Below are 57,671 nucleotides of genomic sequence, written 5' to 3'. Positions count from 1 at the left end.
TGAGCGGCCTGCCGCTGCGGCGATCGACCATCGTCGGCTCGGCCTGCTCGCCCGTTTCCGTGTTGACGATCACCACGCTTTCGCCTTCCGGTGCGAAATGCTGGTTGCCCCAGGCGAGCAGCGCCTGCACCACGGGCCTGAAATCGCGGCCGCGCTCTGTAAGATGATATTCTTCGCGCGGCGGCCGCTCGGAATAACGCCGCTTTTCCATCAGTCCCGAATCGACGAGCGATTTCAGCCGGCTGGTCAGGATGTTCGGGGCGATATCGAGGTTGCGCTGGAATTCGTCGAAACGGGTGGCACCCGCCAGCGCATCGCGCAGGATCAGGAAACTCCAGCTCTCGCCGACATGTTTGAGACTGCGCAGCACCGGGCATCCGGTATCGGTGGGACCTGCTCGTTTCATGGGTCGCTCCAAGTGATGGCGGCCTTGTGGCATAAGTAACTAGCAATTTGCAAGTCACTATTTGCGTGATCACGTTTCGCGACGAAGGCGGCCGGACCGTTATGGAGCTCGCCACAATTTGGACGTGCCACGATGGCATCGCGGAAAGGCAGCGGGGATTTTCATTGCAAACGCGCCAGCAAGACATATTTCAACAAGAGCATCTGTGCATGCGACGCGAAAATCGCTAAGCGACATAGAGAAGGAGCCGGCTTGGATCGAAAGAGTCTCTGCCAAGCTGGATGGCGGACCTTGGGAATGATGGTGCGGAAGACGAGGACGATGAGGCGCGACACAACGATCCCGGCTGCCGGGGTCATTGTCCGCGCCCTGCCCGGCTGGCGGGTTATGAGCGCCCTGCTGCTGAGCAGCGCGATCCTTTCCGGCTGCCAGTCGATCTTCGACCAGGCCTACACGCCGAATGTCTCCCCTTCCGACTCGCCGCAGATAGTCGACGAAGTGCAGAAGAACGACCCCCGGGCCCAGATGGGCGCGCGCGAGCATCCGCGCATTGTCGCCAGTTACGGCGGGGAATATCGCGACGCCAAGACCGAGCGCCTGGTCGCCCGCATCGCCGGCGCGCTGACGGCGGTCTCGGAAAATCCCAACCAGTCGTTCCGCATCACCATTTTGAATTCACCGGCGATCAACGCTTTCGCATTGCCGGGCGGATATCTCTACGTGACGCGTGGGCTTCTGGCGCTCGCCAACGACGCATCGGAAGTGGCAGCCGTGCTTTCGCATGAGATGGGCCACGTCACCGCCAACCACGGTATCGAACGCCAGCGCCGCGAAGAGGCGGAAGTGATTGCCAGCCGGGTCGTGGCCGAGGTCCTTTCCAGCGATCTCGCCGGCAAACAGGCGCTTGCCCGCGGCAAGCTGAGGCTCGCCGCCTTCTCGCGCCAGCAGGAACTGCAGGCCGACGTGATCGGCGTGCGGATGCTCGGCGAAGCCGGCTACGACCCCTATGCAGCGGCGCGGTTCCTCGATTCCATGGCGGCCTATGCCCGTTATTCGGCGGTCGATCCGGACAATGACCAGAGCCTCGACTTCCTGTCGAGCCATCCGAATTCCGCCCAGCGCGTCGATCTCGCCCGCCGCCACGCCCGCAATTTTGGCCAGGAAGGGACCGTCGGCGACAAGGGCCGCGATTATTACATCGCCGGTATCGACGGCCTGCTTTATGGCGACAGCCCACAGGAAGGCTATGTCCGCGGCCAGACTTTCCTGCATGGCGGCCTCGGCATCCGTTTTGACGTGCCGCCGGATTTCCGCATCGACAACAAAGTGGAAGCCGTGCTGGCGACCGGTCCCGGGGAGACGGCGATCCGCTTCGACGGTGTCGCCGCCGGCGACAACAACAACCTGCCGAACTATCTGACCAGCGGCTGGGTGGCCGGCCTGCAGCCGGAGACGGTGCGGGAGATCCAGGTAAACGGGATGCCCGCGGCAACCGCGCGTGCCTCCGCCGAACGCTGGGACTTCGATGTGACGGTCATCCGCGTCGACAATCAGATTTTCCGCTTCCTGACGGCGGTGCCGAAGGGAAGTCCCGCACTCGAGACGACCTCCGAAACCTTGCGCTCGACCTTCCGCCGAATGACGCCTCAGGAAATAGCGACGCTCAAGCCGCTGAGGGTGCGGATCGTCACGGCGACCAAGGACGACACGGTCGCTTCGCTGTCGGCGCGCATGATGGGCACGGATCGCAAGCTGGATCTTTTCAAGCTGATCAACGCATTGCCGGTCGGCGCGACGATCTCGCCGGGCCAGAAGTTCAAGATCATTTCGGAATGAGATCGGCTGGCCGCCTCAGCAGGCGGCCGCTGCCATCTGCGGATTGGCGGACACCAGCGCCGACTTGAGCTTTTCGATCGCCCGGCTTTCGATCTGCCGCACGCGCTCCTTGGAAATACCGAGCTCCGCGCCGAGCGCTTCGAGCGTCGCGCCATCGTCCGTCAGGCGGCGAGCGCGAATAATCTTCTTTTCCCGGTCGTTGAGCTTGGTGAGCGCGCCCTGCAGCCATTTCAGACGGCGCTCGCCGTCGATCATTCCGGAAACCTGCTCATCCGGCAAAGGTTCGGCGCTGGCGAGCATATCGAGCCGTTCGCCGCTATCCGCATCGCCCGCGATCGATGGCGCCTGCAGCGAGGAATCGTTGCCGGAAAGGCGGGCATCCATGGTCTGAACGTCGGCAACACTGACGCCGAGCGCAACCGCGATCTCTTCATGAATGGCCCGGGCGGTGAGATTGGAATCACCGCGGGCGAGCTTGGCGCGCAGCCGGCGAAGATTGAAGAACAGCGCCTTCTGCGCTGAACTGGTGCCGCCACGCACGATCGACCAGTTTCGAAGAATATAATCCTGCATGGAAGCGCGGATCCACCAGCTGGCATAAGTGGAAAAACGCACGTCACGGGCCGGCTCAAACCTTGCCGCCGCTTCGAGCAGCCCTACATAGCCCTCTTGTACGAGGTCGCTCATCGGCAAACCGAAGCCCCGGAACTTCGAGGCCATGGCGATCACGAGACGCATATGCGCAAGGGCGATCTGGTTGCGGGCATCCTGGTCCTGATCGTCCTTCCAGCGGACCGCCAGATCGCGCTCCTCCTCCCGGGCGAGATATGGAGCGGACATTGCTATCTTGATCATCGTGCGGTCTGCGGACATGGCTGTCATCGTGTTCTCCGTGAACGGTCTGATCCGACAAAAACAGCGAGGCACAAACCAAAAACACCGTGCACGCGACCAGCCCGAACGATGATTGCTTGAGTTTCCTGCCGCTTTTGCTCCCCTCGTCTTGAGTTCAGCGGGGGATTCACATCGGCTCAAGAGACCGACCTTCCGCCCCGCACTTAGCTGTCCCGAACGCAAACCGATGCACATCAGTTCGCCGTTCCGGCGGATTAACGCGGGGGCGGGCAAAAAGTTCCAATAAAAAACCCGGCTCGACGGCCGGGTTTTTGAGAGAACTATGGCTGGATGATCAGGCCGCTTCTTCCTGCGCCTCATCTTCCTCGACGTTCTTGCCGCGCTTGGGACCCTTGGCGAGGTTGACCTCGACAAGGCGAACGGCTTCGGTTTCAGACATCTTGTTCACGGCCGCGATTTCACGAGCCATGCGGTCGAGAGCGGCTTCGTAAAGCTGGCGCTCGGAATAGGACTGTTCCGGCTGGTTCTCGGCGCGATAGAGGTCGCGGACAACTTCCGCGATCGAAATCAGGTCACCGGAATTGATCTTGGCATCATATTCCTGGGCGCGGCGCGACCACATGGTGCGCTTCACACGAGCCTTGCCCTGAACCACCTTGAGAGCACGCTCGACAAAATCCGTTTCGGACAGCTTGCGCATGCCGATGCTGACGGCCTTTGCAACCGGCACCTTGAGGCGCATCTTGTCCTTTTCGAAATCGATCACGAAAAGCTCAAGCTTCATGCCGGCTACTTCCTGCTCTTCGATAGCAGAGATAGTGCCTACACCATGAGCGGGATAAACAATCGATTCACCAGTCTTGAAGCCCTGGCGTGCGGGAGAAGTCTTTTTCTGCTGAGTCGTCATTCGTTTCACAAACTCCCTGTTACTCACCCGTTGCCGGGTCGGGGGAACCGGGTCTGTCAGGCCCGGATGAGACGGGGGAAACCGTCGGGTCACTCCATACTGGTCCGACCAACGCGAGCGAAAAAACACCCCATCGCGAACTGCGACCGACAACATCTAAGCGTTGCAATGTCACGGAAACCGCGCGTTGGGTGGTCTGTTGCTTTCGTGATGTTTTTTGGGCACACACGTGCCGCCTTGTGGAACAGTTCTTATTGTCTAGCACAAAAAAGTGCGGAAATCAATAATTTGCTTTTGCACGTGCACAGAGAGCCACACTCGCACTCTGCCCAACAAAAAGGCAAAGTGATTCGAAACGGCTACAGAGCCATCCCGCAGCTGCAAATCTCAGTCGCCCTTGCCCGGTTCGGCGGAGAAATACTGCTCGTACTTGTTGGCGACGCCGTCCATCTCCTTGGCCTCGGGCAAGGCATCACGCTTGACCGTTATATTCGGCCAGATCTGGGCAAATTCGGAGTTGATCTTGAGCCATTTGTCGAGACCCGGTTCCGTATCCGGCTTGATCGCCTCCGCGGGACATTCCGGTTCGCAGACGCCGCAGTCGATGCACTCGTCGGGATGGATGACGAGGAAGTTTTCGCCTTCATAAAAACAGTCGACCGGGCAGACCTCGACGCAGTCGGTATACTTGCAGCGGATACAATTGTCGGTCACGACATACGTCATGCAGCACTCCAGGACTCTCACGGATCAGCGGCACGTCGACGGATGGGAAGCGCCGGCACACCGGAAAGCCGGGAGAGGCGAAAACCCAACTGCGAAACTGACAGGAGGTAGGCGGATCCGGCTTTTCGACAGTCAGGTAAAGCCTTTGGCTTGGCTTAGCAAGGATATCCGTGCTGAAAACCAACGCGTAGCGGGTGGTTTTTTCTAATCCAGGTCCGCGTCGAGACCAGGAATCAGTCGATCGGTCTCCCGGCGCTCCTTCTTGGTCGGCCGCCCGCTTCCCTGGGCGCGTTGCGCCTGCTCGAACAGCGTCAGCCTTCTGGTTTCTTCAGAAGGCGGGCTGATGTCTTCGTAGAGCAGCCGGGCCTCTTCGAAAGGACCCCGCCGTTCCCCGCCGGTCTTCACCACCAGCACAAGATCGCGACGCTCGAGCTTGAGATCGATGCGGTCGCCCGGCTTCACCTGGGAGCTCGGCTGGGAAACCAGATCGCCATTGACCCGCACGTGGTTGGAGCGGATCATATCCTGGGCGATCGACCGCGACTTCGCCATGCGGGCAAAAAACAGCCACTTGTCGATGCGCTGACGCGAACCGGATTGTGGCTGTTTTTCCGTCATGGCCTACTTCTTCATCTGCTCCTTGAGAGCTGCAAGCTTTGCAAAGGGCGAATCGGGATCGATCGGCTTTTCCTTGCGCGGCGGCTTTGCCTCGAAGCGAGCGGGCTGCGGCCCTTTGCCGCGGTCGTTGCGGTCCGGACGAGGACCGCCTTCGTGGCGCTCCCCACGGTTCGGACGATCGCCCCCGCGGTTGCCGCCATTGTTGTTGTTATTGTTGTCTGGCCGGCGATTGTTGTCGCGGTTGGGCTTGCCGCCGTCCCGGCGATCACCACCGCCGTTCGGACGCGCATCGCGCCGCTCGCCACCGTCGCGACGACCCTGAGCCGGCTGGCCCGCTGCTTCGCCCCCGGCGTTGTTGCGCTGGCCGCCATAGCCACGACGATCGCCATGCTGCGGACGTCCGCCACGCTGGTTGTTTTCACGACCGCCGCCCGGACGCCACAACAGGACCGGTTTCGGCTCTCCAGCCTCGGCAGCCTTTGCCTCGTCGGTCGGTTCGGCAGCCGGCGCCTGCTCCGCGGGAGCTTCATCGGAAGCAACCGGCTCGGTTGCCGAAGCTTCGGCCGGAGCAGCTTCCGCCGAGCTCTCGGCCGGAGCGGCTTCAGCAGCCGTCTCGGCCTGAGCCTCGCTCGCATCGGCATCATCGGTTTCGGAAACCTCCGGCGTCTCTTCTGCCGGAGCCGAAGCGGTGGCAGCCACAGCGCCCGCCGAACCGACGTCCTGGCCCGCCAGGAATGCCTGCGCTTCTTCCGCCTTCACGGCATCGGCACGATATCCGAGACCTTTCAGGATTTCTTCCATGTCGTCCGGCGTAGCACCCAGAATGGAAAGCATGGCGGTCGTGGCCACGAAGCGGCGGCCGTCATAGGCCCCTTCCGGACGCGGCGTCGCACCGGGCTTCCACTGCAGAAGCGGACGGATGAGATCGGCAAGGCGCTCCAGGATGTCGATACGCACGGCGCGCTTGCCGAGGAAACGAAAACCCGCAAGCTTGTAGAACATCCGCTCGAAAGTCGGATCGGCGACGACCGACGTGCGTCCCGCGGCCAGAGCCGGGATGAGATCGCCGTAACCGGGCTTGTCGAGACCGTCATTCCCCAGCGCCCAGAGAAGCGTGATGAGCTCGGCCGGAGCCGGCTTCAGAAGCAGGGGCATGAAGACGTGGTAGGCGCCGAAACGGATGCCGTAGCGGCGCATCGAGGCGCGCGCATCCTGGTCGAGCGACTTCACGTCGTCGGCGACATCCCGCCGGAACAGCACGCCAAGATTTTCGACGAGCTGGAAGGCCAGCCCCTTGGCGAGACCCTGAAGGTCTTCGGCGCGCGACAGATCGTCGAGCGGCTTCAAGACCGTCGCGATGTGATGATTGACGAAGCGCTCGAGGCGGGCGAGCACATGTTCGCGCGCATTGCCGGTGAGCTGCTCGTCGGCAAGCAGGATGACGCGCGGACGCATGACATGCTCGCTCGCGGCAAGACGGGCTATAGGCTCGCCGAGCCAGCGCACGAAACCATCGGATCCGACCGCCAGGTCGCTGTTGCCCGATGCATAAAGCCTTGCCGCCCGCGCCTCGAATTCGAGCGCCAGCGCTTTCTGAGCGGCACCCTGCACCGCCTTGGCGTCGGGCCCCTCGGTTCCCGAAACGGGCGTGAACCGGAAACCGGCCAATTGCCCGACGTGATGTCCTTCTACAAAGACATCGCCATTCACACTGATTTCAGCTTCCAGCATCGCATTCTCTCTCAGGCGCTTCATGAGCACAGATGTCCTGCGATCAACAAAGCGTTTCGTCAACCTTTCATGTAGCGCGTCCGATAACCTATCCTCTATTTCCCGTGTCTTTTCTTGCCAGTGTGTCGGATCGGCAAGCCAACCAGGGCGATTAGAGACGTAGGTCCAGGTCCGGATCTGCGCTATGCGGGCCGACAGTGTGTCGATTTCACCATCGGTGCGGTCGGCGCGGCGGACCTGTTCCGCCATGAATTCTTCGTTCACCGTCCCGAAGCGTACAAGATCGGAAAAAAGAGTCGAAATAAGGTCGGCGTGCTGCGCCGGCGCGATACGCCGGTAGTCCGGCAGGGCGCAGGCTTCCCAGAGCTTCTCGACCCGCTGCGGCGTCGTCGCGATGTCCTTGATTTCCGGATAACGCGAAAGATAATCAAAGGCTTGGCTGTCGGTCGCAGGAAGCGCCCGCGTCAGGCCTGCAAGGGTTGGCGCAGCGTCCAGGCTTTCCCGGAGAGCCTTGAGCGACGAAAAATCGAGATTCTTCGAACGCCATTGCAGCACTTTTACCGGATCGAAGTGGTGGCTTTCGATTCGCTCGACCAATTCGTCCTCGAAAGGCGCGACCTGGCCGGTCACGCCGAACGTCCCGTCCCGCACATGCCGCCCGGCGCGGCCGGCGATCTGCGCGAGTTCGGCAGGATTGAGGCTGCGGAACTGGTAGCCGTCGAATTTCCGGTCCTGGGCGAACGCCACGTGATCGACATCGAGATTGAGCCCCATGCCGATCGCATCCGTCGCCACGAGATATTCGACGTCGCCGGACTGGTAGAGGCCGACCTGCGCATTGCGGGTACGCGGGCTGAGCGCGCCGAGCACCACCGCCGCACCTCCGCGCTGGCGGCGAATGAGCTCGGCGATCGCATAGACCTCGTCGGCCGAAAACGCCACGATGGCGGAACGCTGCGGCAGCCGGGTAATCTTTTTCTGGCCCGCGTAAAAGAGCTGCGAAAGGCGCGGTCGCTCGACGACGGTTATTCCCGGCAGAAGCCGTTCAAGGATAGGCCGCATGGTCGCGGCGCCCAGAAGCAGCGTTTCATCGCGCCCGCGCAGGTGCAGGATACGGTCGGTGAAGATATGGCCGCGCTCGAGATCGCCAGCGAGCTGCACCTCGTCGATCGCGACGAAAGAGGCCTTCGTCTCGCGTGGCATCGCCTCGACGGTGCACACGGAAAAGCGGGCATTCGGCGGAGTGATCTTTTCCTCGCCGGTGACCAGCGCCACCTGGGAGACGCCGACCTTCTCGACAAGGCGCGTATAGACCTCGCGCGCCAGCAGCCGGAGCGGCAGGCCGATCACGCCGGTACCATGCGCCACCATTCGCTCGATGGCATAATGGGTCTTGCCGGTATTGGTGGGTCCGAGGACGGCGGTGACGCCGCGCCCGCTGAGCATCATGGGCTGGAAATTCAAAGCCTGGTTCCGCGCATCACATAACGCCTGGGTTTCGCGCTTTCGCCCAAAACCCCAAGCTTCGCAACACATGGCGATCTCGGCCGGCAAACGCAAGCCTGTAGAAATGGTTTTGCGGCCGAAGAATGCCGGCGGGGGCATCGAATCGCGAAAAGGCGATTCGAATTTTACAGGTGAAGGAACAGACGCGAACGAATCGGAGACGAATCGCAGACTCGGGAGGATTCAGCTTTTGTTCACCGCTACATATTGATGAGACTCCGGATTTCTCCACGACATCCTGAATCTGTACCGGACTCGAGTGCACACAAATTGGAGATTCACCCGCAAGCTGCACGTTCACGAAGAATCGCAGGAGTCAATCCATTGATATGGTTAACATTTCGTTAGCCGATTCAGGTGGTTGAGGCGCATTTCGGACGCTGAATTAACATTCGGGTCAAAGGCGGAACGAATCGCTGACGAATCACAGACATCCCTGTTTTCGCGGTTTGTTTCCCACAACATATGGTAGGTATCCATGGGACAGACCCGCAAGAAAATCGCCCCGCTGAATTCGGAAATCGCGAATCTCCGCCTGCCGTTAACGTTGGCTAACGCACTTTAACCACGCGGAAGAGCACACGTTTGCAAGCCCATGGAACAAAAATCGCGGCGCCACGTTTCCTCGCCAAATCCATATCGGATTGTCTAGCGGAGTAGAAAATCATGCTCGGAACCGTGTTGCTCGTCATCCTCATTCTGCTACTCATTGGCGCGTTGCCGAATTGGGGCTATAGCCGAGGCTGGGGTTATGGTCCGTCGGGCGGATTGGGCCTCGTGGTCCTTATCATCATTATCCTGCTGCTGATGGGCAGGATTTAAAAGCGGCGTAGCCGTGTGTACCAAGGGAAGGGAAAATAACATGATGAAGAAGATCCTGATTGCGGCTTGCATGATCGGCACGCTCGCGTCCTGTACTGCGACTGAACGGGGCACCGCCATCGGTGCCGGCACGGGTGCCGTTATCGGCGGCGCCGTGACGAATAGCTGGGGTGGCGCAGCAGTCGGCGCAGTTGCCGGCGGTCTTGTCGGCGCCGCGATCGGCCAGTCCTCGGAACGCCGCGGATATTGCATCTATCGCGACCGTTACGGCCGCCGCTACGAGGCTCGTTGCCGCTAGTCGCGGGACAGTCATCCAGTCCCTCAGGACCGGCGCCCGAGCAATCGGCGCCGGTTTTGTTTGGCCGAAACAATGCCGCCGTTAACTCCTGGCCAAAGCCGGAACGAATCGCCGACGAATCGGCGACATCGCCCGTTTCCCGGTTTGTTCACCTCCATATATCGTGGAAAAACAATCCGTTAACCATATAAACAGGCCGTTTCGACGCACGAATATGCGCCGAAACCCGTCCAAAGGTTAACGCCGGAGATCACCCCGCAAAGAACTGGCCGCCATTCGCCGTCAGCGTCGAGCCGGTAATGAAGCCGGCATCGTCGGATGCGAGGAAGACGACGCAACGGGCAATCTCTTCCGGCTCCCCGAGGCGTCCGACCGGGATCAGCGGAATGATCCGCTCGTTCAGCACCTTTTCCGGCACTGCCCGCACCATTTCTGTGGCGATGTAGCCGGGGCAGATGGCGTTGACGGTGATGTTTTTCGCAGCGCCTTCCTGGGCCAACGCCTTGGTAAAGCCGAGATCGCCCGCCTTGGCGGCCGAATAGTTCACCTGGCCCATCTGGCCCTTCTGACCATTGATGGACGAGATGTTGATGACGCGGCCGAAACTGCGATCGCGCATGCCGGTCCAGACCGGGTGCGTCATGTTGAAGAGACCGGTCAGGTTGGTGCCGATCACCTCGTTCCACTGTTCGGGGCTCATCTTGTGGAACATGCCGTCACGGGTAATGCCCGCATTGTTGACGAGCACCTCGATGGGGCCGAGTTCCGCCTCCACCTTGGCGATACCCTCGACGCAGGCCTGATAGCTGGAGACATCCCACTTGAAGACCGGAATGCCGGTCTCGTCATGGAAGGCCTTTGCCTTTTCTTCATTGCCCGCAAAATTTGCCGCGACACGATAACCTGCCGCTTTCAACGCGATGGAGATGGCTGCTCCGATCCCACGCGTTCCTCCCGAAACCAATGCAACCCTGCTCATGCGAATCCCCTCTTCGATTTGATCCGGTCCTTCTGTGTGACTGGATACTTACCCATTTTGACATGCTTTTAGCGAGGAGATAGTCCCGCCGCTCAGTTTTGCAACCGCGGCGGGATTATCCACAGTCATCCAATGGTATTACATGGCCTCCAGGCACATGGCGACACCCATGCCGCCGCCGATGCACAGCGTGGCAAGACCCTTCTTGGCACCGCGGCGCTTCATCTCGAAAAGGAGCGTGTTAAGGATGCGGGCGCCCGACGCGCCGATCGGATGGCCGATCGCGATCGCGCCGCCATTGACGTTGACGATCGACGGATCGAAACCGAGATCCTTGACGACGGCGCAGGATTGCGCGGCAAAGGCTTCGTTGGCCTCGATGAGATCGAGATCACCGACCTTCCAGCCCGCCTTTTCCAGCGCCTTTCGGGAAGCCGGGATCGGGCCGGTGCCCATGATCTGCGGATCGACGCCGGCGGTCGCCCAGGAAACGATGCGCACCATCGGCGTGATGCCGCGGCGGGCGGCTTCCGTTTCCGTCATCAGCACGGCAGCGGCAGCGCCGTCATTGAGGCCCGAGGCGTTGCCGGCGGTCACCGTGCCTTCCTTGTCGAAGGCGGGGCGCAGCTTGGCCATCGAATCGAGCGTCGCACCGGCGCGGATGTATTCGTCGTTTTCGACGGTGACGTCACCCTTCCGCGTCTGGATGATGTAGGGGATGATCTCGTCCTTGAAGCGGCCGGCGTTCTGCGCGGCTTCCGCCTTGTTCTGCGAAGAGACGGCGAACTGGTCCTGCTCCTCGCGGGAGAGCTGCCACTGGCGGGCGATATTTTCCGCCGTGATGCCCATGTGATAGCCGTAGAATGCGTCGGTCAGGCCGTCCTTGATCATCGTGTCGATCATCTTGAAGTCGCCCATCTTCACGCCGCCGCGAAGGTGCGCGCAATGCGGTGCCATCGACATCGATTCCTGACCGCCGGCAACGATGATCTTGGCGTCGCCAAGCGCGATCTGCTGCATGCCGAGTGCGACGGCGCGCAGGCCCGATCCGCAGAGCTGGTTGACGCCCCAGGCAGTCGCTTCCTTCGGCACGCCGGCCTTCATGGCCGCCTGGCGGGCCGGGTTCTGGCCCTCGCCGGCCGGCAGGACCTGGCCGAGGATCACCTCGTCCACTTCCGCCGCCTCGACGCCGGCACGCGCGAGCGCACCCTTGATTGCCGCAGCGCCCAGTTCATGCGCCGGGACATTGGCAAAGGCGCCATTGAAGGAGCCGACCGCGGTACGGCCGGCAGCTGCGATCACGATGGATGGGTTGGTCATGGACGTTTCCTCTTATTCGATATTTATGAGCGAGACTGGCAAAGCTTGGCCTCAGAGTCAAACGCCAGCCGGACACCGGGACGCACCTGCGGGCGCTTTCGAAAATGCCCGTTAGATTTCACGGGTTTGCTGCGCAACAAAGCAATCGCCGCGCCGCACAAATCGATTGTAAGTCCTCGTCATTTAGGCTTACATTCCTGTCGGGAGAAGCATGCCAATCGATAATGACCAAACCATATTGTTGGGAGCAGGAGGCAATCATGGCGAAGACCGAAGGCGAAATCATAATCAAGAAATATGCCAACAGGCGCCTCTACAACACGGGCACCAGCACCTATGTGACGCTGGAAGACCTGGCGAAGATGGTGAAGAAGGGCGAGGAGTTCACCGTTCAGGACGCCAAGAGCGGCGACGACATAACCCATTCGGTTCTGACGCAGATCATCTTCGAGCAGGAATCGAAGACCGGCAACACGTTGCTGCCGATTTCCTTCCTGCGGCAGCTGATTTCCTACTACGGCGACCAGATGCAGATGGTGGTGCCGACCTTTCTCGAACACTCGATGAAGGCCTTTACCGACCAGCAGGTCCAGATGCGCGAGCAGATGACGCGCGCCTTCGGCGATACGCCGCTCAGCAAGAACCTGCAGATGCCGATCCAGATGATGGAAGAACAGGTGCGCCGCAACACGGACATGTTCCGCCAGGCCATGCAGATGTTCTCGCCGTTCACGGCGCAGCCTGCGGTAACCGCCGCCAAGAAGACCGATGCCAAGGATATCGACGAGCTGAAGGAACAGCTCCGCAACCTGCAGAGCCGTCTCGATAATCTCTGAGACTGGCGATTCTCGTCAGAGCCCGATCGACACGTCACGGCCGGCCGAGCGGATCGCAACCGCAAAGCCGCCGATCACGTCGACGAAGGTGATCGTCATCAGGATGAAGAAGATCTGCGTCGCAGCATCCCGCACCAGCAGGAATTCGACCAGATAGGCGATGAAAACCAGCATCGACAGCATGTGGTTGATCAGCGAACCGCGGCCGTTGCGACTGGCTTTGAGGATTTCCACGAACAGGAAGACCAGCGAGATCACGATGATCACGTCGCCGAGTGTCATCGTCCACACCGCCCCGGACACCATCTGCAACGAACTGATGACGTTGCCGAGCGACGCGACCCCGCCGCCGCCCAGAATGCCGAGCATGGCGAGATTGTAGAGAACGAACGGGATGATCATCAGCGGTAATGCGGCAAGCATGGTCTCAAGACTCCAATCGGATGGGCCGGACTGTACGTTCTCGCCTTGCTTACGCAAGTCTTTGCGCAACTAAACAAATCATTGCGCAACAAAAAAGGCCAGCAGAGCCGGCCTTTGATGCAATAGAAGTCAGAAAACGCTTATGCGTTTTCCTTCGGCGTCAGAACCTGACGACCGCGATACATGCCGGTCTTCAGATCGACATGATGCGGGCGGCGCAGTTCGCCGGAATTCTTGTCTTCGATATAGGTCGGAGCCTTGAGTGCGTCTGCGGAGCGGCGCATACCGCGCTTCGACGGGCTCGTTTTTCTCTTCGGTACAGCCATTTTCGTTACTCCACTTGCGTGCAAAACATAATCCCCGGCCGGAACTGAGGCCGATTGGACATGTCTCGATCTCGGAAATTTGGGCGGCTTATACATGCCCTACCGGGCTTTGACCAGTCCCTGCCGGGATTTTTTGAGAAATATGCGGCTTAAGCCTCGTCCTCCGGCACGATCCAGGTTTCGGCAAGCGCCGCCTCCTGCCACTTGAGCCAGGCCGGATGGGATTTCATCGCCGCCATATAGGCAAGCGTCTCCGCATCCGTCGTCAGGTCATAAACGTCGAAGCGGCTGACGACAGGCGCAAACATCGCATCTGCTCCGGAAAATTCGCCGAACAGGAACGGCCCGCCGGACTTCGCCCTGAGTTCGCGCCAGATCGTCTCGATGCGGGCCACGTCATCCATCACGCCGTCGGCAAGGGCGATCCTCGCCTTCGGCCGGCGCATGTTCATCGGGCAGGCATTGCGCAACGCCCGGAAGCCGGAAATCATCTCCATCGAGATGGAACGCGCCACGGCGCGGTCGGCAGCGGCTTTCGGCCAGATGCCGTTGTTCGGGAAAAGCTCTGCGGCATATTCGACGATCGAAAGCGATTCCCAGACGCGAATATCGCCCTGGTGCAGCACCGGCACCTTGCCGGTCGGCGAGATCGGCTTGAATTTCGGATTGCCGGCCGGGAAATCGAAGGGGATCAGCACTTCCTCGAAGTCAATGCCCGCCGCCGTCAGCGCAATCCAGGGGCGGAGGGACCAGGAGGAGTAATTCTTGTTACCGATATAAAGGGTAAGCTTTTCCATGCGCCACATCTCCGGTTGGTTCACTAAGCCTCATAATGGCCTTAGCCGGACGCGACCAATGAAATCGGGAGACCTCAATCATAAATGCATTTGATGTAATCCCCAGAACCGCGGGCTCGGCTCTCGACCACGCCGGCTAGTCGCTGCACGCCGCGGCTCGGTTTGCCGGCGACGCGGGTGATCGGGTTGGGGAGCGCGACAGCGAGAAGTGCAGCCTGCCGGGCGCTCAGCTTCGAAGCCGGCACCTTGAAATGATATTGCGCCGCTGCCTCCGCGCCATAGATGCCCGGCCCCCATTCGGCGATGTTGAGATAGATCTCCATCATCCGTCGCTTCGACCAGACGAAATCGGCACCCAGCGCCAACGGCAGTTCCAGCCCCTTGCGGATGAAGGAGCGACCGTTCCAGAGGAAGAGGTTCTTGGCGGTCTGCATCGGAATGGTGCTGGCGCCCCGCGTCGCCTCGCCATCGAGCGCATCCTCGACCACGCCGCGCATCTGGTTCCAGTCGACGCCGCCATGGAAGCAGAACTGGCCGTCCTCGGACATCATCACCGATCGGACGAGATTGGGCGAGATCTCTTCGAGGCTTACCCAGCGCCGGTCGTATCCGCGAAACAGCGCGAGTTCCGACAGCATCAGCGTCGAGACCGGGCGGGTGAACGGCAGCGCGTAGACGAAGATCAGCAGATAGGGCAGCAGCACCAGCGCGATCGCGATCAGCACGATCCGGCGGATCAGAGTTCCGGAAACCGGGCGCCGTCGCCAGCGGGGCCTCACGGGCTCCTCCTGCACCTGCTGTTCGGGTGTGATGTCCAATATCGCACTCGTTCCTCGTTTTGAGTTTCATAACCGTTCAAAGTGGCCAAGGCGAGTCTGGCGCCGAAAACTTCGCGTGTCCTGGTGAATCGCCGTTGCCAGCCAACACTCGGCATGCCAAACAGCGGCCATGACGGACGCGAAAACGGCATTCGAAACACGCCTGCGGCAGAGCGCCGCCGAGACGGGAGCCCTGCTTTCGTCTCTCCTGTCCGATACCCCTCTTTCCGACGAGACGACCCGCCCGGCGCATCTGATGGCCGCCATGCGGCACGGGTCGCTGAACGGCGGAAAGCGGCTGCGGCCCTTCCTTGTCCGCGAGAGTGCCGCCCTGCTCGGCGGCCCGGCGGATGCGGCACTTCGGGTCGGCGTCGCGCTGGAATGCCTGCATTGTTATTCGCTGATCCACGACGACCTGCCGGCGATGGACAATGACGACTTGCGCCGCGGCCAGCCGACCGTGCACAAGGCCTTCGATGAGGCGACCGCGATCCTCGCCGGCGACAGCCTGCTGACCTACGCCTTCGACATCGTCGCCGCGCCGGAAACCGCGCTCGCCGACCGGCTGAAGACGGAACTCGTCCTCTCGCTTGCTCGCGCTGCGGGACCGGGCGGCATGGCCGGCGGCCAGGCGCTTGATCTCGCCGCGGAAAAATTGGCCCCCGACGAGGCCGGCATCACCATATTGCAGGCGATGAAGACCGGTGCGCTGCTGCGCTTTGCCTGCGAGGCGGGCGCGATCATCGCCGGCTCTGAGCCACAGCATCGCGAAAGGTTGCGGCTCTTCGGCCAGAAGATCGGCCTCGCCTTCCAGCTCGCCGACGATCTGCTCGACCTGACTTCGGACGCCGCAACCATGGGCAAGGCGACGGGCAAGGATGCCGGACGCGGCAAGGGCACGCTCGTCGCCCTGCACGGCATAGCCTGGGCGGAAGGCCGGCTCGATATTCTGACGAAGGAAGCCATGGAACTACTTGCGCCCTACGGCGAAAAGGCGTCCATTCTGCAGGAGACGGCACGCTTCATCGTCAGCCGGGAAAACTGAAAAGGGATAGGAAAAGAGAATGCCGGACGTCCTGAGCTATCTGCCCTACATGTGGCCGGCCTATGTGGCCTATGTCATCAATGTCGCGAGCCCGGGCCCGGCCAATTTCGCCATCATCGGCACCTCGATCTCGCAAGGCCGCCGCGCCGGCCTGATCACGGCGCTCGGCATCGCCTGCGGTTCTTTCACCTGGGCTTGCGCCGCAGCGCTCGGTCTTGCGGCACTGCTCCGCAACTATGCGATCGCGCTAGAGATCATGAAGGTGCTCGGCGGGATCTATCTGATCTACCTGGCCTGGAAGGCCTACAAGTCCGCGCGCCTGCCGGATTCCAAGGTCGCCCTCGGCAATGCGAAAACGAATTATACAGCGCGCCAGCTCTGGCTGCGCGGTTACGCGGTCCACGTCACCAATCCGAAGGCGATCTTTGCCTGGCTGGCGATCATTTCGCTCGGCCTGCCGGACAATGCGCCGACCTCGGCGATCCTGCTGATCATCGCCGTCTGCATGAGCTCGAGCATGCTGATCTTCACCACCTACGCGATGGTCTTTTCGACGTCCCATGCGCTGCGCGGCTACAAGGCCGCGCGACGCTGGGTCGAAGGCACGATGGCGGTGTTCTACAGCGTCGCCGGCCTGAAGCTGCTGACGAGCCGCATCTGAGCGGCTCGCCTTTCATCAGACCTTTATGATCAGCCCTGGGTGATCGGCGCGATCGCCACTTCGACGCGGCGGTTCTGCGCGCGGCCATCCGAGGTCGCGTTGGAGGCAACCGGCTGTGACGGTCCGAAGCCCATCGTCGACATGCGGCGCTGGTCCACACCACCGCGGCTTCCGAGATAGTTCGCGACGGAAGCGGCACGGCGTTCGGAGAGAGCCTGGTTATGCTGCAGGCTGCCGGTCGAGTCCGTGTGGCCGTTGACGTCGATCAGGGTGCGGTTGAACTTGTTCAGCACGATCGCGACGGCATCGAGCGTCCGGTAAAAGGGCGGGATCACCTGGTCCTGGTCGGTGGCGAACGTAATGTTCGACGGCATGTTGAGGATGATGCGGTCGCCGACGCGGGTCACCGAAACACCGGTGCCCTGCAGCTGGGCGCGCAGCTCCGCTTCCTGATTGTCCATATAGGCGCCGATCCCGCCGCCGGCGAGCGCGCCGATCCCGGCACCGATCAGCGCATTGCGGCCCGCATGGCGCCCGCCAGTCAAGCCGCCGGCAAGCGCGCCGAGACCCGCGCCGATGGCTGCGCCGCCGGCTGTATTGGAAACCTTCTGCTCGCCCGTATAAGGGTCGGTCGTGGTGCAGGCGGAAAGATAGGTCGCGCAAAGTGCGACGATTGCGATTTTCTTGAGCATGTAAATAAACGTCCCCGTCGTCAGTGGTGCCACCTCATTTACCATGAATTGCGGCAATAACGAGGAGGCCGGCGCATCTTCGTTATGAACCAGAGGGGCGACCAAAACGGTGCCGATCAAGACACTCGGCGAAAAAAATCCGGTACAGCGAAAAACGCGCGGATCAGCCGGCGACCGGCAGGCCTTTCAGGACTTCGAGCAGCCGGTCGCATTCGGCATCCGTGCCGATCGAGATGCGCAGATAGTCGGCTATGCGCGGCTTGTTCCAGTGGCGGACCAGCACGCCTTCGGCCCGCAGGGCTGAATAGACGTCTGCGCCCGGCAAAGTGGGATGCCTGGCGAAGACGAAGTTCGCCTGCGACGGCAGAACCTCAAAACCCATCGCGAACAATTCAGCGCTGACACGGTCGCGCGTCGCGATGATCTTCTGCCGGCAGGCCTCGAACCACGAGACATCCTCGACCGCGGCCGTCGCCGCAACCTGCGCCAACCGGTCGAGCGGATAGGAATTGAAACTGTCCTTCACCCGTTCCAGGGCATCGATCAGGTGCCGCTGGCCGAGCGCGAAACCGACGCGCATGCCGGCAAGCGACCGGGATTTCGACAGCGTCTGGATGACGAGAAGGTTCGGATAGCGGGCAATCAGGCTCGCGGCCGTCTCGCCGCCGAAATCGATATAGGCCTCGTCCACCACCACCGGCACGTTGGGATGCGCGGCCACCAGCGTCTCGATCTCCGAAAGCGACAAACCGACGCCGGTCGGCGCATTCGGGTTCGGGATGATGATCGCACCGCACGGACGTTCGTAATCGGAGAGCCGGACCCGGAAACCTTCATCGAGGGGGATTTCGACCACGTCGATATCGTAGAGCCGGCTATAGGTCGGATAGAAGCTGTAGGTGATATCCGGATAAAGCAGCGGCTTGTCGTGCTTCAGCAGCGCCTGGAACGTGTGCGCCAGCACCTCGTCCGAACCGTTGCCGACGAACACTTCATCCGCTTGCACGCCGAAACGCGCGGCGATCGCTTCGCGCAATGCGGTTGCCGACGGGTCCGGATAAAGCCGAAGGGCATCGTCGGCCGCTGCCTGTATCGCGGCAACCGCCTTCGGAGAAGGCCCATAGGGGTTCTCGTTGGTATTGAGCTTGACGAGATTCTCAACGCGCGGCTGTTCACCCGCGACATAGGGCGTAAGCCGGCTGACGATCGGCGACCAGTATTGGCTCATGGAATTATTCTGCAGCCGTGCGTTGGCCAAAACGCTGCTCGATATAGTCGATGACGAGCTTCTCGAAATCGGCGGCGATGTTCACGCCACGCAAAGTCAGCGCCTTCTTGCCGTCGATGAAGACAGGTGCTGCCGGCGTTTCGCCGGTGCCTGGCAGCGAGATGCCGATATCGGCATGCTTGCTCTCGCCGGGACCGTTGACGATGCAGCCCATGACCGCGACGTTGAGCGCTTCGACGCCGGGATATTTCTCGCGCCAGACCGGCATGTTCTTGCGCAGGTCGTTCTGGATGTTCTGGGCAAGCTCCTGGAACACCGTCGAGGTGGTGCGGCCACAACCGGGACAGGCGGCGACGACGGGAACGAACTGGCGGAACCCCATGACCTGCAGCAGTTCCTGCGCCACCTGCACTTCGCGGGTCCGGTCGCCGTTCGGCTCCGGCGTCAGCGAAACACGGATCGTATCGCCGATCCCGTGCTGCAGCACGTAGCCCATGGCAGCCGAGGAGGCGACGATGCCCTTGGAGCCCATGCCGGCCTCGGTCAGCCCGAGATGCAGCGCATGGTTGGAGCGCTCGGTGAGCATCGAATAGACGGCGATCAGGTCCTGCACCTGGCTGACCTTGGCCGACAGGATGATGCGGTTGCGCGGCAGGCCGATCTGCTCGGCAAGCTCGGCGGAGATCAGCGCCGACTGGACGATCGCCTCATGCATGACCTGGCGGGCCGACAGCGGCGAACTATCCGCCGCGTTGCGGTCCATCAGCGTGGTCAGGAGATCCTGGTCGAGCGAACCCCAGTTGACGCCGATGCGAACCGGCTTGTCGTAGCGGATCGCCATCTCGATGATGTCGGCGAACTGCTTGTCCTTCTTGTCCTTGAAGCCGACATTACCCGGATTGATGCGGTATTTGGCGAGCGCCTCGGCGCAGGCCGGGTGATCGGCGAGCAGCTTGTGGCCGATATAGTGAAAATCGCCGACCAGAGGCACGTCCATGCCGAGCCGCAGCAGGCGTTCACGGATTTTTGGAACGGCGGCAGCGCTCTCGTCGCGGTCGACGGTGATGCGGACGAGCTCGGAGCCGGCCTTGTAGAGCGCTGCGACCTGGGCGACCGTGCTATCGATATCAGCGGTATCGGTATTGGTCATCGACTGCACGACGACTGGCGCCCCTCCCCCGACAATGACGCCGCCGACATCGACGGCGACTGTGGCGCGGCGCGGTTTCGGGTCGTAGTCGATGGGTGCGGTCATCGGAAGTCTCGTCGGCTTGGGAATGAAGCGTCTTTCAGGTGGCGTATGGCTTACGGCTTGTCAACCGCCGCGACACTCACTTTATCGCGTCGACCTTCTCGCTTCCAGCCCGGCAGGCTGACGCAGCCTAGTGATGCGCCGTATCCGCATGTCTGGCCAAAGGCGAGAGTATGAGCACCACGACGATCAGCGCCGAAAGGCCGGCGAAGATGATCGCAAGGCCGGTATGTTCGGCAATGAAGCCGATGGCCGATGGCGCGACCAGGATGCCGGAATAACCCATGGTCGTGACCACCGAGAGGCCGACGCCGGCCGCCATGCCCGGCAGGTTGCCGGCGGCCGAGAAAGCGATCGGTACGATGTTGGAAATGCCGATGCCCGTCAGGGCAAAGCCGGCGATCGCCATCGGCGCATTCTGCGCAAAGCCGATCAGCAGCAGGCCGAAGATCGAAATGACGGCGCAGACCCGCAGCGTCTTCACCGCGCCAAAACGGTCGCGGATCAGGTCGCCGGCAAACCGCATCGTCGCCATGGTCAGCGAAAACGCAGCGAATGCGAAGCCGGACAGCGTGACGGAAGCCGCCAACTCGTTTCGGAGGTAGAGCGCACCCCAATCGAGGATCGCGCCTTCCGGGATCATGCAGAACAGCGCCATGATGCCGATCAGCCAGGGCAGCGGCGAACGCGGCAGGCGGCTTCCGCCATGCCTGGCTTCGTCCGGATGGGGTGCATCGTGCAGAACGATCCGCCAGGCAGCAATGATCATCAATGCTGCAAGTACCGTGACCAGGATGGCATGCGCGGAAACGCCGATGTGTTCGATCAGGAATCCGCCCGTCGAGGATCCCAGCAATCCGCCGAGACTCCAGAAGGCATGGCAGGACGACATGATCGCCCGCCGCATGTTTTTTTCCACCGAGACCGCATTGGCGTTCATCGCCACGTCCATCGCCCCGATCAGGCCGCCGAACAAGAATATGGCGAACGCGCCGGACCAGATGCTGCCGACCCAGGTGAGGAGGAGCAATGTCGGAGTGAGCAGCACCGACGTATATTTGGAAACCTGGCTCGATCCGAAACGGGCGATCTGGCTGCCGGCAATCGGCATCATCAGCAGAGATCCGAGCCCAAAAGTCAGAATCATCAACCCGAGCGAGCTCTCGCTCAAGCCCAGCCGACTTGCGAATTCCGGAATTTTTGGCGCCCAGGCGCCGACCATGAAGCCGTTCATCAGGAAGAGCAGCGACACGGCCACTCTTTCGCGGGTGATGAACGTTCGTGAGCCGGAGGAAGCGTTGGAGGGCGCGCGACTATCCATGGGCAAGTTCCTTCTCGATCGCCGCGAACATATTTAAATCGATTGAATTTGCAACGCTGCGAAGACGTCCTGCCTCTCACAAATTGTATCGAGGCGAAACCCACAACGGAAAGAAAAGTTCGCGGCAATTGACCACGCTCGAAAACTTTGGTTCCGATCGGTCACAATCCGCATCATATAAGGCGCTCGTTTTCAGGATCTGGGCGATCTGTCGGCTACGAACGGCAGGGCCGACGCACCCCTGGTCGGGGGCGCCGGCTGATAGCTATTTTCGGGGAAAGGCTCGGCCGGAAAGTCCGCGCAGGCCGGCATGGCGGCTGAAATCAGCCGCCATAGACGATAAGCAGATCCTTTGCGTCGATCTGGTCGCCGGCCTTGACGAGGACTTCGGCGATAGTGCCATCCTTTTCGGCATGCAGGGCGGTTTCCATCTTCATCGCCTCGATCGACAGGAGCACGTCGCCGGCCTTGACCGCCTGGCCGGTTGTCGCAAAGACGCGGCTGATGACGCCGGGCATCGGCGCGCCGAGATGGGCGGCATTGGCGGTATCCGCCTTGCGGCGGACCGCACTGCCGGAAGCACCATGCGCCCTGTCCGGCACCTTGATGCGGCGCGGCTGGCCGTTGAGCTCAAAGAACACGGTGACCAGGCCTTGCGCATCCGTGCCGCTCATCGCCTGGTTGACGACCACAAGCGTCTTGCCGCGCTCGATGTCGGCGAACATCTCCTCGCCATCGCCGAGCCCGTAGAAATAGGCATGCGTCGGCAGAACCGAGACCGGGCCGTAGGTATCCGACGCCAGCGCGAAGTCGGTGAACACCTTCGGATACATCAGGTAGGAGGCGAACTCGAAGTCGTTGACCTTGCGCTCCAGCTTGTCCTCGATCGTTTTGCGCTCGGCGTCGAGATCGGCCGGGGCCAGAAGCGAGCCGGGCACCGCCGTATAGGGCGCCTCGCCCTTCAGCGCCTTTTTCTGCAGCGCTTCCGGCCAGCCGCCGGGCGGTTGGCCGAGATCGCCCTTCAGCATCGATACGACGGAGTCGGGAAACGCGATGTCCTTGGCCGGGTTCTCGACATCGGCAACCGTCAGGTCCTGGGAGACCATCATCAGCGCCATGTCGCCGACCACCTTGGAGGACGGCGTCACCTTGACGATGTCGCCGAACATCCGGTTCACGTCCGCATAGGTCTGGGCGACCTTGTGCCAGCGGGTTTCAAGCCCGAGCGAACGGGCCTGTTCCTTGAGGTTGGTGAACTGGCCGCCCGGCATTTCGTGCAGATAGACTTCCGAGGCCGGCCCCTTGAGGTCGCTTTCGAAGGCGGCATACTGGCCGCGCACCGCTTCCCAGTAGAAGGAGATGCGGCGGATCCATTCGGGATCGAGACCCGGATCCCGTTCGGAGCCCGACAGCGCCTCGACGATCGAGCCGAGGCAGGGCTGCGAGGTATTGCCGGACACCGCGTCCATCGCCGCATCGACCGCATCGACGCCAGCCTCCACCGCGGCAAGCACCGTCGCGGCCGAGATGCCCGAGGTGTCATGCGTATGGAAATGGATCGGCAGCGAAGTGGCATCGCGCAGCGCCTTGAACAGCACCCTTGCCGCAGCCGGCTTCAGGAGGCCGGCCATGTCCTTCAGCGCGATGATATGCGCGCCCGCCTTCTCCAGCTCTTCGGCCAGAGAAACGTAATATTTGAGGTCGTATTTCGGGCGCGCGGAATTCAGGAGATCGCCGGTATAGCAGATCGCCGCCTCGCAGAGCTTGTTCTCCTCCTGGATCGCATCCATCGACACGCGCATGTTCTCGACCCAGTTGAGGCAGTCGAAGACACGGAAGAGGTCGATGCCGCCCTTGGCGGCCTGGGAGACGAAGTATTTGACGACGTTGTCGGGATAGTTCTTGTAACCGACCCCGTTGGCGCCGCGCAGAAGCATCTGCAAAAGCAGGTTCGGCGCGTCCTCTCGGATCATTGCCAGGCGTTCCCACGGGTCTTCGGTGAGGAAGCGCATGGAAACATCGAAAGTCGCCCCACCCCAGCATTCCAGCGAGAACAGGTTCGGCAGCGCCCGCGCATAGACGCCCGCCACCCGCGCGATGTCATAGGTGCGCATGCGGGTCGCCAGCAGCGACTGATGGCCGTCGCGCATCGTCGTGTCGGTCATCAGCACGCGCTTTTCATTGCGCATCCATTCGCCGAACTTTTTCGGCCCGAGCGTGTCGAGCAGCTGCTTGGTGCCGTCCGGGATCGGGCCGTTGATATAGGGCAGGATCGGCTTTGCGGCGTGTTCGGAAGGTGCGGGCCGGCCCTTGGTTTCCGGATGACCGTTGACGGTGACGTCGGCGAGATAGGTGAGCAGCTTGGTGGCGCGGTCCTGGCGCTTCACCTGCTCGAACAGTTCCGGCGTCGTGTCGATGAACCGCGTCGTATAGGTGTTGTCGCGGAATTTCTGATGACCGATGATCGCTTCGAGGAAGGTCAGGTTGGTGGCGACGCCGCGGATGCGGAATTCGCGCAGCGCCCGGTCCATGCGGTCGATCGCCTCCTGCGGCGTGGTGCCGGCAGCCGTTACCTTGACCAGCAGCGGATCGTAATAGCGGGTGATGATCGCGCCCGAATAGGCCGTGCCGCCGTCGAGACGGATGCCGAAACCGCCGGCCGAACGATAGGCGGTGATGCGCCCGTAATCCGGGATGAAGTTATGCTCCGGATCTTCGGTGGTGATGCGGCATTGCAGCGCGTGGCCGTGGAGGCGGATGTCAGCTTGAGCCGGCACGCCGGATTCCGGCGTGCCGATCGCAAAACCCTCGAGGATATGGATCTGCGCCTTGACGATATCGATGCCGGTGACGACCTCGGTCACCGTATGCTCGACCTGGATGCGCGGGTTCACCTCGATGAAGTAGAACTTGCCGCTGTCGGCATCCATCAGGTACTCGACCGTGCCGGCGCCGACATAATGGGTCGCCGCGGCGATCTTCAGCGAATAACCCGCCAGTTCCTGCCGCTGGGCTTCCGACAGATAGGGTGCCGGCGCACGCTCGACGACCTTCTGGTTGCGGCGCTGGATCGAACAGTCGCGCTCGAACAGATGCACGACATTGCCGTGCGTATCGCCGAGGATCTGGCTCTCCACGTGGCGGGCGCGCTCGACGAGCTTTTCGAGATAGACTTCGTCCTTGCCGAAGGCGGCCATCGCCTCGCGCTTGGCTTCCACGACTTCCCTGGCGAGGTCCTTCGGATCGCGGATGGCGCGCATGCCACGTCCGCCGCCGCCCCAGGAGGCCTTCAGCATCACCGGATAACCGATTTCCTCGGCCATTTTCGCAACGACCGCCATGTCGTCCGGCAGCGGCTCGGTCGCCGGCACCACCGGCACGCCGACCGAGATGGCCAGGTTGCGGGCCGCCACCTTGTTGCCGAGCTGGCGCATCGTATCCGGCCGCGGGCCGATGAAGATGATCCCTGCATCGTTGCAGGCCTCGACGAATTCCGGGCTTTCCGACAGCAGCCCATAGCCCGGATGAATGGCATCGGCACCGGAAAGCTTGGCGACGCGGATCACTTCCGGAATCGACAGATAGCTCTCGATCGGCCCCATATCCCTGGAAAGATGCGGGCCGCGGCCGACCTGATAGCTCTCGTCCGCCTTGAAGCGATGCAGCGAGAGCTTGTCCTCCTCCGCCCAGATCGCAACCGTTTTGATGCCAAGCTCATTGGCCGCACGGAAAACCCGGATCGCTATCTCCGAGCGGTTGGCAACCAGTATCTTCGAAATCGACAAGACGGATCTCCCCACGCGCCATCGAGAAAAATGCTGCACTGCAAGGAAATCACTATCGTCTTAATCGAGCAAGCGCAATTTGTCGGGAAGGCCGGATGACAAATTTATGTCGCGAGGAAATCGAGGTCCTGATCCTAGGTGACGAGGCCGAGGCGAAACGCCGAAGCGACCACATGCTGGCGGTTCTTGGCGCGCAGCTTCTCCTGAAGCCCGTTGATGTACCAGTCGACCGTATGGCTGGAGATATCGAGCGACTTTGCGATCTCGTTGGAGGTCAGCCCCTCGGTCAGCAGGACGATGACTTCCATCTCGCGGCGGGTAAGCTGGGTGTCGACTTTCGCGACAGCCTCCAGCTCTTCTGCCTGACCGCGCAGATCCAGAAAGCGCCAGAACACCTTTTTGGCGGCGACGTCGAAAAGCGCCATTTCAGCGGGCGAAAGGTCTACCGGCCGCCCACCGAGGCTCATGTTGCCGAGCAGCCCGTTGCGGCCATGAACCGGAAACATGTAGCCGTCCTGAAGGCCGTAACGCGTCCCCTCCTGCATCATTCGCTGCATGCGCTGGCGATGCGGGTCGTTCCGGAGCCTGAGGACCGCATCCCGCCAGCGGAAGGGTCTCTGCACAATGCTGAGCATGCGCACAGTCGGATCGACCAGCACATATTTGCGGGCCACATAAATTTCCTGCCAGCCTTCCGGCCAGCGGCTGGCCAGGGTAAGCCCGGCCTGATCCTGAAGGGAGCGCGGCTGGATCACCAGTCCGTAATATTCAAAACCATAGGCCTTCAGCAGAGATTCGAGCTGGGCCGTCAGCTCCGCCTCGGTCTTGATTTCCCCTACAAGTATCAAGAGTTGCACGACCAGCTGAATGTTCACGACCTGCTCCCTGCCGCGCTCTTTCCGGGCGCTTTTTCTCTTTACGTTAAATTTCAGTAACTTCCCTCATTCACAATCGATTAGCATAGTTATCATTCGTTGAAGGTATACCGCGAAATCTAGCCCTTGACGGTTTTGTGAGAGAAGCGGTGAGCTGGTTCAAGACACCGAATACGCGAAGCCTTGCCCTCCATGAAACATTTCTGGCAGAAGAGTATTATCTTCGGCGTCCGTCGCGGAATTGCCGTTTCCGATCATTAGATTACCGAGGCCGCCGGCATGGCGGCTCCATATGAAAAAGGTTGCGCAGTTGACGCTGTTCCAGGTTTACGCACGAGCCCTCAAATATCTGGCGAAGAATAAATGGCGCGTCACCGCCGTCGTCATCGCCAATATCGTGCTTGCCGTCATCACCATTGCCGAACCGATCCTGTTCGGCCGGATCATCGACGCCATTTCGTCCGGCGGTACCGTTGCGCCGGTCCTGGTGTTGTGGGCCGGTTTCGGTGTCTTCAACACCATCGCCTATGTGCTCGTTTCCCGCGAGGCGGACAGGCTTGCCCATGGCCGGCGTGCATCGCTGCTGACCGAGGCTTTCGGGCGCATCATCTCCATGCCCCTTGCCTGGCACCACACCCGCGGCACCTCCCACGCACTGCACACCTTGCTGCGTGCGGCGGAGAGCCTGTTCGGTCTGTGGCTCGAATTCATGCGCACCCACCTCGCCACCGCCGTGGCGCTCTTGCTGCTGATCCCGACTGCGATCTCGATGGATTGGCGGCTCAGCCTCGTGCTCCTGGTGCTGAGCATCCTCTACTGGATCATCGGCGTGACGGTGATGAACCGTACCAAGGAGGGCCAGGCCTCGGTCGAGAACCACTACCATACGGTCTTCTCGCATGTGAGCGACGCGATCAGCAACGTATCGGTGCTGCACAGCTATAACCGCATCGAGGCCGAAACCCTGGCGCTCAAGGACTATACCAAGGACCTGCTGGCCGCTCAGTATCCGGTGCTCGACTGGTGGGCTCTGGCGGGCGCGCTCAACCGGACCGCCTCGACCGTATCCATGGGCGTCATCCTCGTCATCGGCACGCTTCTGGTCCAGCGCGGCGAAATCCGGGTGGGCGATGTCGTGGCCTTCATCGGCTTCGCCAACCTGCTCATCGGCCGTCTCGATCTGTTGCGCCAGTTCGCGACCCAGATCTTCGAAGCGCGGGCCAAGCTCGAGGATTTCTTCATCCTCGAGGATTCCGTCGGGGAGCGTGCCGAGCCGGCTGATGCCGCCGATCTCGGCGAGGTTCGCGGCGACGTGGAATTCCGCGATGTCTCCTTCGGCTTCGCCAATACGAGCCAGGGCGTCCACAACGTCTCCTTCACCGCAAAGGCCGGGGAAACGGTCGCCATCGTCGGCCCGACCGGGGCCGGCAAGACGACGCTCATCAACCTCCTGCAGCGTGTTTACGACCCCCAGGAAGGCAAGATTCTGATCGACGGCGTCGATATCGGCAAGGTGACGCGCAAATCGCTGCGCCATTCCATCGCCACCGTCTTCCAGGATGCCGGGCTCCTGAACCGGTCGATCAGCGAGAACATTCGCCTCGGCCGCGAGGGCGCGAGCGAGGAGGAAATCGCCAAGGCTGCCGAAGCCGCCGCCGCCGCCGAATTCATCGAAACCCGTTTGAACGGCTATGAGACGCCTGTCGGCGAGCGCGGCAACCGCCTGTCCGGCGGCGAGCGCCAGCGTATCGCCATTGCCCGCGCCATCCTCAAGAATGCCCCGATCCTTGTCCTTGACGAGGCGACCAGCGCACTCGACGTCGAGACCGAGGCTCGCGTCAAGACAGCTATCGACCGTCTTCGGGAGAACCGCACCACCTTCATCATCGCCCACCGGCTCTCCACCGTTCGCGATGCCAACAAGGTGATCTTCCTCGAGAACGGGCGCGTCGCAGAGATGGGCAGCTATGACGAACTCAGCGAGAGCGGCGGACGCTTCGCGGCGCTGCTGAAGGCAAGCGGCATCCTGACCGACGACGAAGCGGTGGATCATCATACCGGGTCGGTGGCGCAGCCCGCCTGATCGGTTCGGAACGTCAATAAAAAACCCGCCGCCATTCGCTTGGCGGCGGGTTTTTCTTTGTCCGCTTCCCGATGAGCCGGGATCTCAGCTATTGGCCGGTTCCGGCAGACGCTTCGCAGCCGCTCCGCCGAGAAGGAAACCTTCCGTCTCGTTGACCGCCTGACCGTCGATCGTGACCTTGTCGCCTTCGACGGTGATCTTGTGCACCGTGTCCTCGATGGTCAGTTCGGCGGTAAAGCCATTCCAGTCGGTCGGCAGCGCCGGATTGACGAACAGCCGGTCGCCCTGTCGACGGATGCCGAGGATGCCCTCGGTGGCCGCACGATAGAGCCAGCCCGCCGAACCCGTGTACCAGCTCCAGCCGCCGCGGCCGGTATAGGAACCGTGACCGTAGACATCGGCGGCGACCACATAGGGCTCGACGCGATAGGTCTCGGCCGCCTCGCGATCGAGCGCGTGGTTGATCGGGTTCAGCATCTGGAAGCACTTCCAGGCATCGTCGCCCCGCTTCAGCGCTGCCAGCGCCAGCACGACCCAGATGGCCGCATGGGTATACTGGCCGCCGTTTTCACGGACACCCGGCGGATAGGCCTTGATATAGCCCGGGTCCTTGCGGGTATCCTGGAAGGGCGGCGTGAACAGGCGGATGATGCCCGCCTGGCTGTCGACGAGCTTGTCGAGCACCGCGTCCATCGACTGGGCGGCACGGTTAGGATCGCCGACGCCCGAGAGCACGCTCCAGGACTGGGCGAGCGAGTCGATACGGCATTCGTCGCTGGAGCTCGAGCCGAGCGCGGAACCATCGTCGAAATAACCGCGGCGGTAATAGGTGCCGTCCCAACCTGCCTTTTCGAGCGCCTGCTTGAGCGTTTCGATATGATCCGTCCAGCGCTGGATGCGCTTCCTGTCCTTGCGGGCTTCTGCATACGGCAGGAAGTCGCGCAGTGCAGCGGCCAGGAACCAGCCGAGCCAGACGCTCATGCCGCGGCCACCGACGCCGACGCGGTTCATGCCGTCGTTCCAGTCGCCGCCGAGGATAAGCGGCAGGCCCTTGTCGCCGGTGCGGGTGATCGCCAGGTCCAGCGCCCTTGCCGCATGCTCGTACAGGGTTGCGGACTCGGTCGAGATCGTCGGCTGGATGAAGGCGTCGTGCTTGCTCTTTTCAAGCACCGGACCGTCGATGAACGCCAGCTCCTCGTCGAGCAGCGACGTATCGCCGGTCACCGAGACATACTGGTGGATTCCGTAGGCGAGCCACACGACGTCGTCCGAGATCATCGTCCGGACGCCGGCGCCGGAGCCTGGCAGCCACCAATGCAGAACGTCGCCTTCCTTGAACTGCCGCGAGGCCGCATTGACGATCTGGCGGCGGGCGAGCGACGGCTCGTGCACCAGGAAGGCCAGGGTGTCCTGTAGCTGGTCACGGAAGCCGAAGGCGCCGGACGCCTGGTAGAAGGCGGTGCGGGCCATGATGCGGCAGCCGAGCGCCTGATAGGGGAGCCAGTGGTTGACCATGTTGTCGAGCGACTTGTCCGGCGTCGAGATCTTCAGGCGGCCGGTGAAGCCGGTCCAGAAATCCTGGTTCGCCTGGAGGATCGGAGCGAACTCCTCGCCGCGCAGCTGGGCAACCAGCGCCTGGGCCTCTTCCTTCGTATCGGCATCGCCGAGATAGAAGGTGACCGTCCTCTCTTCGCCCGGTGCCAGCTCGATGTCATAGGCGAGCGCCGCGCAGGGGTCGCCGTCGAGATCGAGCGCGTTGCTGAGCGACGAGGTGGACATCACCGCCGCCGGCATCTGGACCGAACCGAAACGGCCGATGAATTCGCGGCGGCTCGCCGTGAAGCCGACCGGCGTCTCCTTCATGCCCATGAACGCAACGCGGCGGTAGTCGACGCTGTAGGAGTTGGTGGCGAAGAGTGCCCCCGTCTCCTCGTCGCGGGTGGAGAGGATGAACGGGATGGACCGGGACGGATTGGAACCCAGCAGCCATTCCACATAACCGTAGATGCGCAGCTTGCGGGTTTCCGAACCACCGTTATGGAGGAGGATAGACGAGAGCTTTGCCGCCCGCGTCCGGTCGACCGTCTGGGTCAGCCTGATCTTCAGGCCGTCTTCTTCACTCGAAAAGACGGAGTAACCGAGGCCGTGCCGGGTTTCGAACTTGACCTCCGGCTTGCGCGACAGGACCGCGAACGGCGTCATGACCGCACCGCTATCCCGGTCGGCGACGTAGAATGCCTCGCCGGGACGGTTGATGACCATGTCGTTGGTCCAGGCCGTCAGCTGGTAGTCGCGGGAGTTCTTGGCCCAGGTGAAGCCTGAGCCTTCTGCCGCGATGTGGAAGCCGAACTTGTCGTTGGAGATGATGTTGATCCACGGCTGCGGCGTCGACTGGCCGCCGTGCAGGCGCACCACATATTCGCTGCCATCCTCGGTGAAGCCGCCGAAACCGTTCCAGAAGTCGAGATCCGCCGGCGCCTCGATCGGAGCCGGAGCCTGGAAGATCTCGCCGTTCAGCAGCGGACGGCGGTCGACCTCGATCTCCTGATCCTTCGGGGGAGCAAAGATTGTCGCCGTACGGTTGAGCTGATCGCTGATCTTGCCGTTGCGGGCATGCAGAACCACGCGGGACGCAGCAATCATGCCTTCCGAAGCCACATCGTCCAGGATGTCGCAGCGCAGCGAGAAGACATGCTGCCGCTGACCTTCCTGTTGGCTGAGGCGGCGGGCGTTCTCGGAGAGGTGTTCGATCGCCTGCTGCATGTCCTGCGCGTAGGAAGCGGCCCGCTCATTGAAGATGACGAGGTCGGTGATGACGCCGCGTGAGCGCAGATATTCCTGGGCGCTCATCGCCTCCTTGGCAACCGGCATGTCGTTGTCGTCGTTGATGCGCAGCGTGAAGATCGGGAAGTCGCCGGAAACCGACGACGGCCAGAGCGACGACTGCTGCTGCATGCCCGCATGGAGCGTCGCCTGGTCGGCGCGCAGCTGCATGTCCGGATAGATGAGATAGCGCGCCAGGTGCTGGAACGCCGCTGCATCCTGCGAAGAGACGCCGAGATGGCGCATCTGCACCTGGGTACGCGTCCAGGCCTGGGTGAGCTCGGTCTGGAAGGCATCCGGGTGGCGATAGCGTTCGATCGCCTGGTCGAGGTCTTCGCGCCGGGGCGCCGCGATCGTCCAGAAGATCACGCTCACCTTCTTGCCGGCCGGCACGCGCACCACGCGGCGCAGCGACAGGATCGGATCGAGCGTGAATCCGTCGGTGCCCGACAGCGTTACGCCCGGATCGAAGGCGGCGGCTTCCGAAAGCGTGCGGCCGCGGCCGAGGAACTTGCGGCGGTCGGTCTCGAATTCGGTCGGGCGAGCCGAACCGGCATTGTCAGCCGCCAGATGGGCGATGACCATGTCCGGATCGTTCGGCGTGCGCTTGTTGCGCCACGCGCGGATGACGTCGCCGCGTCGGCCGATTTCCGTGCGGATGAACATCCGCTGGAAGACCGGATGGGCGTTGTCGTCATCCTCGTTGGTCAGCACGGGTTCCATATAGGAGGTCACTTCGATGAAGCGGTCCTCGGTCCCCATGTTGAGAAGCGTCAGGCGGCGGCCTTCGGCATCGTGCTCGCTCGCGACGATGCATTCCACCGTGCTCGTGAGGTCGCCGATCGTCTTGTGGAATTCCGCCCGTTCGTCGGAAAAGATCGCTTTGGTCTTTTCGCCTTCGATACGGCGCGGCTCGGCGGTGGCGGACCACCATTCGCCGGTCGTGGTGTCGCGCAGGAACAGGAACTGGCCCCAACGGTCTTCCGTCGGATCGGGCTTCCAGCGCGCCACCGACAGGCCGTTCCAGCGGGAATAACCCGTGCCGGTCGCCGTCAGCATGACCGAATAGTGGCCGTTGGACAGCAGCACCAGCTCGCGATCCTTGGTGGCCGGATTGTTGACGGTGCGGATTTCCGGCCGCAGCAGCTCGCCCTGGCCCTTGCCGGGGGTTTCCTCGTGCTTGGCGCTCATCACCGGAATGTCGCGCGGCGCCTTTTCCTGCAGCAGCAGTTCGGCGGCCTCGATGACCGGGTCGGAGTGGAAGAGCTCGCGCAGCAGGCCGTTCATCACCACGTTGGCGATCGCGGCGATCGACATGCCGTGATGGTGGGCATAGTAGTTGAACACCACCGCGCAGCGCTTGCCTTCCGGTACGCGGGTAGGCGTGAAGTCGACCGCATCGTGGAAGCCGAACATGCCGAGCGCTCCGAGCGAGCGCAGCTCGGCAAGGTTTTCCGCCGCGGCGATCGGGTCGTACTGGCTGGCCAGGATCGACGCATAGGGCGCGATGACCGCGTTCTGGCCGAGGCCACGCTTGAGGCCGAGGGTTGGCACCCCGAAGTTCGAGTACTGATAATTCATCTGATGGTCGAGAGCGTTGAATGCCGCTTCGGAGATGCCCCATGGCGTGCCGAGGCGGCGGCCATGATTCATCTGTTCCTTGACGATCAGATTGTTGGTCTGGTTGAGGATGCCGCCCTGGCGCTCCTGCATGACGAGAGGCGGCATCAGGTATTCGAACATCGAGCCGGACCAGGAGACCAGGGCGCCCCGCGCGCCGATCGGCACGACCTGGCGGCCGAGCTTGTACCAATGCTCGGTCGGCAGATCGCCCTTGGCGATCCCGAACAGGCTGGTCAGACGCGCTTCGGATGCGAGCAGGTCGTAGCAGGCTTCGTCGATCTCGTTGCTTTCGACGCGATAGCCGATCGACAGAAGGCGGCGGTCCTTGCGGAACAGGAAGCTGAAATCCATCCCGAAGGCGAGGGCGCGGGTTCGGTCGCGCAACACGGCGAGCCGCTCGCGCAGGGATTCGATATTGCCATTGTCGAACACGCTGTCGGCGATATGCGCCTCGCAGGCGGTGACGAGAGACGCCGACCAGCGGGTGACTTCCTCGCTCTGCGCCGAGCGGACTTCCTGGTCGAGGTTGATCGCCAGCTTCTGGATGTCGCGGGCAAGCACGGAGAGGTTGATGATCCGGATCGATGCGAATTCATGCTCTCGCTTGACCGCGGCAAGCGCGTTGCCGAAGCCGACGATACGCTCTTCGAGACGGCGACGCAGCGGACGCACGGTCTTGCGATCGTCCGGAAGCGCCTTCAGCGTTTCGGCCAGGATACCGGAGACGTCGCCAAGGCCGTCGAGATTGCCCTGAAGATGCGCGGAAGGGGCCTCGGCCCAGATACGCAGTGCCGAGGAAATGGCGATCAGGTGACCGGCAAAATTGCCGCTGTCGACCGACGAGACGTAGCGCGGCATCAGCGGCTGTAGGGTATCGGTGTGATACCAGTTGAACATGTGGCCGCGGAATTTGTCGGCTCTTTCAACCGCCGAAATCGTCTGCTCGATGCGCTCGATCGTGTCGGTGAAGCTGATCCAGCCGAAATGCCGCGCCGAGATCGTCGACAACAGGTAGACGCCGATATTGGTAGGCGACGTGCGCTTGGCGATGACCGGGTTCGGCTTCTCCTGGAAATTGTCCGGCGGCAGGTAGTTCTGTTCTGCGGTCACGAAGGTCTCGAAATACCGCCAGGTGCGGCGGGCGATCTTGCGCAATTCGACGGAAACGGGTTCCGGCACGAACAGCCGGTCTTCGGTCTCGGCCGACTGGCTGACATACCAGGCGACGAGCGGCGAGAAGATCCACAGCACCGCGAACGGAATGCCGACCAGGAAGGCGTTGTCGCCGGGCATGGCCGCCAGGATGATGCTGAGCACGGCGATCGCCGGCGCATGCCACATCGTCTTGTAATAGTCCTGCGGGCTGCCCTGGGCGCTCGACTGGATCGAGGCGGCGGTGCGCCATTCCAGCATCAGCTTCCGGCTGAAGAACAGGCGGTAGAGGGACCGGGCGATCGCATCGGTCATGATGCAGGCGGAATCCGCGATGAAGACGACGCGGAGTGCGACCTGCGCATTGGCGGAACGCATGTCCGACCAGACGGAATAGAAATGCGCGCCGGGGACGATATCGGTTGAGCTCGGCAGGAGGCCGGTCACCAGGCTGAGGGTCGGAGCGACGAACAGCGAGAAGATCAGCAGGATCTGCCAGACGAGAGCGCCGAGCGGATCCATGAAGTACCAGCCGAGCACGGACGCGAAGAACCAGGCGATCGGGGTCAGCGACCGGCGCAGGTTGTCAACCATCTTCCAGCGGCCGAGCGCAGTCACGCCCCGCTTTGGATCGAGGATGTAGGGCAGAAGCTGCCAGTCGCCGCGAGCCCAGCGATGCTGACGCGAGACCTCAACCTCGTAGCGAACCGGAAAGTCCTCGACCAGCTCCACGTCGGTGACGAGAGCGCAGCGAGCGAACGAACCTTCGAGAAGATCGTGGGAGAGGACCGAATTCTCGTCGATCCGGCCTTTCAGCGAAGCCTCGAAGGCATCCACGTGATAGAGGCCCTTGCCGGTGAAGCTGCCTTCGCCGGTCAGGTCCTGGTAGACGTCGGAGACGGTGAAGACATAAGGGTCGAGGCCGCGGCCGACGGAGAAGACGCGCTGGAAGACAGAGGCTTCCTTGCCGGTCGTCAAGGACGGAGTCACGCGCGGCTGCATCAGGCCATAGCCGTGGATGACGCGATTGGTCTTCGGATCGAGCACCGGCTGATTGATCGGGTGGTGCATCTTGCCGACAAGCTTGGTCACCGCGTCGCGCATCAGGCGCGTATCGGCATCGAGCGTCATGACGTACTGGACGTTGGCCGGCACAGTGTTGGCGCCGGTAAGATAGCTGGTATCGCGATCGCCGCGCAGCAGCATGTTGAGCTCATGCAGCTTGCCGCGCTTGCGCTCCCAGCCCATCCATACGCCTTCGCTCGGATTGAACAGGCGGCGGCGATGCAGCAGATAGAAGCGCGCCTTGCCGTCCTCGTCATACTTGGCGTTCAGCGCTGCGATCTCGCGCTTCGCATAGTCGAGGATTTCGAGGTCGGTATCGGTCTCCTCGAACTTGCTGTCGCGCCAGTCGCTGAGCAGCGAGAAGTAGATCTCGCCGTGCGGATTGGCGAGGTAATGGACTTCGAGGTTGCGGACGAGCTCGTCCACGGTGTCGCGGTCGGTGATCAGGCAGGGGACGGCGACGAGGGTCCTGGCCTCTTCCGGAATGCCCTCCTTGAATTCATAGCCGACCAGCCGGGCCGGCCGCACCACATAGGTCACCAGCGTGTTGAACAGGCCGGTCGCGCCTTCGGAAGCCGGCAGCGCGAACATCAGCAGGAAGCACAAGACGACCGGCAGCGGAATATCCGCCTGCACCAGGAACCAGCCGGCAACCGCCATGGCGAGCACGGTAATCAGGATCACCGGGCCGGCGATCGCAAACCAGTTGAGGCGCCGGACGAGGCGGACGAATCTCTGGACGAACAGCAGATTGTAGCCGACGGCGGCTTCCAGTTCCCGGCGGCGGCGGCCCACGACGAAGGCGCCGACATTGGTCTCCCGCGGATCGGCATTTTCCTCGGCGGACGCCTTTTCGGCGAGCTGGATGGCGGCTTCCGCAACCTCGGCCTCGCTCTTGCGGCAGCGGCGGGCGATCTGCTCGATGCGGTTGCGATAGGCATTGCGCGAGCCGAAATCGAGCGCTTCGTAATCGGTGCGCTGGCGGAAGATCTTGTCGATCTGCGAAACGTCTTCGAACCAGACGCTCCATTCCGTGTCGTCGATCTCGCGCAGGCTCTTGATGATGTTGCCCATCGTCACATTGCCGGACGAAAGGCGGTTCTGCTCGGCGAGCATCACCTCTTCGACGTCGGTACCGGCCTGTTCGAGACGCTGCTCCAGCCAGGCGACGGCAAAACCCGATGTCTGCGAGGCGTTGCGAAGGCGATAGAGGAATTGTGCGGTGAACGTGTTGTCGTTCGTCAGGTTCTCGATGCCCTTCAGGACATCGGCGCTCGCCTCCTCGTTATTGAGGCGGATGATCTCGTCGGCCGTCTCGTTGGCGCGGCGGCGCATGTTGCGCGAACGATCGACGCGGGTCGCGATGCGGCGCAGGTTCTCGATCAGCACGAAACGGATGAACGAGGGCAGCGCCCAGAGTTCGCCGATCTCGAGCGGTTCCTTGACCTGGAACCCTTCGACCATCGCGGCCAGGCCGTCGCGGTTGAGGCTGCTGTGGGTATGGGCCACGTAGAGCCAGGCGAGCACCAGGGTGCGCGGCACTTCCTGGCCGCCGACCATCATCGTAGGCAACTGGCGAAAGAACTTTTTCGGGAAGTCGCGGCGGACTTCCTGGATCGCCTCTTCGACGATGTAGTAATTGTCGAGCAGCCACTCGGCGGCTGGCGTGATCGTCGCGCCGGCATCGACGTCGGTCGCCGTCGCCCGGTAGACCCGAAGGATTTCCTTCTCGTTCTCCTGGTGCCGCTTGAAGAACTCGAACTCCATCAGGCCCGGCAAGCTGGGCGTGCCCTCCTTGCCGAGTTTCTCGCCGCATTCCCTCAATGCATCGATGTTGAAATAGGTCGAGCGGATCGAATCGTTATGATCGATCTGCTTGGCTTCGGTTTCGCGCGAGGAAGCTGACGGCGGAGTGTGAAATGACATGGATACGGGCTTCTGGTGAAAACTCTAAGGGTTTGTCGGCCTCGCCTTACTCGGCCTGCATCGGAAGCGCCAGTCATCATTTGGATTATGGTGACCGGGCGGATGCAAACCCGCGAGGATGGGAAATAGAGAGCAGTCCGGATATTGCAAATGACTGACTGAAATCTATTGCTCACTTCCTGCGGATTGACACATGTTCCGGCTCTAGCGAGCCCAGCCTGAATGAAACCTGAACGGAAGCAGGTCTTTGATAATGCGGTGAATTTTCAACCCGGCACGATAGCCGGGCCGAAACGTCTTGCGGGTATCGAAGACGGCGAAATTTAATCGGCAAGGGTTACCTTCCAGGGGTCTCACTGCTATTCATCGCAGACGCGAGGGCGATCTCGTCTTGCCCGCGACCAAACCAATCGAACTTTCGGTGTTTGAGCGATGACGATTAAGTTTTCCAATGACATGGCAGACGTGGTGGCCACCCGCCGCTACCTTCATCAATATCCGGAGCTTGGCCTCTCGGAATTCAACACGTCCGACTTCGTCGCCAGGCAGCTTGCCGACCTCGGATACGAAGTCACCCGCGGCCTCGGCCAGACGGGTGTGGTCGCCACCTTGAAGAACGGCAGCAGCGGCCGGTCGATCGGCATCCGGGCCGACATGGACGCGCTGCCGATCGAGGAGGAAACCGGTGCGGAATATGCCAGCAGGAACAAGGGGCTGATGCATGCCTGCGGCCATGACGGCCACACCGCCATGCTGCTGGGTGCCGCCAGGATCCTTGCCGAAAGGCGGAACTTCGATGGCACGATCCACCTGATCTTCCAGCCGGCGGAGGAGAATTTCGGCGGCGCCAGGCTGATGATCGAGGACGGTCTTTTCGAACGCTTCCCGTGCAGTGCCGTCTTCGGCCTGCACAACGACCCCAGCCTGCCCTTCGGCCAGATCGGCGTGAAGGAAGGCCCGATGATGGCGGCCGTCGACGAATGCCGCATCACGGTCAACGGTCGCGGCGGCCATGGCGCCGAACCCCAGGACACATCGGACCCGATCGTCTGCGGCGCCAGCATCATCATGGCGCTGCAGACGATCGCCTCGCGCAACATCCATCCGCTCGACCAGATGGTCATCACTGTCGGTGCCTTCCATGCCGGAATGGCCAGCAACGTCATTCCGGAGCGGGCGGAAATGCTGCTCACCATCCGCTCCTTCGACCCGGACGTCCGCGACGAGCTGGAAAGGCGCATCCGGATGGTCGCCGAAGGCCAGGCCGCCAGCTACGGCATGGGCGTCACGCTCGACTACAAGCGCGGTTACGAGGCAACCATCAACCACAAGGCGGAAACGGATTTCGTCCGCGACCTCGCCAGGCGGGTGATCGGCGAAGACAAGGTGATCGACCTGCCGCGCCCGTCCATGGGTGCCGAAGACTTCGCCTATATGCTGGCGGAGCGCCCGGGCACCTATTTCCTGCTCGGCACCAGGCGCACCGACAACGACCCGCCGCTGCACCACCCCCGTTTCGACTTCAACGACGACGCGCTGCCGATCGGAACGAGTTTCTGGGTGGAGCTTGCCGAAGCCTATCTTCCGCCGAGATAGGCCTTTAAACAAAAACACCTCCCGAACGGCAAAGCGCGGGAGGTGTTTTCGGTCTTGGGAGGACCAAGCCCGAATTTGAAAAGGCGAAGCTTGAAAGCCTCAGGGGAAAAGGCCGAGCGTCACGGCGCCGACAAAGATGAAGGCTGCCGTTACCAGGGCTGTATTCGCCGCCCATTGCCATTTGCCCGCAAAGCTGCGAGCTGGGAAAGACCGTGTCTGATGCTCGATGTGACGCATGGATGTCTCCCGGGTTCTGGTTCCGCCCTTTTCGAGCGTTGTCCCTATGCTAGCTTATCTCTACCAACCCGATAGAGATAATGTTCCAAGCACCCACCGGTTCCGTAGAAAATCCTTTTTTCTTAACGGCGCTTCCGGGCAGTTAACGGTTTATTATGCCTCAGGGTCTTCAGAGCGCCTCAGGCGCCAAAACGATCCAGCGCCATGCGGAAAATGTCCGGGTCGATATTGCCGCCCGAGCAGACCGCAATCACCGTCTCGCCCAGCGTTTCGCCATGGAAGAGAGCGGCCGCCAATGCCACAGCCCCACCGGGTTCGACGACGATCTTCAGCCGGCTGAAGGCAAGCGCCACCGCATGCAGCGCTTCGTCGTCGGTCACCACAAGGCCCGCGCCGCAGAGCTTCGACATGATCGGGAAGGTGATGTTGCCGGGCTGCGGCGTAACGATGGCATCGCAGAGCGAGCCGCCCTGGGTTGCATTGCGCTCGATCTTTCCGGATGCCAGCGAACGCGTCACGTCTTCAAAGCCTTTCGGCTCGCAAGGGTGTACGACAAAGCCGGGCGCCTTGGCGTTCAACGCCAGCGCGACGCCGGAAATGAAGCCACCGCCCCCCGTGGGCACCAGCACGTCGGCCTTCTCGATGCGCTCTTCCCTGGCCTGTTCGGCGATTTCGAGCCCGGTCGTGCCCTGGCCGGCAATCACCAGCGGTTCGTCGAACGGCTTGATCAGCGTCAGGCCGCGCTCCTGCGACAGCCGCGCGCCGATCACATCGCGATCCTCGTTGAGGCGGTCATAGAGCACGACCTCTGCGCCATAGGCGCGGGTATTCTCGATCTTGATGCGCGGCGCATCGGACGGCATGATGATCACGCTCGGAATACCGTGCATCTTCGCCGCCAGCGCCACGCCCTGGGCATGGTTGCCCGATGAAAAGGCGATCACGCCCTTGGCGCGAACATCCGGCGACAGCGCCGAGATTGCCGACCAGGCACCGCGAAACTTGAACGACCCCGTATGCTGCAGGCATTCCGGCTTCACGAAGATGCGCCGCCCGGCGATTTCATCGAGGAATGGCGAGGATAGGAGCGGGGTGCGGCGTACGTGACCATCGAGACGGGCACGGGCGGCTTCGATCATGGCGATATCGGTCATGCGGGGAATTCCATTCGGAAAGACGGGTGGTGAGGCCGCAAACCTATCGATGCTTTCCGTTTCGGTAAAGACCGGGAAAGGACAGGCTCATCCGGCTTCCGCTTCCTGAGAAAACGGCAGCGAACCCAGTTTCACCACCGCCTTGATCGGCAGGTGGTCGGAAGCGAGCCGCGCAAGCGGGCTGTCATGGGTTTCGACGGCATCGATCAACCCGGGCCGGTTCGCCATGATGCGGTCGAGCGCCAGCACAGGCAGGCGCGACGGGAAACTCGGCACCGCCGCGGGCAGGCCGAAGACGGTCGCCAGCGTGTTCAGGGAGGAACGGTCGCCAAGCCGCCATTCGTTGAGATCGCCCATGAGCACGGTCGGCTGCTCGTCACGCGATCGCAGAATGTCGAGGATCATGCGGGCCTGCTGCTGCCGCGAGCGGTTGAGGAGGCCGAGATGCGCGGCAATGATGCGAAATGCGCTGCCGTCCTTGAGTTCCAGTTCGGTGATCAAAGCGCCCCGCGGTTCGAGCCCAGGCAGCTTGACCTGATGGACGTCGCGGACGAGGCCTTCACGAAAGAAGATTACGTTGCCATGCCAGCCATGTGCCCTGGCGACACCCGAGACGGGCACCGGAAACAGCCCCGTCTCACGCTCCATCCACGCAAGGTCGAGGAGGCCACGCCGCTCGCCGAACCGGGAATCCGCCTCCTGCAGCGCGATCACATCGGCGCCGATCTCTCGGATCACGTGGCTCGTGCGAGCGGGATCGAACCTGCCGTCGATGCCCACGCATTTGTGCACGTTGTAGGAGGCGATCAGCATGCCGTGCCCGCGCTCACGGCCCTCATGCGTTCCGGCACCGCGGTTCCTTCGAGCCCGGATCGAAGCCAGAATGCTTTTCGGAAGATTTGGGCGTTTTTCCCGCATGGTTCTTTTTGCTATTCGCCGATCATCAAAATTATAGGGCACCGTACCCGTCTATCCAGAAACTAGAGATAGGGCGAGCCCAGCCAAAGCACGCGCTCGATGAGGCGCACGGGGAAGGGCCTTGCCATCAACCCGTCGAGCGTCACTTCGGTTGCGGAAGAAATAGCCAGATCTATCCTCCGTTCCAAGGCTTCCGCGAAAGGGCAATCCAGAACTTCGAGATCAACCTCGAAATTGAGCCGAAGCGATCGTGGATCGAGGTTCGATGACCCAACATAGGCCCAGCGCCCGTCGATCACCAGAAGCTTGGAATGATTGAACGGGCCGGACGCCCGCCAGATGCGGCAGTAGTTCTTCAGCATCTGGTCGAACTGCGCAGTCATCGCCCTATCGACCAGAACCAGATTGTTGGCGGTCGGCACGACGATGTCGACTTCCACCCCTCGCCGGGCGGCGGTAATGAGGGCGGTGATCAGTTCGCGGTCCGGCAGGAAATAGGGCGACACGATCCGGATCGAGGAGCGCGCCACGGAAAACGCGCCCATCAGCATCTTGTGGTTCGTCTCGACGCTGCGGTCGGGCCCGGAGGAGACGGCGCGCATGACGACCGGCGAACCGGCCTCCGTCTCCGGCGGCTGCAGCGCCCAGGCCTCGCCGTCCAGCGCCTCGTCGGCCGAAAATCGCCAATCCGCCGCAGCAATCGCAAAGAGGTCGGCGATGATCGGCCCGGTCACCTTGAAGTGGGTGTCGAACGAGCATTTGTCGCCGCTGATCTCGCTCGAGAAACCTTCGCGGATGTTCATGCCGCCGGTAAATGCCACCAGGCCATCGATAACCAGGATCTTTCGGTGGGTGCGCAGGTTCGCATAGGGCAGCCTGAGGCCCATGATGACGTTGCCGTTGAAGACATCGACGGTGACACCCCCGTCTCTGAGCATGCCCAGCACGCTCGGCACGGAGTACCGGGCGCCAACCGCATCGATCAGCACGCGAACCTCGACGCCGCGCTTGACCGCGGCGATCAGTGCATCCGCGAACCGGATGCCGATCCGGTCCCGGTCGAAGATATAGGTTTCGAGGATAAGGCTGCGCTGCGCTGCGCCAATCGCCCTCAGCATCGCGCCATAGGCTTCGTCGCCGGTATCGAGCGCGACGATCGTATTGCCGGTGGTCAGCCGGTGGCGCGTCACCCGGTCGCCGAGCGTCTTCATCGCCCGGAACCGCTGCCCGAATTCCCCGATGACCATGTCGTTGGTCGCGTCGTAGGAAACGACATGCGCCCGGATTTCCCCCTGCAGCAACGCCCGCCGATCGCTGATGACGGCGCGGCGGATACGGTTTACCCCTGCCACAAGGTAAAGCAGCGCGCCGATGATGGGAGACAGAACGATGACACCGACCCAGCCGATCGCGGAGCGGACCTCTTCCTTGGTCATCGCCGCGTGAATCGCAGCGGCAGCCCCCATCAGGACCGACAAAACGAAGAGGATATGCGGCCAATAGGGTTCGATGAGATCCAGCATGGCGAGCAATATAGGCGTGCTCGCGTCAAGAGCAATCGGAGCCGCACCAATAGGTTAGCGCGGCTCCGGGATGTTTCAGACAGCCAGTTGCTTCTCGAAGACCTCGAGCGAAGCTTCGAACGTGTCGAAGATCGTGTCGATCTGTTGCTCGTTGATGATCATCGGCGGGCAGAGCGCCAGCGAGTCGCCGATGGCCCGCGAGATCAGGCCCTTTTCGAGCATGATCGCCAGCAGCTTGGGACCGAGCTGGCCGGCTGCGAAACCGTCTCGCGGCTTCAGCTCAAGGGCGCCGATGAGGCCGACGCCGCGCGCTTCGATCGCCAGTGGATGGCTTTCCAGCGCCTTCAGCCGGCCCTGGAACTTCGGCGCCAGCGCCCGCACATTGCCGACGAGGTCGCGTTCTTCGATGATCGCCAGGTTTTCCAGCGCAACGGCAGCAGCGACGGGATGACCGGCCGCCGTCACGCCATGGCCGAACGTGCCGATCTTCGCCGATTCGTCGGCGAGCGGGCCATAGACGTTCTCGTTGATCAGCAGCGCCGAGATCGGCTGGTAGGACGACGAAAGCTGCTTCGACAGCGTCATGATATCCGGCTGCAGCGCGTAGGTCGTGGTCCCGAACATCTCGCCGGTGCGCCCGAAACCGCAGATCACCTCGTCGGCGATCAGCAGGATGTCGTATTTCTTGAGCACCTTCTGGATCGCATCCCAGTAGCCGGCCGGCGGCACGATGACACCGCCCGCGCCCATGACCGGCTCGCCAATGAAAGCGGCGACGGTTTCCGGGCCTTCCTTGAGGATCAGGTCTTCGAGATCCTTGGCGCAGCGCTCGACGAAACCCGCCTCCGTCTCGTTTTCCTGTTTGAAGGCACGGTAATGCGGGCAGGTCGTGTGAAAGACGCCGGCGAGCGGCAGATCGAATGACCTGTGATTGTTCGGCAGGCCGGTCAGGCTGGCGCTGGCGATCGTCACCCCGTGATAGCCCTTGATGCGGGAAATAATCTTCTTCTTTTCCGGCTTGCCCAGCGCGTTCGAACGATACCAGACCATCTTCATGGCGGTGTCATTGGCTTCGGACCCGGAATTGGTGAAATAGGCCTTCGACATCGGCACCGGCGCCATCTGGATCAGCTTTTCGGCAAGATCGATCGACGGGCCGTGACTGCGGAGGGTGAAAGTATGGTAATAGGGAAGCTTCGCCATCTGCTTCGCGGCCGCTTCGACGAGCCGGCTTTCGCCGAAACCGACGCCGACGCTCCAGAGCCCGGCCATGCCCTCGATATATTTGTTGCCGTTCACGTCGTAGACATAGATGCCCTCGCCACGATCGATCACCAGCGATCCGTCGCGCTCCAGCGCGCGGGCATTGGTATAGGAGTGGAGCTGGTAAGCCTTGTCCCGGGCTTCGATGGAATTGGGCTGAATAGTCACGAAGGACCTCCTGTGAGACACGCAACGGTCTATGAATTCCATAAGCGGAAACGGCGATGTTGGACAGCCCAAATCGCCGTTTTCAGAGAGGCCAACCGTTCAAAATAGTTGACGCGTCGATCAGTTTATTTGGTTATTTCAGCGTCATCGCCGCAACCGGAGGTTCGGCGCCCGCCGGAATGGGGCTCTTGTAGTCCTCTCCCTTGCGCCGCTTCTTGAGATCGGCCCAGGCCGCCTCGCGAAGCTGATCGCTTGTCATGGCGGCAAGACCGGTCGCGGCCATCGCCTTGGCGGCCGAGACCATGCCCTTGTGGGCGAGCGGACTCTTGCCTTGCGCCACCACCTGCCAGGTGTGGAGCTGCGTGCCAACCGCAAGCGTCGCGCCATAAGCCTGCACCGTCGGCACGACCCAGCTCACATCGCCGACGTCGGTCGAGCCGCCCATCTGGCGGTTCTCCTTGTGCGGCGGCAGGATGAAGTCGGCAAGCGGAATGTCCCGCTGCTCCAGGCGTTCCTGGTTCCAGCTGGCCGCGATATCTTCCGGGGTCAGCGTGGCGCGGATCTTTTCCGCAAAGGCGATATCGGCCGCGTCGAAGGGCGGCGGACCCATGCTCTCCCAGACATCCTGCATCGCGTCCATCAAGGGCGTGTTGACGACGAGATTGGAGACGCCGGCCAGGATCGTGCTCTCGACCTTGGTCTCGGTCATCAGCGCCGCACCCTCTGCAACCTTCTTGACCCGCTCGATCAGAGTGAAAAGCCCCGGCAGGTCGGCGGAACGGACGACGTAGCGCACCTTGGCATGCGCCTGCACGACATTCGGCGAGATGCCGCCGCTGTCCAGAACCGCATAATGAATGCGGCTTTCGGACGGAATGTGCTCGCGCATATAATTGACACCGACGCTCATCAGCTCGACGGCATCGAGCGCGCTGCGGCCGAGTTCCGGCACGGCGGATGCATGCGCGGCGCGGCCGGTGAACGTAAAGTCGATCCGGCAGTTGGCAAGCGAGGTTTCCCGCTGCACGCCGGCAAAATTGCTCGGGTGCCAGCTGATCGCAATATCGACATCCTCGAAGGCACCGGCCCGCACCATGAAGGCCTTTGCAGCGCCACCTTCCTCTGCCGGGCAGCCGTAATAGCGCACGCGGCCCGGGGTGCCGGTCTTTTCGAGCCAGTCCTTGAGCGCAGTCGCCGCAAGCAGCGATGCGGAGCCGAGAAGATTGTGGCCGCAACCATGACCGTTGGCGCCGGGGATCATCGGGTCGTGCTGCGCGAGGCCGGCCTTCTGGCTGAGGCCCGCGAGCGCATCATATTCGCCGAGGAAGGCGATCACCGGGCCGCCTTCACCCGCCTCGCCGATCAGCGCGGTCGGAATGCCGGCGACGTTCGCGGTGATCCTGAAGCCCTGCGCCTCAAGCATCTCGCGGTGCGCGGCAGCGGAAAGCGTCTCCATGTAGCAGGTTTCCGGCGTCTCCCAAACGCGGTCCGCGAGTTCCGTGAAGACCTCTTTCTTGCGGTCGATGAAATCCCAAACGAGCGGGAGATTGGAATTGCCTGTCGTCATGAAACCGTTGCCTCGATACATCTATGCTGGTCGGAAGACCCGAACCGTACCCAATTCTCAGCCGATGGCAATGCGGCATTGCAGCAGAAATCAGCACTGTGGAGAGATTGGACGGAAGGAATGGGGATGTGACCAGAGCGCGAATGTTAACATCTCGACAACGGGATCATAATCGCTATGCTCGCGCCCCACGGCCCGCAGGCAAATCTAAGGTAAGGACCGAAAACAATAAAAATGGACCGGGATTTTGCCAATTTTGTGGAAAAATTTCTAAAAAATAAAGTGGGCGTGAAATCCGATACGGCGGGAGGCTGTTGATCGGAATCAAAGAACAAGAGGGACATGCGCGGCTTGAAGGCCGGAGCGGACCCGCCAGGAGAAACGCATTTTGAAGGCCGGCCGCAGCGAAATATCGCCGGCCAGGAGGTGGACACAAAAATACCAGTCGTTGGGCGCGAAAGCGCACCATTCCAACTGAAGACATCAACCGGGCACGGCACATAAGCCGGCCACAGGTCATTGGGAGATCCATATGAAATACAAACTCACCCTTGCCGCAGCGCTGCTGTCGGCAACGTTCTTCGCAAGCGCAGCCAGCGCCAAGACCTTCGTATATTGCTCGGAAGGTTCTCCGGAAGGCTTCGATCCCGGCATCTATACCGCCGGCACGACCTTCGACGCTTCGGCACATCCGATCTACAACCGCTTGCTCGAGTTCAAGCCGGGCACGACCCAGCCGGAAGCAGCCCTTGCCCAGAGCTGGGAGATTTCCGCTGACGGCACCGTCTACACTTTCAAGCTGCGCCCGAACGTCAAGTTTCAGACGACCGACTTCTTCAAGCCGACCCGCAACCTGAACGCCGACGACGTCGTCTTCTCGCTCGGCCGCCAGATCGACGAGAAGAACGCCTGGAACAAGTACATTTCCGGCGCGACCTGGGAATATGCCGATGGCATGGGCTTTCCGAAGCTCATCAAGTCGATCGAGAAGGTCGACGACCTGACCGTCAAGGTCACGCTCAACCGTCCGGAAGCACCGTTCCTCGCCAACGTCGCCATGCCGTTCGCGTCGATCCTGTCGAAGGAATATGCCGACAGCCTCGAGAAGGCCAGCAAGAAGGAACAGCTGAACCAGATGCCGGTCGGCACCGGTCCGTTCACCTTCGTCGGCTACCAGCAGGACGCCGTCATCCGCTACAAGAAGAACGCCGATTTCTGGGGCCCGGCTCCGAAGATCGACGACCTCGTCTTCGCCATCACCACCGACGCCGCCGTTCGTTACCAGAAGCTCAAGGCCGGCGAATGCCACCTGATGCCCTATCCGAACGCCGCCGACGTGAAGGCCATGAAGGCTGATCCGAATCTCCAGGTTCTGGAGCAGGAAGGCCTGAACGTCGCCTACCTCGCCTACAACACGACCAAGGCTCCGTTCGACAAGCTGGAAGTCCGCAAGGCGCTGAACAAGGCGATCAACAAGAAGGCGATCGTCGACGCCGTCTTCCAGGGCATGGCGACACCCGCCGTCAACCCGATCCCGCCGACCATGTGGTCTTACAGCAAGGCGACCCAGGACGACACCTACGACCTCGAAGCGGCCAAGAAGATGCTCGCCGACGCAGGCGTCAAGGACCTTTCCATGAAGGTCTGGGCGATGCCGGTTTCGCGTCCCTACATGCTGAACGCCCGCCGCGCGGCCGAAATCATCCAGGACGATTTTGCCAAGATCGGGGTCAAGGTCGAGATCGTTTCTTTCGAATGGGCTGAATACCTGCAGCGTTCGAAGGACAAGAACCGCGATGGCGCCGCCATCATGGGCTGGACCGGCGACAACGGCGATCCGGACAACTTCCTTGATACGCTGCTCGGTTGCGACGCCGTCGGCGGCAACAACCGCGCTCAGTGGTGCAACAAGGAGTTCGACGACCTGGTGAAGAAGGCCAAGGTCGTCTCCGACCAGGCCGAGCGCACCAAGCTCTACGAACAGGCTCAGGCGATCTTCAAGAAGGACGCTCCCTGGGCAACCATCGACCACTCCCTCGCCGTCGTCCCGATGCGCAAGGGCGTGACCGGCTTTACCCAGAGCCCGCTCGGCGACTTCACCTTCGAAGCTGTCGATATCGCCCAGTAATTTCTGCTTCGCGACGATTTTGCCGCGGGACGCGTTGCGTTTCCCGCGGCATTTTCTTATGAGACGCCAAAATTTTGGCGAAGACGCCACGATTGCCGTCTTCGTGGCTTGACAAAACCGTGAATCGGCCACGAACCAAAAACCACGAAGGTTTCGAATGTTTGGCTTCCTGTTGCGGCGTATCGCCGTGTTGATCCCGACTTTCATCGGGGTCTCGATCATTGCGTTTTCATTTATCCGACTTCTGCCGGGTGATCCGGTTGCGCTTCTTTCGGGCGAACGCGTCATGTCGCCGGAGCGGCATGCCCAGATCAGCGCCCAGCTCGGCATGGACCGGCCGCTGATCGTCCAGTATTTCGATTATCTCGGCGGCGTGCTGACCGGCGATTTCGGATCGTCTATCGTTTCCAAGAAACCGATCCTCGAGCAGTTCTGGGCGCTGTTTCCAGCGACCGTGGAGCTTTCCTTCTGTGCCATCGTCATCGCCGTCGCTCTCGGCATTCCGGCCGGCGTGATCGCCGCGATCAAGCGCGGCTCGATCTTCGACCAGGGGCTGATGGGCATTGCGCTTGTCGGTTATTCGATGCCGATCTTCTGGTGGGGCCTGCTGCTGATCATCCTCTTCTCCGGCACCCTGCAATGGTTCCCGGTTTCCGGCCGCATCTCGCTGATGTTCTTCTTTCCGCCGGTCACGGGCTTCATGCTGATCGATTCGCTGCTCTCGGGACAGAAGGGCGCCTTCGCCTCGGCGATCAGCCATCTTGCGCTGCCGTCGATCGTGCTCGCGACCATTCCGCTCGCCGTCATCGCCCGCCAGACGCGTTCCGCCATGCTGGAAGTGCTCTCGGAAGATTACGTCCGCACCGCCCGCGCCAAGGGCCTTTCGCCCTTCCGCGTCGTCGGCATCCATGCGCTGCGCAACGCCATGATCCCGGTCATCACCACGATCGGCCTGCAGATCGGCGTCATGCTCGCCGGCGCCATCCTGACCGAGACGATCTTCTCCTGGCCGGGCATCGGCAAGTGGATGGTCGACAGCGTCTTCCGCCGCGACTACGCCGTCATCCAGGGCGGCCTGCTCCTGATCGCGGCCATCATCATGTTCGTCAATCTCATCGTTGATCTGCTCTACGGGCTGATCAATCCCAGAATCCGACATTGATCCGGCACCAAGAAGGAGAAAATCCCATGGCCGACACCACTGTTACCAAGACCGCCGAGCCGGTTTCCAGCGCCGCGATGCGCCGCCAGATGCTCCGCGAGTTCTGGTTCTACTTTTCCGAAAACCGCGGCGCCGTTCTGGGGCTCATCATTTTCGTCGCCCTCGTCATCGTGGCGATCTTCGCGTCGCTCATCGCCCCGCATTCGCCGTTCGAGCAGTATCGTGATTTCGCTCTGCTTCCGCCGGCCTGGGCCGAGGGCGGCAACCCGTCCTATCTGCTCGGCACCGATCCTGTCGGCCGCGATATCCTGTCCCGCCTGATCTACGGCGCGCAGTATTCGCTGTTCATCGGCGTCTTCGTGACGACGCTGTCGCTCACCGGCGGCATCATCGTCGGCCTGATCGCCGGTTATTACCGCGGTTGGATCGATACGGTCATCATGCGCCTGATGGACATCATCCTTGCCTTCCCGTCGCTGCTGCTCGCCCTCGTGCTCGTCGCGATCCTCGGGCCCAGCCTCACCAACGGCATGATCGCCATCGCGCTCACCCTGCAGCCGCATTTCGTGCGCCTCACCCGCGCCGCCGTGATGGCCGAAAAGAGCCGCGACTACGTGACCGCGGCCCGGCTTGCCGGGGCCGGTCCCATTCGCCTGATGTTCCGCACCATCCTGCCGAACTGTACCGCGCCGCTGATCGTCCAGGCGACGCTTTCCTTCTCGAACGCCATCCTCGATGCGGCCGCCCTCGGCTTCCTCGGCATGGGCGCCCAGCCGCCGGCACCGGAATGGGGCACGATGCTTGCCGAAGCGCGTGAATTCATCCTGCGCGCCTGGTGGGTCGTCACCTTCCCCGGCGTCGCCATTCTCGTCACCGTTCTCGCCATCAACCTGATGGGCGACGGCCTGCGCGATGCGCTCGACCCGAAACTGAAGAGGTCCTGATCATGGCGCTTCTGCAAATCGATAACCTCACCGTCGAATTCGAAACCGCCACCGGCTGGTTCCGCGCCGTCGACGGCGTCTCCATCTCGGTCGAAAAGGCCGAGGTCCTGGCAATCGTCGGCGAATCCGGCTCCGGCAAGTCCGTCGCCATGCTCGCCGTCATGGGCCTTCTCCCCTGGACTGCCAAGATCACCGCCGACCGCATGCTCTTCGAAGGCCGCGACATCCAGAACATCAGCCCGGCCGAGCGCCGCAAGCTGATCGGCAAGGATATCGCGATGATCTTCCAGGAGCCGGTCGCCAGCCTCAACCCGTGCTTCACGGTCGGCTTCCAGATCGAGGAAGTGCTGCGCATCCATCTCGGCCTCGACGCAAAAGCCCGCCGCGCCCGCGCCATCGAGCTGTTCAGCCAGGTCGGCCTGCCCAACCCGGAAGAACGGCTGAACCATTTTCCGCACCAGATGTCCGGCGGCCAGTGCCAGCGCGTGATGATCGCCATCGCGATCGCCTGCAATCCGAAGCTTTTGATCGCCGACGAGCCGACCACCGCGCTCGACGTGACGATCCAGAAGCAGATCCTCGACCTGATCATGGCGCTGCAGGCGAAAAACGGCATGGGCCTGATCATGATCACCCATGACATGGGCGTCGTCGCCGAGACCGCCGACCGCGTCGTCGTGCAGTACAAGGGCCGCAAGATGGAGGAAGCCGACGTGCTCTCCCTCTTCGAAAACCCGAAGAGCAACTATACCAAGGCGCTGCTGGCGGCGCTGCCGGAAAACGCCACCGGCGACCGCCTCACCACCGTTTCCGCCTTCTTCGAGGGCAATCCGGAACCCGCACCCGGGGTAAGCGCATGAGCGAGACAATGACCGACAACACCATGCTCGAAGTGCGCAACATCAAGCGCGATTACGAACTGCCGGGCGGCCTCTTCAAGCCGAAGAAGATCATCCATGCGGTGAAGGGCGTTTCCTTCAAGCTGGAACGCGGCAAGACGCTGGCGATCGTCGGCGAAAGCGGCTGCGGCAAGTCCACCCTTGCACGCATGCTGACCTTCATCGACGAACCCACCGGCGGCGAGCTGCTGATCGACAACAAGATTGTCGACACCCGCCCCGGCCACCTGACCCAGGACATGCGCCAGAAGGTGCAGATCGTCTTCCAGAATCCCTACGGCTCGCTCAATCCGCGCCAGAAGATCGGCGACGTGCTCGGCGAGCCGCTTGCGATCAACACCGACATGTCGGCTGCCGAACGCCGCGACCGCGCCAGCGAAATGCTGACGAAGGTCGGCCTCGGCCCGGAACACTATAACCGCTATCCGCACATGTTCTCCGGCGGCCAGCGCCAGCGCATCGCGATTGCCCGCGCGCTGATGATGAACCCGAAGCTGCTGGTCCTCGATGAGCCGGTTTCGGCCCTTGACCTCTCGGTCCAGGCCCAGGTGCTGAACCTGCTCGCCGACCTGCAGGACGAGTTCAACCTCACCTACGTCTTCATCAGCCACGACCTGTCGGTGGTGCGCTACATCGCCGACGAGGTGATGGTGATGTATTTCGGCGAGGCGGTGGAATACGGCACCCGCAACGAGGTGTTTTCCGACCCGAAGCATGACTATACGCGCACGCTTTTCAAGGCGACGCCGAAGGCGGACATCGAGTCGATCCGTGCCCGCGTCGAAAAGAAAAAGGCGGCAGCGGCAGCCTGAGCTCCCTTCGAAGCGACCGCATCACGCTTTCCGAAAAGCCGATTTTGGGGCGTTGAACGGGTGCGGCTGTTGGGCGATTTGAGAGAGATCGTGCCGTGAGGCACCCCCCTCTGTCCTGCCGGGCATCTCCCCCTCAAGGGGGGAGATCGAAGGAGGCGTGCTCAGCGGTCCCTTTCTAATTTGTGGAGGGCAGGAAGCCGGCAGGGAGTGGAATTCGGCAATTTCAAGGTTTTTGGTCGGGCAGAACCTTGCTTCTGGCCGATCTCCCCCCTTGAGGGGGAGATGTCCGGCAGGACAGAGGGGGGTATTGCGGGGTACGCCTTCCAACGCTGTCTTTCCATGCTTGCCCGTGGATAATTCGTCGCCGCTTCCCAGCATTTCCAATGGCTTGATTGCGTCATCATCCACGCCCTCCAGCCTTCCGCCTACAATTGCCCCGCTTCCGTCGCCGGAGTGTTTCGCGAGACGTTCGCGGGCAGGCGAGAGCCGGCGCTTTCACCCAAACCGTAACGTGCGGGGATGGTGGAAGAGGTGAAAGCCATGGGCGGGTGTCGGGCAACCGGCTCTTGCCCTATCAAGCCTCCCCCTGGCCGCCGGGCCGGGTTCGGTCGAGCCGTGCAAGTGGCAAGGTTTCCCGAAAGGAGACCGCGAACAAAGCCACGCAGCGAGGCGAGGTGATCACCTGTAGGGGAGGGACACCCCGAAAAGACGCCGAAGGCCACGCGAATGCGGAGCCACATACTAAAACAAACTGAGGTTCCGCATTCGTGTGGGCTCTCCGATCTTTGACAGAGCCACGGCAGGTAACTGCGCGGGCTCCAAAGTGTTGGCCGAAAGCGCGCGAACGCTTGAACGCCTTCCTCGCGGAAGCTCCAACATTTCTATTCCACGAAAACTCGAACGCTGGCGGCGCGGCCGGCGGCGTCGATCACCGTCAGCGTCGAATAACCCGCGCCATCCGGCGTCCATTCACTGGTCCGGCGACGGGACAGTTCGCTGAGCGGCTTGCCGTTGGCCAGCCAGCGGAACGGTGCGCGGCCGCCCTGCAGCTTCAGGACCAGCGGCGAAATATCGCCCGATTGCGCCCCGAGATCGACGCGCGCGCCTTCCGGCGGATAGACGATCTGCGGCGCCGGCTCGCGCGTCGAGGCGGAAATGAGCCCGCTCGCCGTCATCGAGAACCGCCGCTGGCTGATCGGCAGCTCGGGCTGTGCAATGCGGACGGCACCCGATGGTGCCGATGGCAGAGGCGTGATCGGTACGCCGGATTTCGCAAACGCCTCGAACAGGATCGGCGCCGCCGTCTGATAGCCGGCAATGCCCGGCACCGCGCCATTGTCCGGCCGACCGACCCAGACGCCCAGCACATAACGCCCGTCGAACCCGACCGACCAGGCATCGCGATAGCCGTAGCTCGTGCCGGTCTTGTAGGCGATGCCGAGACGACGGCTGCCCTGCGGCGGCAGCACGTCCGAGAGAATATCGGCGACGTTCCACACTGCCTGCGGCTCGAGCAGCGGCTCGCCATCGATCATCCCCGGCTGATCCTCGATGCCATTGCCGATCCGCATCGGATTGCCGCGATTGGCGAGCGCCGCATAGGCCTGCACCAAATCCTTGAGCGTGATGCCGACGCCGCCGAGGCCGATCGCCAGACCCGGCGCCTCATTGGCCGGCAGGACCGGCCGCACATCCGCCCGGCGGAAGCGGATCATCAGCCGCGAGGGGCCGACCGCATCCAGCAACCGCACCGCGGGCACGTTGAGCGACAGTTGCAGGGCCTGCCGGACGCTGACATCACCCTGATAGGTCATGTCGAAATTTTTCGGCCGGTAACCGAAGAAATCCGCCGGCCGGTCTTCGATGATCGTCTCCTGGGACACCAGCCCCTGCTCGAAGGCGAGCCCGTAGATGAACGGCTTCAGCGTCGAGCCCGGCGAACGGTTGACCCGCGTCATGTCCACCCAGCCGGACCGGCTCGCATCGAAATAATCGGCCGAGCCGACCTCGCCGACGATCGCGCCGGTGGTGATATCTGCCATCACCATGGCGACCGAAACCTTCGGGCTGAGCTTGACCGAAGCTTCCCGGGCGACCTGTTCCAGCCCCTGCTGAATGCTGCGCTTCAGCGTCGTCCGGTGCTGCTCGATCTTCGGCTGCTTGCGGATCGCCGCTTCGGCGAGATGCGCCGCATAAGCCGGCAGTTGCAGCCGGCGCGTCGGAATGCCGTCCCCTGCCGCCCGCTCAGCCTCGCCATCGCCGGTCACTGCGGCGACGGCCGAGCGCATCAGCACCCGTTCCCGCGCCGCCTTCGCTATCTTGAAATGCCGGTCCGGCCGCCGGCCTTCCGGCGATTGCGGCAGGGCGACGAGAAGCGCTGCTTCCGCAATGGTCAGCCGTCGTGGCTCCTTGCCGAAATAGGCAAGGCTCGCGGCCCGCACGCCCTCAAGATTGCCGCCATAGGGCGCACGCGTCAGGTAAAGTTCGAGAATCTCTTTCTTCGACAGCCGACGCTCGATCTGTATCGCGCGCACCACCTGCCGGAGTTTTGCCGTCAGGGAACGGCTTTCGCGGGGTTCGATCAGCCGCGCCACCTGCATCGACAGTGTCGAAGCGCCGGAAACGACATGGCCATTGGTAACAAGCTGCAGCACGGCACGGCCGAGCGCCCACAGATCGACGCCCGCATGCTCGTAGAAACGCTGGTCCTCATAGGCGACCAGCATTTTCAGGAAGCGCGGATCGACATTCTCGACCGCCGTGCGAAGCCGCCAGCGGCCTTCGGGCGTCGCAAACGCGCGCAGCAGTTCGCCATCCGCATCCAGCACTTCGGCGGAAACCACCCGCGCCCTTTCGAGCGGCGGCGGATAGGCTTTGTCGGCGGCATCGAGGCCGACGATCAGCCCCGCCGCGACGACGAGGGCGACCACCAGACCGATCGAAAGTTTCCACCTGAGCTTCATCGGAACGAGCTGCCGCTTATTGGGCGGCCAGCACCTCCATCTTGCCGGTTGCGGTACGGGCCGAGAACTGCGGACGATACATGTCCTCGACCTGCGCAGCCGGATGATCATAGACACCGGGCGTCACGGCACGGACCACATAGGCAAGCGTGATCTCGCGGTTGTCGCCGGCGCTCCGGTCGAAAGCCGCGACGAAACGGTCGTTGCGGAACTCGGTATGGGCCGCCTGCACTTCTTCGATCCAGTCGAAGTTGGCAAGGCTCGCGCTGTTAACAATGCTCGGATTGTCGATCTCGAAACCGGCCGGCAGAAGGTCGGTGACGACGATGCGCGACGGCCAGCTGTTGCTTTCGGTGATCGTGATCACCGCGACATAACGCTGGTTCTGCTGCGCCTCACTGACATTCGTCTCCTCGCCATCCATCGAATAGTAGGTGCGGCTGATCTGGAAACCGTCGCCACCTGCCGGCAGCGGCTGGGCAGGTGCCGCGACCGTGGTGATCGAGGCCGACAGCGGATCGGCGCTGTTGTTCTTGACGGTCAGCGGATGACCGATCAGCGCATCGCCGGTCATCTGCGACATCAGCGTGCCGCGATGATCGGCACCGTTGACCTGCAGGCGCAAGCCGTCGTCGCCGTTCTGCAGCGCGCGAGCGGCGAGCAGCACCCAGGTCTGTTCCTGGGTGCTGGTATATTTCTTCTGCCCCCATTCCTTGGCGACGATGGTGGCGAGCGCCGGGACGATCGGCGGCACCGGCCGGCTTTCGGCGGCAAGCGCCAGAACCGCGGCACCGTCACGCAGCGACGAGCCGTAATCCGACCGCGACAGGCTCACCCGGCGGATCTGCGCATCTTCCGACATCTGCAGCGAGGCCGCAAAAATATTCCGGGACCGCTGGGCATCGCCGTAGAGCGCCAAAGCCGCAGCGATATGCGCCTTGGCGAGCGGCGTCGGGAAGTCGTTCAGCATCGTGTCGGCGTAATAACGCAGGTCGCTGATCGCGGCCTTGCGGTTGCGGGCCAGCACATAGAGCGCATAGGCGATCTCGTTGCCCTGATCCTTGACGTTGTTGGTGAAGCCGAGCGAGTTCTGCAGGCTGTCGAGGGCCTGGACGAGCGCCTGTTCCGGCACGTCGTAACCCTGCTCGCGGGCGCGGCTGAGGAAGTCGCTCACATAGGAATCGAGCCACAGATCGCCGCCGCCCGGGCCCCATAGGCCGAAACTGCCGGCGGAGGACTGGTAGGACAGCACGCGATAGATCGCATCCTGCACCCGCTTCTTGACTTCCGTATCGTCCGCAAGGCCGTTCTGCACCGCCATCTGGCTGAGATAGAGAAGCGGCAAGGCGCGGCTGGTCGTCTGCTCGGCGCAGCCATAGGGATACCGGCTGAGGCTCATCAGCAGTGCCGGGATGTCGAAGGCGGTCGAACGGCTGACATTCACGCTGATCGAGGCGCCCGGCAGGATGCTGTCGGCGAGCAGGTTGGCATCGACCGTGACGCTGGCGCCCGGCTTCAGCTGCACAAGCCGCTGCTGGGTGATCGGCATCGCAGCCGGTCGCACCGGAATGTCGAGGACCTGGTCCAGCGACATGCCCGACGCATTCGAAAGGCGGATCGAGATCGACCCGTCGCCCGGCTCGACACCGCGAAGCGCGAGCGTGACATCCGATTTGCCGCCGGCTGCGAGCATGATCTTTCCGGTCCCCTTCTGATCGACCGCAACCGGCTTGTTAGTCGTGATGGCAAGCTGGTAATCGCCGGCCGGCGCATCGGTGTTGGCGATATCGAGCCTGAGATTGGTCTGGTCGCCGGGGGCAAGGAAGCGCGGCAGGCTGGCGGTGATCACGACTGGGTCGCGGATCACCACATCCTTGACGCCATGTCCGACGCCGGTCTTCGACCAGGCGACCGCCATGACGCGCGCCGTGCCGTTGAACTGCGGAATGTCGAAGGAAACATTCGCCTTGCCCTGCGCATCCAGCTTTACAGGACCCGAGAAGAAGGCGATCAGCTTTTCCTTGGGCGGGCTGCTCTGCAGCGCCGTGCTGCCGCCATCGCCGCCGGTGCGCAACCGCCCGGTGGCTCCGAGCGAACCATCGATCAGACGGCCATAGAGGTCGCGGATTTCAAGGCCGAGGCGGCGCTGGCCGAAATACCAGTCGTCCGGTGCCGGAGGCTGGTATCGTGTGAGATTGAGGATGCCCACATCCACCGCAGCGACGGTGACATAGGCGTCCTGGTTGGCGCCCGCTCCCGCAACCTGCAGCGAGATATTCAGCGGCTGGCGCGGCAGCGTCTTTTCAGGCGCGGTGATCGACACCTGCAGATCGCGGCTTTCCGGATCGACCTTCAGCCAGGTGACGCCGATGGCGCGCATCGGCATGCGGCTTTCCTGCGCCTGGCCGGGACGGTAGAGCGTCGCGGTGACATAGGAACCGGCGCCCCAAGCGGCAGTGACGGGAATATCCACCTCGCCACCATCAGCGCCGATGCTCGCGGTCTTGACCGCTATCAGGCTCTCGGAACCGGACGTGATCATCAGCTCGCCGGCATAACGCGACGAGACCTTGAGCTTGGCCGTCTCGCCGACCTTGTAGCTCTGCTTGTCCAGCGCGATTTCCAGCGCGTCCGGAGTTTCGGTCGAGGTCGCGGTCACGAACCAGCCGGCATCGAATTCGACGCTGGAGGTGGGTCCGCCGATATCGGCGGTTTCGACCTCGAGCCGGTAGCGGCCCCACTTGACCGGAACGGAAACCTTGCCGCCATCCACCGTGACATTCACCGTGCCATTGGCAGCCTGGCTGGTGCGGGTCACCGGCTCATACCGCCAGGACGAACCGTCACGGTACCATTGGTAATCGCGGTCGATCTTGATCAGCTTCCAGGGCAGGTTCTGGATAGCCTGCTTCTTGCCGGCGGCGTCCACCATGATCACGGTGAAATTGCCGACCGAGTTCTCGCCGAGATCGCCGGAGAATTCCGGCTTGATGCCGATCCGCGCACCTTCCGCCTTGACCGGAAGGGTGATCGAACGCTCGATGGCGCGGCCGCCCGCCTCCTGCATGCGCACCACGATATCGGCATTCACCAGTTGTGTCGTCGAAGGCGCTTCGGCAACGGTCGCGTCGAAGGTTGCCTTGCCGTCGTCGTCGAGCGGTTCGAGTTCCTCCAGCGGAATACGGACCGCTTCGCTTGCCTCTTCGTCGACGAGGCCGAACTGGTAGCCCGGGAAGGCCGGGTTTTCGCGCGTCGTCTTCAGCGCGATCTCGCCTTCGAGATTGAGGCCCGCGGCAGGCGCCCCATAAAGATAACGGCCGTCGATATTGACCGGCACCGGCTCCCCGACCGCGATTTCCTTGGCATCGCTGGTCATGTCGAACTCGATGCGATCCGGCACGAAGTCATCGACGAGGAAGGTCTTTTCGCCGATCGCCGAACCCTTGGGATCGGTGAAGATCTGCATCGTCCAGGTGCCGCGCATGGAGGTGGCAAGCAGCGGCAGGTCGAGCGTGTAACCGCCGAGCGAGCCGTTGTTGACCATGCGCCGATCCTCGACGCCATCGGGGCGCAGGAAAACGAAGGTGAGCGGCAGGTTCTCG

40 protein-coding genes (1 of these 40 running past the window's edge) are annotated in these 57,671 nt (G+C 62.3%); 13 read left to right on the top strand and 27 right to left on the bottom strand.

Annotated features, from left to right (window positions below; all coding sequences use genetic code 11):
- Window positions 1-406, bottom strand: the 5' portion of a protein-coding gene (locus PMI07_RS06740; protein WP_024163632.1) for a helix-turn-helix domain-containing protein. The gene continues 122 nt to the left of window position 1, outside the view; the window shows 406 of its 528 coding nt (coding positions 1-406); the start codon lies at window positions 404-406; the stop codon falls past the left edge of the window.
- Between the two features lie 387 nt (window positions 407-793).
- Here PMI07_RS06740 and PMI07_RS06735 point away from each other — a divergent pair, with 387 nt between their 5' ends.
- Window positions 794-2,242 carry a M48 family metalloprotease gene (locus PMI07_RS06735; protein ID WP_037085876.1) on the top strand — a complete coding sequence of 483 codons (1,449 nt, stop codon included), beginning with the start codon at window positions 794-796 and terminating at the stop codon, window positions 2,240-2,242.
- A 15-nt stretch (window positions 2,243-2,257) separates the two neighbouring features.
- Here the strand turns inward: PMI07_RS06735 and PMI07_RS06730 are convergent, their stop codons facing one another.
- The 5 genes from PMI07_RS06730 to PMI07_RS06710 form a co-directional block, all read right to left on the bottom strand.
- Window positions 2,258-3,124, bottom strand: a complete 867-nt coding sequence (locus PMI07_RS06730; protein ID WP_007771992.1) for an RNA polymerase factor sigma-32 — start codon at window positions 3,122-3,124, stop codon at window positions 2,258-2,260.
- Between the two features lie 307 nt (window positions 3,125-3,431).
- Window positions 3,432-4,004 (bottom strand): CarD family transcriptional regulator, encoded by a 573-nt coding sequence (locus tag PMI07_RS06725; RefSeq protein ID WP_037085832.1) that lies wholly within the window; start codon window positions 4,002-4,004, stop codon window positions 3,432-3,434.
- Between the two features lie 387 nt (window positions 4,005-4,391).
- The gene (fdxA, locus tag PMI07_RS06720) at window positions 4,392-4,730 is read right to left on the bottom strand and encodes a ferredoxin FdxA (protein ID WP_007771987.1); all 339 of its coding nucleotides are present in this window, start codon (window positions 4,728-4,730) and stop codon (window positions 4,392-4,394) included.
- A 204-nt stretch (window positions 4,731-4,934) separates the two neighbouring features.
- A complete protein-coding gene (locus PMI07_RS06715; RefSeq protein ID WP_007771985.1) occupies window positions 4,935-5,348 on the bottom strand; it encodes an RNA-binding S4 domain-containing protein in 414 nt (137 codons plus the stop codon).
- 3 nt (window positions 5,349-5,351) lie between these two features.
- Window positions 5,352-8,528, bottom strand: a complete 3,177-nt coding sequence (locus PMI07_RS06710) for a helicase-related protein (protein WP_037085828.1) — start codon at window positions 8,526-8,528, stop codon at window positions 5,352-5,354.
- A gap of 723 nt (window positions 8,529-9,251) precedes the next feature.
- On the opposite strand from PMI07_RS06710, the gene PMI07_RS33940 reads away from it, so the two are divergent.
- Together PMI07_RS33940 and PMI07_RS06700 are read left to right on the top strand one after the other, a co-directional pair.
- A complete protein-coding gene (locus PMI07_RS33940) occupies window positions 9,252-9,407 on the top strand; it encodes a DUF3309 family protein (RefSeq protein WP_007775119.1) in 156 nt (51 codons plus the stop codon).
- Between the two features lie 40 nt (window positions 9,408-9,447).
- Window positions 9,448-9,705 (top strand): YMGG-like glycine zipper-containing protein, encoded by a 258-nt coding sequence (locus PMI07_RS06700; protein WP_007775116.1) that lies wholly within the window; start codon window positions 9,448-9,450, stop codon window positions 9,703-9,705.
- 250 nt (window positions 9,706-9,955) lie between these two features.
- Here PMI07_RS06700 and PMI07_RS06695 read toward each other — a convergent pair whose 3' ends face one another.
- Window positions 9,956-10,684, bottom strand: a complete 729-nt coding sequence (locus PMI07_RS06695; RefSeq protein WP_007775114.1) for a beta-ketoacyl-ACP reductase — start codon at window positions 10,682-10,684, stop codon at window positions 9,956-9,958.
- Between the two features lie 138 nt (window positions 10,685-10,822).
- Window positions 10,823-12,004, bottom strand: coding sequence for an acetyl-CoA C-acetyltransferase (locus PMI07_RS06690; protein WP_024163629.1), 1,182 nt, complete (start codon window positions 12,002-12,004; stop codon window positions 10,823-10,825).
- 260 nt (window positions 12,005-12,264) lie between these two features.
- Here PMI07_RS06690 and phaR point away from each other — a divergent pair, with 260 nt between their 5' ends.
- A complete protein-coding gene (gene phaR, locus PMI07_RS06685; RefSeq protein ID WP_007759574.1) occupies window positions 12,265-12,840 on the top strand; it encodes a polyhydroxyalkanoate synthesis repressor PhaR in 576 nt (191 codons plus the stop codon).
- A 15-nt stretch (window positions 12,841-12,855) separates the two neighbouring features.
- On the opposite strand, the gene PMI07_RS06680 is transcribed toward phaR, so the two are convergent.
- The 4 genes from PMI07_RS06680 to mtgA form a co-directional block, all read right to left on the bottom strand.
- Window positions 12,856-13,263 carry a hypothetical protein gene (locus tag PMI07_RS06680; protein ID WP_007759576.1) on the bottom strand — a complete coding sequence of 136 codons (408 nt, stop codon included), beginning with the start codon at window positions 13,261-13,263 and terminating at the stop codon, window positions 12,856-12,858.
- A gap of 140 nt (window positions 13,264-13,403) precedes the next feature.
- Window positions 13,404-13,589: a 50S ribosomal protein L32 gene (rpmF, locus tag PMI07_RS06675; protein WP_007759580.1), complete on the bottom strand. Its 186-nt coding sequence runs from the start codon at window positions 13,587-13,589 to the stop codon at window positions 13,404-13,406.
- 149 nt (window positions 13,590-13,738) lie between these two features.
- Entirely contained in the window at window positions 13,739-14,386 is a 648-nt protein-coding gene (locus tag PMI07_RS06670; RefSeq protein ID WP_007759581.1) for a glutathione S-transferase family protein, read from the bottom strand.
- 74 nt (window positions 14,387-14,460) lie between these two features.
- Complete coding sequence (gene mtgA / locus PMI07_RS06665; RefSeq protein WP_051484097.1) at window positions 14,461-15,180, bottom strand: monofunctional biosynthetic peptidoglycan transglycosylase; 720 nt, start codon at window positions 15,178-15,180, stop codon at window positions 14,461-14,463.
- Window positions 15,181-15,334: 154 nt separating this feature from the next.
- Between mtgA and PMI07_RS06660 the strand changes: the two genes are divergently transcribed.
- Entirely contained in the window at window positions 15,335-16,249 is a 915-nt protein-coding gene (locus tag PMI07_RS06660; protein ID WP_007759583.1) for a polyprenyl synthetase family protein, read from the top strand.
- Window positions 16,250-16,268: 19 nt separating this feature from the next.
- Entirely contained in the window at window positions 16,269-16,910 is a 642-nt protein-coding gene (locus PMI07_RS06655; RefSeq protein WP_007759586.1) for a LysE family translocator, read from the top strand.
- 29 nt (window positions 16,911-16,939) lie between these two features.
- Here PMI07_RS06655 and PMI07_RS06650 read toward each other — a convergent pair whose 3' ends face one another.
- The 6 genes from PMI07_RS06650 to PMI07_RS06625 all read right to left on the bottom strand — a co-directional run bounded on the left by PMI07_RS06650 (window position 16,940) and on the right by PMI07_RS06625 (window position 26,063).
- Window positions 16,940-17,602 (bottom strand): OmpA family protein, encoded by a 663-nt coding sequence (locus PMI07_RS06650; protein WP_037085819.1) that lies wholly within the window; start codon window positions 17,600-17,602, stop codon window positions 16,940-16,942.
- A 163-nt stretch (window positions 17,603-17,765) separates the two neighbouring features.
- Window positions 17,766-18,830 carry a histidinol-phosphate transaminase gene (hisC, locus tag PMI07_RS06645; RefSeq protein WP_007752558.1) on the bottom strand — a complete coding sequence of 355 codons (1,065 nt, stop codon included), beginning with the start codon at window positions 18,828-18,830 and terminating at the stop codon, window positions 17,766-17,768.
- Between the two features lie 4 nt (window positions 18,831-18,834).
- Window positions 18,835-20,085: a flavodoxin-dependent (E)-4-hydroxy-3-methylbut-2-enyl-diphosphate synthase gene (gene ispG / locus PMI07_RS06640; protein ID WP_007752560.1), complete on the bottom strand. Its 1,251-nt coding sequence runs from the start codon at window positions 20,083-20,085 to the stop codon at window positions 18,835-18,837.
- 127 nt (window positions 20,086-20,212) lie between these two features.
- Window positions 20,213-21,403: an MFS transporter gene (locus PMI07_RS06635; RefSeq protein WP_007752570.1), complete on the bottom strand. Its 1,191-nt coding sequence runs from the start codon at window positions 21,401-21,403 to the stop codon at window positions 20,213-20,215.
- Between the two features lie 323 nt (window positions 21,404-21,726).
- Window positions 21,727-25,188 (bottom strand): pyruvate carboxylase, encoded by a 3,462-nt coding sequence (gene pyc, locus PMI07_RS06630; protein ID WP_024163626.1) that lies wholly within the window; start codon window positions 25,186-25,188, stop codon window positions 21,727-21,729.
- Window positions 25,189-25,322: 134 nt separating this feature from the next.
- A complete protein-coding gene (locus tag PMI07_RS06625) occupies window positions 25,323-26,063 on the bottom strand; it encodes a LuxR family transcriptional regulator (protein ID WP_007770873.1) in 741 nt (246 codons plus the stop codon).
- Between the two features lie 310 nt (window positions 26,064-26,373).
- Here PMI07_RS06625 and PMI07_RS06620 point away from each other — a divergent pair, with 310 nt between their 5' ends.
- Window positions 26,374-28,146 (top strand): glucan ABC transporter ATP-binding protein/ permease, encoded by a 1,773-nt coding sequence (locus tag PMI07_RS06620; protein WP_051484096.1) that lies wholly within the window; start codon window positions 26,374-26,376, stop codon window positions 28,144-28,146.
- An 84-nt stretch (window positions 28,147-28,230) separates the two neighbouring features.
- Here the strand turns inward: PMI07_RS06620 and PMI07_RS06615 are convergent, their stop codons facing one another.
- A complete protein-coding gene (locus tag PMI07_RS06615; RefSeq protein ID WP_024163625.1) occupies window positions 28,231-36,735 on the bottom strand; it encodes a glucoamylase family protein in 8,505 nt (2,834 codons plus the stop codon).
- A 432-nt stretch (window positions 36,736-37,167) separates the two neighbouring features.
- On the opposite strand from PMI07_RS06615, the gene PMI07_RS06610 reads away from it, so the two are divergent.
- Window positions 37,168-38,331 (top strand): M20 aminoacylase family protein, encoded by a 1,164-nt coding sequence (locus PMI07_RS06610; RefSeq protein ID WP_024163624.1) that lies wholly within the window; start codon window positions 37,168-37,170, stop codon window positions 38,329-38,331.
- Window positions 38,332-38,430: 99 nt separating this feature from the next.
- On the opposite strand, the gene PMI07_RS34760 is transcribed toward PMI07_RS06610, so the two are convergent.
- The 6 genes from PMI07_RS34760 to PMI07_RS06585 all read right to left on the bottom strand — a co-directional run bounded on the left by PMI07_RS34760 (window position 38,431) and on the right by PMI07_RS06585 (window position 45,161).
- On the bottom strand, window positions 38,431-38,568 hold the full coding sequence (locus tag PMI07_RS34760; RefSeq protein WP_007758468.1) for a hypothetical protein: 138 nt from the start codon (window positions 38,566-38,568) through the stop codon (window positions 38,431-38,433).
- A gap of 179 nt (window positions 38,569-38,747) precedes the next feature.
- Entirely contained in the window at window positions 38,748-39,722 is a 975-nt protein-coding gene (locus PMI07_RS06605) for a threonine/serine dehydratase (protein ID WP_007758467.1), read from the bottom strand.
- Window positions 39,723-39,809: 87 nt separating this feature from the next.
- Window positions 39,810-40,640 (bottom strand): endonuclease/exonuclease/phosphatase family protein, encoded by an 831-nt coding sequence (locus PMI07_RS06600; protein WP_037085814.1) that lies wholly within the window; start codon window positions 40,638-40,640, stop codon window positions 39,810-39,812.
- A gap of 62 nt (window positions 40,641-40,702) precedes the next feature.
- On the bottom strand, window positions 40,703-42,163 hold the full coding sequence (locus tag PMI07_RS06595; RefSeq protein ID WP_007758464.1) for a phosphatidylserine/phosphatidylglycerophosphate/cardiolipin synthase family protein: 1,461 nt from the start codon (window positions 42,161-42,163) through the stop codon (window positions 40,703-40,705).
- A gap of 75 nt (window positions 42,164-42,238) precedes the next feature.
- Window positions 42,239-43,594, bottom strand: a complete 1,356-nt coding sequence (locus PMI07_RS06590) for an aspartate aminotransferase family protein (RefSeq protein ID WP_007758462.1) — start codon at window positions 43,592-43,594, stop codon at window positions 42,239-42,241.
- A gap of 133 nt (window positions 43,595-43,727) precedes the next feature.
- Entirely contained in the window at window positions 43,728-45,161 is a 1,434-nt protein-coding gene (locus tag PMI07_RS06585) for a M20 family metallopeptidase (protein ID WP_007758460.1), read from the bottom strand.
- A gap of 532 nt (window positions 45,162-45,693) precedes the next feature.
- Between PMI07_RS06585 and PMI07_RS06580 the strand changes: the two genes are divergently transcribed.
- The 5 genes from PMI07_RS06580 (at window position 45,694) to PMI07_RS06560 (ending at window position 51,106) form a co-directional block, all read left to right on the top strand.
- On the top strand, window positions 45,694-47,289 hold the full coding sequence (locus PMI07_RS06580) for an ABC transporter substrate-binding protein (protein WP_007758458.1): 1,596 nt from the start codon (window positions 45,694-45,696) through the stop codon (window positions 47,287-47,289).
- Between the two features lie 157 nt (window positions 47,290-47,446).
- Window positions 47,447-48,451, top strand: a complete 1,005-nt coding sequence (locus PMI07_RS06575; RefSeq protein WP_007758456.1) for an ABC transporter permease subunit — start codon at window positions 47,447-47,449, stop codon at window positions 48,449-48,451.
- Window positions 48,452-48,477: 26 nt separating this feature from the next.
- Window positions 48,478-49,395, top strand: coding sequence for an ABC transporter permease subunit (locus PMI07_RS06570; RefSeq protein ID WP_007758455.1), 918 nt, complete (start codon window positions 48,478-48,480; stop codon window positions 49,393-49,395).
- A gap of 2 nt (window positions 49,396-49,397) precedes the next feature.
- Window positions 49,398-50,255, top strand: a complete 858-nt coding sequence (locus tag PMI07_RS06565; protein WP_024163623.1) for an ABC transporter ATP-binding protein — start codon at window positions 49,398-49,400, stop codon at window positions 50,253-50,255.
- A complete protein-coding gene (locus PMI07_RS06560; protein WP_245277108.1) occupies window positions 50,252-51,106 on the top strand; it encodes a dipeptide ABC transporter ATP-binding protein in 855 nt (284 codons plus the stop codon). The genes PMI07_RS06565 and PMI07_RS06560 overlap by 4 nt, the downstream gene beginning before the upstream one ends.
- 881 nt (window positions 51,107-51,987) lie before the next feature.
- On the opposite strand, the gene pbpC is transcribed toward PMI07_RS06560, so the two are convergent.
- Together pbpC and PMI07_RS06550 are read right to left on the bottom strand one after the other, a co-directional pair.
- Complete coding sequence (pbpC, locus tag PMI07_RS06555; RefSeq protein WP_024163621.1) at window positions 51,988-54,069, bottom strand: penicillin-binding protein 1C; 2,082 nt, start codon at window positions 54,067-54,069, stop codon at window positions 51,988-51,990.
- Window positions 54,070-54,085: 16 nt separating this feature from the next.
- The coding region (locus PMI07_RS06550; RefSeq protein WP_024163620.1) for an alpha-2-macroglobulin at window positions 54,086-57,671 on the bottom strand (3,586 nt) is incomplete at its 5' end.

The sequence above is a fragment of the Rhizobium sp. CF080 genome (assembly GCF_000282095.2).
Taxonomy (GTDB): domain Bacteria; phylum Pseudomonadota; class Alphaproteobacteria; order Rhizobiales; family Rhizobiaceae; genus Neorhizobium.
The sequence above is the reverse complement of the archived record's forward strand: the minus strand, read 5'-3'. Positions and strand labels throughout refer to the sequence as shown.

Excerpts from the sequence above, each read along its gene's own strand:
- PMI07_RS06735 (WP_037085876.1), top strand. The coding sequence starts at position 794 with ATGAGCGCCCTGCTGCTGAGCAGCGCGATCCTTTCCGGCTGCCAGTCG.
- PMI07_RS06730 (WP_007771992.1), bottom strand. The coding sequence starts at position 3,124 with ATGACAGCCATGTCCGCAGACCGCACGATGATCAAGATAGCAATGTCC.
- PMI07_RS06725 (WP_037085832.1), bottom strand. The coding sequence starts at position 4,004 with ATGACGACTCAGCAGAAAAAGACTTCTCCCGCACGCCAGGGCTTCAAG.
- fdxA (WP_007771987.1), bottom strand. The coding sequence starts at position 4,730 with ATGACGTATGTCGTGACCGACAATTGTATCCGCTGCAAGTATACCGAC.
- PMI07_RS06715 (WP_007771985.1), bottom strand. The coding sequence starts at position 5,348 with ATGACGGAAAAACAGCCACAATCCGGTTCGCGTCAGCGCATCGACAAG.
- PMI07_RS06710 (WP_037085828.1), bottom strand. The coding sequence starts at position 8,528 with ATGATGCTCAGCGGGCGCGGCGTCACCGCCGTCCTCGGACCCACCAAT.
- PMI07_RS33940 (WP_007775119.1), top strand. The coding sequence starts at position 9,252 with ATGCTCGGAACCGTGTTGCTCGTCATCCTCATTCTGCTACTCATTGGC.
- PMI07_RS06700 (WP_007775116.1), top strand. The coding sequence starts at position 9,448 with ATGATGAAGAAGATCCTGATTGCGGCTTGCATGATCGGCACGCTCGCG.
- PMI07_RS06695 (WP_007775114.1), bottom strand. The coding sequence starts at position 10,684 with ATGAGCAGGGTTGCATTGGTTTCGGGAGGAACGCGTGGGATCGGAGCA.
- PMI07_RS06690 (WP_024163629.1), bottom strand. The coding sequence starts at position 12,004 with ATGACCAACCCATCCATCGTGATCGCAGCTGCCGGCCGTACCGCGGTC.
- phaR (WP_007759574.1), top strand. The coding sequence starts at position 12,265 with ATGGCGAAGACCGAAGGCGAAATCATAATCAAGAAATATGCCAACAGG.
- PMI07_RS06680 (WP_007759576.1), bottom strand. The coding sequence starts at position 13,263 with ATGCTTGCCGCATTACCGCTGATGATCATCCCGTTCGTTCTCTACAAT.
- rpmF (WP_007759580.1), bottom strand. The coding sequence starts at position 13,589 with ATGGCTGTACCGAAGAGAAAAACGAGCCCGTCGAAGCGCGGTATGCGC.
- PMI07_RS06670 (WP_007759581.1), bottom strand. The coding sequence starts at position 14,386 with ATGGAAAAGCTTACCCTTTATATCGGTAACAAGAATTACTCCTCCTGG.
- PMI07_RS06660 (WP_007759583.1), top strand. The coding sequence starts at position 15,335 with ATGACGGACGCGAAAACGGCATTCGAAACACGCCTGCGGCAGAGCGCC.
- PMI07_RS06655 (WP_007759586.1), top strand. The coding sequence starts at position 16,269 with ATGCCGGACGTCCTGAGCTATCTGCCCTACATGTGGCCGGCCTATGTG.
- PMI07_RS06650 (WP_037085819.1), bottom strand. The coding sequence starts at position 17,602 with ATGCTCAAGAAAATCGCAATCGTCGCACTTTGCGCGACCTATCTTTCC.
- hisC (WP_007752558.1), bottom strand. The coding sequence starts at position 18,830 with ATGAGCCAATACTGGTCGCCGATCGTCAGCCGGCTTACGCCCTATGTC.
- ispG (WP_007752560.1), bottom strand. The coding sequence starts at position 20,085 with ATGACCGCACCCATCGACTACGACCCGAAACCGCGCCGCGCCACAGTC.
- PMI07_RS06635 (WP_007752570.1), bottom strand. The coding sequence starts at position 21,403 with ATGGATAGTCGCGCGCCCTCCAACGCTTCCTCCGGCTCACGAACGTTC.
- PMI07_RS06615 (WP_024163625.1), bottom strand. The coding sequence starts at position 36,735 with ATGTCATTTCACACTCCGCCGTCAGCTTCCTCGCGCGAAACCGAAGCC.
- PMI07_RS06610 (WP_024163624.1), top strand. The coding sequence starts at position 37,168 with ATGACGATTAAGTTTTCCAATGACATGGCAGACGTGGTGGCCACCCGC.
- PMI07_RS34760 (WP_007758468.1), bottom strand. The coding sequence starts at position 38,568 with ATGCGTCACATCGAGCATCAGACACGGTCTTTCCCAGCTCGCAGCTTT.
- PMI07_RS06605 (WP_007758467.1), bottom strand. The coding sequence starts at position 39,722 with ATGACCGATATCGCCATGATCGAAGCCGCCCGTGCCCGTCTCGATGGT.
- PMI07_RS06600 (WP_037085814.1), bottom strand. The coding sequence starts at position 40,640 with ATGCGGGAAAAACGCCCAAATCTTCCGAAAAGCATTCTGGCTTCGATC.
- PMI07_RS06595 (WP_007758464.1), bottom strand. The coding sequence starts at position 42,163 with ATGCTGGATCTCATCGAACCCTATTGGCCGCATATCCTCTTCGTTTTG.
- PMI07_RS06585 (WP_007758460.1), bottom strand. The coding sequence starts at position 45,161 with ATGACGACAGGCAATTCCAATCTCCCGCTCGTTTGGGATTTCATCGAC.
- PMI07_RS06580 (WP_007758458.1), top strand. The coding sequence starts at position 45,694 with ATGAAATACAAACTCACCCTTGCCGCAGCGCTGCTGTCGGCAACGTTC.
- PMI07_RS06575 (WP_007758456.1), top strand. The coding sequence starts at position 47,447 with ATGTTTGGCTTCCTGTTGCGGCGTATCGCCGTGTTGATCCCGACTTTC.
- PMI07_RS06570 (WP_007758455.1), top strand. The coding sequence starts at position 48,478 with ATGGCCGACACCACTGTTACCAAGACCGCCGAGCCGGTTTCCAGCGCC.
- PMI07_RS06565 (WP_024163623.1), top strand. The coding sequence starts at position 49,398 with ATGGCGCTTCTGCAAATCGATAACCTCACCGTCGAATTCGAAACCGCC.
- PMI07_RS06560 (WP_245277108.1), top strand. The coding sequence starts at position 50,252 with ATGAGCGAGACAATGACCGACAACACCATGCTCGAAGTGCGCAACATC.
- pbpC (WP_024163621.1), bottom strand. The coding sequence starts at position 54,069 with ATGAAGCTCAGGTGGAAACTTTCGATCGGTCTGGTGGTCGCCCTCGTC.